53 protein-coding genes, 1 tRNA gene and 1 pseudogene (1 of these 55 cut by a window edge) are annotated in these 56,138 nt (G+C 62.2%); 30 read left to right on the forward strand and 25 right to left on the reverse strand.

The window, feature by feature from the left end; translation table 11 throughout:
• From ARUE_RS07065 to ARUE_RS07080, 4 genes are all read left to right on the forward strand, one after another.
• Window positions 1–79, forward strand: partial view of a CDP-alcohol phosphatidyltransferase family protein gene (locus tag ARUE_RS07065; RefSeq protein ID WP_011774213.1) — the final stretch only. 545 nt of this gene lie to the left of the window's left edge; the window shows 79 of its 624 coding nt (coding positions 546–624); the start codon falls outside the window, past its left edge; the stop codon is at window positions 77–79.
• A complete protein-coding gene (locus tag ARUE_RS07070) occupies window positions 79–984 on the forward strand; it encodes a DMT family transporter (protein ID WP_014921234.1) in 906 nt (301 codons plus the stop codon). The genes ARUE_RS07065 and ARUE_RS07070 overlap by 1 nt, the downstream gene beginning before the upstream one ends.
• A 107-nt stretch (window positions 985–1,091) precedes the next feature.
• Window positions 1,092–2,288 carry a glycosyltransferase gene (locus ARUE_RS07075; RefSeq protein WP_011774215.1) on the forward strand — a complete coding sequence of 399 codons (1,197 nt, stop codon included), beginning with the start codon at window positions 1,092–1,094 and terminating at the stop codon, window positions 2,286–2,288.
• An 84-nt stretch (window positions 2,289–2,372) separates the two neighbouring features.
• Window positions 2,373–2,446, forward strand: a tRNA-Ile gene (locus tag ARUE_RS07080).
• 56 nt (window positions 2,447–2,502) lie between these two features.
• On the opposite strand, the gene ARUE_RS07085 is transcribed toward ARUE_RS07080, so the two are convergent.
• On the reverse strand, window positions 2,503–5,277 hold the full coding sequence (locus ARUE_RS07085) for an AAA domain-containing protein (protein WP_014921235.1): 2,775 nt from the start codon (window positions 5,275–5,277) through the stop codon (window positions 2,503–2,505).
• Between the two features lie 241 nt (window positions 5,278–5,518).
• On the opposite strand from ARUE_RS07085, the gene ARUE_RS07090 reads away from it, so the two are divergent.
• The gene (locus ARUE_RS07090) at window positions 5,519–6,709 is read left to right on the forward strand and encodes an acyl-CoA dehydrogenase family protein (protein WP_043469972.1); all 1,191 of its coding nucleotides are present in this window, start codon (window positions 5,519–5,521) and stop codon (window positions 6,707–6,709) included.
• Between the two features lie 135 nt (window positions 6,710–6,844).
• On the opposite strand, the pseudogene ARUE_RS23690 reads toward ARUE_RS07090, so the two are convergent.
• Window positions 6,845–7,228 (reverse strand): annotated as a pseudogene (locus ARUE_RS23690) (M23 family metallopeptidase); the annotation flags it as partial.
• A gap of 408 nt (window positions 7,229–7,636) precedes the next feature.
• Between ARUE_RS23690 and rpsB the strand changes: the two are divergent.
• The 6 genes from rpsB to ARUE_RS07125 all read left to right on the forward strand — a co-directional run bounded on the left by rpsB (window position 7,637) and on the right by ARUE_RS07125 (window position 12,523).
• Complete coding sequence (gene rpsB / locus ARUE_RS07100; RefSeq protein ID WP_043469978.1) at window positions 7,637–8,506, forward strand: 30S ribosomal protein S2; 870 nt, start codon at window positions 7,637–7,639, stop codon at window positions 8,504–8,506.
• Between the two features lie 121 nt (window positions 8,507–8,627).
• The gene (gene tsf / locus ARUE_RS07105) at window positions 8,628–9,464 is read left to right on the forward strand and encodes a translation elongation factor Ts (RefSeq protein ID WP_011774217.1); all 837 of its coding nucleotides are present in this window, start codon (window positions 8,628–8,630) and stop codon (window positions 9,462–9,464) included.
• 121 nt (window positions 9,465–9,585) lie between these two features.
• Window positions 9,586–10,323 carry a UMP kinase gene (gene pyrH, locus ARUE_RS07110; protein ID WP_014921238.1) on the forward strand — a complete coding sequence of 246 codons (738 nt, stop codon included), beginning with the start codon at window positions 9,586–9,588 and terminating at the stop codon, window positions 10,321–10,323.
• Window positions 10,324–10,424: 101 nt separating this feature from the next.
• Window positions 10,425–10,982, forward strand: coding sequence for a ribosome recycling factor (gene frr, locus ARUE_RS07115; protein ID WP_011774219.1), 558 nt, complete (start codon window positions 10,425–10,427; stop codon window positions 10,980–10,982).
• Window positions 10,982–11,917, forward strand: a complete 936-nt coding sequence (locus ARUE_RS07120; protein WP_011774220.1) for a phosphatidate cytidylyltransferase — start codon at window positions 10,982–10,984, stop codon at window positions 11,915–11,917. The genes frr and ARUE_RS07120 overlap by 1 nt, the downstream gene beginning before the upstream one ends.
• Before the next feature lie 21 nt (window positions 11,918–11,938).
• Window positions 11,939–12,523 carry a DivIVA domain-containing protein gene (locus ARUE_RS07125; RefSeq protein ID WP_011774221.1) on the forward strand — a complete coding sequence of 195 codons (585 nt, stop codon included), beginning with the start codon at window positions 11,939–11,941 and terminating at the stop codon, window positions 12,521–12,523.
• Between the two features lie 18 nt (window positions 12,524–12,541).
• Here ARUE_RS07125 and ARUE_RS07130 read toward each other — a convergent pair whose 3' ends face one another.
• Genes ARUE_RS07130 through ARUE_RS07150 form a run of 5 tightly spaced genes read right to left on the reverse strand, consistent with a single transcriptional unit; the run spans window position 12,542 to window position 17,054 of the window.
• Window positions 12,542–13,240: a hypothetical protein gene (locus ARUE_RS07130; protein ID WP_014921239.1), complete on the reverse strand. Its 699-nt coding sequence runs from the start codon at window positions 13,238–13,240 to the stop codon at window positions 12,542–12,544.
• A gap of 48 nt (window positions 13,241–13,288) precedes the next feature.
• Window positions 13,289–14,755: a sodium/solute symporter gene (locus tag ARUE_RS07135; protein ID WP_011774223.1), complete on the reverse strand. Its 1,467-nt coding sequence runs from the start codon at window positions 14,753–14,755 to the stop codon at window positions 13,289–13,291.
• On the reverse strand, window positions 14,752–15,114 hold the full coding sequence (locus ARUE_RS07140; RefSeq protein WP_011774224.1) for a hypothetical protein: 363 nt from the start codon (window positions 15,112–15,114) through the stop codon (window positions 14,752–14,754). The genes ARUE_RS07135 and ARUE_RS07140 overlap by 4 nt, the downstream gene beginning before the upstream one ends.
• Complete coding sequence (locus ARUE_RS07145) at window positions 15,111–15,830, reverse strand: LytR/AlgR family response regulator transcription factor (RefSeq protein WP_014921240.1); 720 nt, start codon at window positions 15,828–15,830, stop codon at window positions 15,111–15,113. Before ARUE_RS07145 ends, ARUE_RS07140 begins: the two co-directional genes overlap by 4 nt.
• Before the next feature lie 21 nt (window positions 15,831–15,851).
• Window positions 15,852–17,054, reverse strand: a complete 1,203-nt coding sequence (locus ARUE_RS07150) for a histidine kinase (RefSeq protein ID WP_011774226.1) — start codon at window positions 17,052–17,054, stop codon at window positions 15,852–15,854.
• A 208-nt stretch (window positions 17,055–17,262) separates the two neighbouring features.
• On the opposite strand from ARUE_RS07150, the gene ARUE_RS07155 reads away from it, so the two are divergent.
• Entirely contained in the window at window positions 17,263–17,643 is a 381-nt protein-coding gene (locus ARUE_RS07155; RefSeq protein ID WP_011774227.1) for a DUF485 domain-containing protein, read from the forward strand.
• Window positions 17,640–19,259, forward strand: coding sequence for a monocarboxylic acid transporter (locus tag ARUE_RS07160; RefSeq protein ID WP_014921241.1), 1,620 nt, complete (start codon window positions 17,640–17,642; stop codon window positions 19,257–19,259). Before ARUE_RS07155 ends, ARUE_RS07160 begins: the two co-directional genes overlap by 4 nt.
• Window positions 19,260–19,377: 118 nt before the next feature.
• Here ARUE_RS07160 and ARUE_RS07165 read toward each other — a convergent pair whose 3' ends face one another.
• The 5 genes from ARUE_RS07165 to ARUE_RS07185 form a co-directional block, all read right to left on the reverse strand.
• The gene (locus ARUE_RS07165; protein ID WP_011774229.1) at window positions 19,378–20,397 is read right to left on the reverse strand and encodes a PHP domain-containing protein; all 1,020 of its coding nucleotides are present in this window, start codon (window positions 20,395–20,397) and stop codon (window positions 19,378–19,380) included.
• A 73-nt stretch (window positions 20,398–20,470) separates the two neighbouring features.
• Window positions 20,471–21,076: a hypothetical protein gene (locus ARUE_RS07170; RefSeq protein ID WP_014921242.1), complete on the reverse strand. Its 606-nt coding sequence runs from the start codon at window positions 21,074–21,076 to the stop codon at window positions 20,471–20,473.
• 41 nt (window positions 21,077–21,117) lie between these two features.
• Window positions 21,118–21,525, reverse strand: coding sequence for a DUF4383 domain-containing protein (locus tag ARUE_RS07175; RefSeq protein ID WP_011774231.1), 408 nt, complete (start codon window positions 21,523–21,525; stop codon window positions 21,118–21,120).
• Between the two features lie 141 nt (window positions 21,526–21,666).
• Window positions 21,667–22,365 carry a hypothetical protein gene (locus ARUE_RS24635; protein ID WP_043471104.1) on the reverse strand — a complete coding sequence of 233 codons (699 nt, stop codon included), beginning with the start codon at window positions 22,363–22,365 and terminating at the stop codon, window positions 21,667–21,669.
• 148 nt (window positions 22,366–22,513) lie between these two features.
• On the reverse strand, window positions 22,514–22,984 hold the full coding sequence (locus ARUE_RS07185) for an Lrp/AsnC family transcriptional regulator (RefSeq protein ID WP_014921244.1): 471 nt from the start codon (window positions 22,982–22,984) through the stop codon (window positions 22,514–22,516).
• Between the two features lie 195 nt (window positions 22,985–23,179).
• Between ARUE_RS07185 and pdhA the strand changes: the two genes are divergently transcribed.
• From pdhA to ARUE_RS07200, 3 genes are read left to right on the forward strand one after another with little or no spacing between them, the layout of a single operon-like run.
• Window positions 23,180–24,349 carry a pyruvate dehydrogenase (acetyl-transferring) E1 component subunit alpha gene (pdhA, locus tag ARUE_RS07190; RefSeq protein WP_014921245.1) on the forward strand — a complete coding sequence of 390 codons (1,170 nt, stop codon included), beginning with the start codon at window positions 23,180–23,182 and terminating at the stop codon, window positions 24,347–24,349.
• Window positions 24,349–25,359, forward strand: a complete 1,011-nt coding sequence (locus tag ARUE_RS07195) for an alpha-ketoacid dehydrogenase subunit beta (protein ID WP_011774235.1) — start codon at window positions 24,349–24,351, stop codon at window positions 25,357–25,359. The genes pdhA and ARUE_RS07195 overlap by 1 nt, the downstream gene beginning before the upstream one ends.
• On the forward strand, window positions 25,356–26,768 hold the full coding sequence (locus ARUE_RS07200; protein WP_014921246.1) for a dihydrolipoamide acetyltransferase family protein: 1,413 nt from the start codon (window positions 25,356–25,358) through the stop codon (window positions 26,766–26,768). Before ARUE_RS07195 ends, ARUE_RS07200 begins: the two co-directional genes overlap by 4 nt.
• A gap of 77 nt (window positions 26,769–26,845) precedes the next feature.
• Here the strand turns inward: ARUE_RS07200 and ARUE_RS07205 are convergent, their stop codons facing one another.
• The 3 genes from ARUE_RS07205 to ARUE_RS07215 all read right to left on the reverse strand — a co-directional run bounded on the left by ARUE_RS07205 (window position 26,846) and on the right by ARUE_RS07215 (window position 30,708).
• The gene (locus ARUE_RS07205; RefSeq protein WP_014921247.1) at window positions 26,846–27,718 is read right to left on the reverse strand and encodes an NAD-dependent epimerase/dehydratase family protein; all 873 of its coding nucleotides are present in this window, start codon (window positions 27,716–27,718) and stop codon (window positions 26,846–26,848) included.
• Between the two features lie 306 nt (window positions 27,719–28,024).
• Window positions 28,025–30,004 (reverse strand): HNH endonuclease signature motif containing protein, encoded by a 1,980-nt coding sequence (locus ARUE_RS07210; RefSeq protein ID WP_014921248.1) that lies wholly within the window; start codon window positions 30,002–30,004, stop codon window positions 28,025–28,027.
• 71 nt (window positions 30,005–30,075) lie between these two features.
• Window positions 30,076–30,708 (reverse strand): SACE_7040 family transcriptional regulator, encoded by a 633-nt coding sequence (locus tag ARUE_RS07215; protein WP_014921249.1) that lies wholly within the window; start codon window positions 30,706–30,708, stop codon window positions 30,076–30,078.
• Window positions 30,709–30,849: 141 nt separating this feature from the next.
• Here ARUE_RS07215 and ARUE_RS07220 point away from each other — a divergent pair, with 141 nt between their 5' ends.
• Genes ARUE_RS07220 through ARUE_RS07250 form a run of 7 tightly spaced genes read left to right on the forward strand, consistent with a single transcriptional unit; the run spans window position 30,850 to window position 38,845 of the window.
• Window positions 30,850–32,460: a carboxyl transferase domain-containing protein gene (locus ARUE_RS07220; RefSeq protein WP_014921250.1), complete on the forward strand. Its 1,611-nt coding sequence runs from the start codon at window positions 30,850–30,852 to the stop codon at window positions 32,458–32,460.
• Window positions 32,461–32,462: 2 nt separating this feature from the next.
• A complete protein-coding gene (locus tag ARUE_RS07225; RefSeq protein ID WP_014921251.1) occupies window positions 32,463–34,658 on the forward strand; it encodes an ATP-binding protein in 2,196 nt (731 codons plus the stop codon).
• Entirely contained in the window at window positions 34,655–35,818 is a 1,164-nt protein-coding gene (locus tag ARUE_RS07230) for an acyl-CoA dehydrogenase family protein (RefSeq protein WP_011774242.1), read from the forward strand. Before ARUE_RS07225 ends, ARUE_RS07230 begins: the two co-directional genes overlap by 4 nt.
• A gap of 37 nt (window positions 35,819–35,855) precedes the next feature.
• Complete coding sequence (locus tag ARUE_RS07235; RefSeq protein ID WP_014921252.1) at window positions 35,856–36,704, forward strand: CoA transferase subunit A; 849 nt, start codon at window positions 35,856–35,858, stop codon at window positions 36,702–36,704.
• Window positions 36,701–37,453 (forward strand): CoA transferase subunit B, encoded by a 753-nt coding sequence (locus tag ARUE_RS07240; RefSeq protein WP_011774244.1) that lies wholly within the window; start codon window positions 36,701–36,703, stop codon window positions 37,451–37,453. Before ARUE_RS07235 ends, ARUE_RS07240 begins: the two co-directional genes overlap by 4 nt.
• Window positions 37,450–37,935, forward strand: coding sequence for a MaoC family dehydratase (locus tag ARUE_RS07245; RefSeq protein ID WP_011774245.1), 486 nt, complete (start codon window positions 37,450–37,452; stop codon window positions 37,933–37,935). The genes ARUE_RS07240 and ARUE_RS07245 overlap by 4 nt, the downstream gene beginning before the upstream one ends.
• A 40-nt stretch (window positions 37,936–37,975) precedes the next feature.
• A complete protein-coding gene (locus ARUE_RS07250; protein ID WP_043469983.1) occupies window positions 37,976–38,845 on the forward strand; it encodes an HpcH/HpaI aldolase/citrate lyase family protein in 870 nt (289 codons plus the stop codon).
• Between the two features lie 87 nt (window positions 38,846–38,932).
• Here the strand turns inward: ARUE_RS07250 and ARUE_RS07255 are convergent, their stop codons facing one another.
• Genes ARUE_RS07255 through ARUE_RS07280 form a run of 6 tightly spaced genes read right to left on the reverse strand, consistent with a single transcriptional unit; the run spans window position 38,933 to window position 45,177 of the window.
• The gene (locus ARUE_RS07255; protein WP_014921254.1) at window positions 38,933–40,063 is read right to left on the reverse strand and encodes a Gfo/Idh/MocA family protein; all 1,131 of its coding nucleotides are present in this window, start codon (window positions 40,061–40,063) and stop codon (window positions 38,933–38,935) included.
• Entirely contained in the window at window positions 40,048–40,749 is a 702-nt protein-coding gene (locus tag ARUE_RS07260) for a ThuA domain-containing protein (protein WP_043469986.1), read from the reverse strand. Before ARUE_RS07260 ends, ARUE_RS07255 begins: the two co-directional genes overlap by 16 nt.
• Window positions 40,750–40,781: 32 nt before the next feature.
• Window positions 40,782–42,002, reverse strand: coding sequence for a Gfo/Idh/MocA family protein (locus ARUE_RS07265; RefSeq protein WP_011774249.1), 1,221 nt, complete (start codon window positions 42,000–42,002; stop codon window positions 40,782–40,784).
• A gap of 13 nt (window positions 42,003–42,015) precedes the next feature.
• Window positions 42,016–42,915 carry a carbohydrate ABC transporter permease gene (locus tag ARUE_RS07270; protein ID WP_014921256.1) on the reverse strand — a complete coding sequence of 300 codons (900 nt, stop codon included), beginning with the start codon at window positions 42,913–42,915 and terminating at the stop codon, window positions 42,016–42,018.
• On the reverse strand, window positions 42,915–43,853 hold the full coding sequence (locus tag ARUE_RS07275; protein ID WP_014921257.1) for a carbohydrate ABC transporter permease: 939 nt from the start codon (window positions 43,851–43,853) through the stop codon (window positions 42,915–42,917). Before ARUE_RS07275 ends, ARUE_RS07270 begins: the two co-directional genes overlap by 1 nt.
• Before the next feature lie 4 nt (window positions 43,854–43,857).
• Window positions 43,858–45,177, reverse strand: coding sequence for an extracellular solute-binding protein (locus ARUE_RS07280; RefSeq protein ID WP_014921258.1), 1,320 nt, complete (start codon window positions 45,175–45,177; stop codon window positions 43,858–43,860).
• A gap of 284 nt (window positions 45,178–45,461) precedes the next feature.
• Between ARUE_RS07280 and ARUE_RS07285 the strand changes: the two genes are divergently transcribed.
• The gene (locus tag ARUE_RS07285; protein WP_011774253.1) at window positions 45,462–46,529 is read left to right on the forward strand and encodes a LacI family DNA-binding transcriptional regulator; all 1,068 of its coding nucleotides are present in this window, start codon (window positions 45,462–45,464) and stop codon (window positions 46,527–46,529) included.
• On the opposite strand, the gene ARUE_RS07290 is transcribed toward ARUE_RS07285, so the two are convergent.
• Entirely contained in the window at window positions 46,501–47,961 is a 1,461-nt protein-coding gene (locus ARUE_RS07290; protein WP_014921259.1) for a lipase maturation factor family protein, read from the reverse strand. The two genes, ARUE_RS07285 and ARUE_RS07290, sit on opposite strands and share 29 nt — an antisense overlap.
• A 103-nt stretch (window positions 47,962–48,064) precedes the next feature.
• Here ARUE_RS07290 and dxr point away from each other — a divergent pair, with 103 nt between their 5' ends.
• The 6 genes from dxr to ARUE_RS07320 all read left to right on the forward strand — a co-directional run bounded on the left by dxr (window position 48,065) and on the right by ARUE_RS07320 (window position 53,831).
• Window positions 48,065–49,249, forward strand: a complete 1,185-nt coding sequence (gene dxr / locus ARUE_RS07295; protein ID WP_014921260.1) for a 1-deoxy-D-xylulose-5-phosphate reductoisomerase — start codon at window positions 48,065–48,067, stop codon at window positions 49,247–49,249.
• Between the two features lie 32 nt (window positions 49,250–49,281).
• Entirely contained in the window at window positions 49,282–50,613 is a 1,332-nt protein-coding gene (locus ARUE_RS07300) for a M50 family metallopeptidase (RefSeq protein WP_011774256.1), read from the forward strand.
• Window positions 50,614–50,677: 64 nt separating this feature from the next.
• Window positions 50,678–50,971 carry a YciI family protein gene (locus tag ARUE_RS07305; RefSeq protein ID WP_011774257.1) on the forward strand — a complete coding sequence of 98 codons (294 nt, stop codon included), beginning with the start codon at window positions 50,678–50,680 and terminating at the stop codon, window positions 50,969–50,971.
• Window positions 50,972–51,019: 48 nt separating this feature from the next.
• A complete protein-coding gene (gene ispG / locus ARUE_RS07310; RefSeq protein WP_011774258.1) occupies window positions 51,020–52,186 on the forward strand; it encodes a flavodoxin-dependent (E)-4-hydroxy-3-methylbut-2-enyl-diphosphate synthase in 1,167 nt (388 codons plus the stop codon).
• Window positions 52,149–53,027, forward strand: a complete 879-nt coding sequence (locus ARUE_RS07315; protein ID WP_014921262.1) for a GNAT family N-acetyltransferase — start codon at window positions 52,149–52,151, stop codon at window positions 53,025–53,027. Before ispG ends, ARUE_RS07315 begins: the two co-directional genes overlap by 38 nt.
• Window positions 53,028–53,102: 75 nt before the next feature.
• Window positions 53,103–53,831 (forward strand): hypothetical protein, encoded by a 729-nt coding sequence (locus ARUE_RS07320; RefSeq protein WP_014921263.1) that lies wholly within the window; start codon window positions 53,103–53,105, stop codon window positions 53,829–53,831.
• Window positions 53,832–53,903: 72 nt separating this feature from the next.
• On the opposite strand, the gene ARUE_RS07325 is transcribed toward ARUE_RS07320, so the two are convergent.
• Genes ARUE_RS07325 through ARUE_RS07335 form a run of 3 tightly spaced genes read right to left on the reverse strand, consistent with a single transcriptional unit; the run spans window position 53,904 to window position 56,031 of the window.
• Window positions 53,904–54,512 carry a TetR/AcrR family transcriptional regulator gene (locus ARUE_RS07325; RefSeq protein WP_014921264.1) on the reverse strand — a complete coding sequence of 203 codons (609 nt, stop codon included), beginning with the start codon at window positions 54,510–54,512 and terminating at the stop codon, window positions 53,904–53,906.
• Window positions 54,509–55,252 (reverse strand): ABC transporter permease, encoded by a 744-nt coding sequence (locus tag ARUE_RS07330; RefSeq protein WP_014921265.1) that lies wholly within the window; start codon window positions 55,250–55,252, stop codon window positions 54,509–54,511. The genes ARUE_RS07325 and ARUE_RS07330 overlap by 4 nt, the downstream gene beginning before the upstream one ends.
• 8 nt (window positions 55,253–55,260) lie before the next feature.
• Window positions 55,261–56,031 carry an ABC transporter ATP-binding protein gene (locus ARUE_RS07335; protein ID WP_014921266.1) on the reverse strand — a complete coding sequence of 257 codons (771 nt, stop codon included), beginning with the start codon at window positions 56,029–56,031 and terminating at the stop codon, window positions 55,261–55,263.
• Window positions 56,032–56,138: the final 107 nt, after the last annotated feature.

A 56,138-nucleotide genomic window follows, 5' to 3' on the forward strand; every position in this document is an offset into this window, starting at 1 on the left:
GATTGCGGCCTACAACTATTTTTGGGCCATCTTGCGTAAGGGTAAAGAATTGAAAACCGACGACGGCGGACGAGGCTGATGGTCTGGCTGGCGGTTTTTCTCGCGGTACTTGGTGCTTTCTTCCTCGCCATCGGCGCCCAGCGGCAGGGCAGCGCGGTGAAAGCCGATACCGGTGGCCTGGCGCTCAGCTCCAACGGCTTCCTGCGGCTCTTGCGAAATCCCCGTTGGATGCTCGGGCTGTTGTTCCTTGCCCTCGGAATGGTGATGAACGCAGTCGCTTTGGTTTCCGCGCCCCTCACAGTGGTGCAGCCCATTGGTGCCATCGCACTGGTGATCACCACGGTGGTCAACGCCAAGGACCAGGGCCTGAGCATCAACCGCGCCACTGTGGTGGCCATCAGTGCCTGTGTTACGGGTTCAGCGTTGTTCGTGCTGCTGGCAGTCAACGTCACTCAGGAAAACCATCACGTTAACACCGAAGACGAGTTGACGATTGTCCTCCTGCTTGCCTTGGCCGTGGGCATCTTCGGAACACTGGCCGTCGTGTTCAGGCACCGAATGAGTGCCTTCATCTACATTCTGGGAGCCGGTGTCCTTTTCGGCTTCGTCGCCGTGCTGACCCGCATCATCGGCAAGCACCTGCTCGATCCCAACGGTCTGTTCCTCCTGAACGTCCAGTGGTACACCCTCATCGCCATCGTGGCCGCCGGGGGACTGGGCTCCTGGTTCGTGCAGAGTGCCTACTCCGGAGGACCGCCGGACCTGGTAATCGCCGGGTTGACCGTCATTGACCCGATGGTGGGCATCGCAATCGGCATCGTGATCCTCGGTGAGCTTCGTCCCGATGTCCACGCCGTGATGGCCATCGCCATGGCTGCGGCCGCTACGCTTGCTATCGTGGGGGTTATTGCCCTGAGCCGGCACCATCCGGAAGTCACCAAACGCAAGAAGGATGCGAAGGCGGCTGCCAGCCGGAAGGCTTAGGGCAGAGACTTACCTTGCGCCACCGTTATTGCGGTCGGCAACCCGGCGACACCGCAGCATTGCCACAAGCAACGCTGTCCGCACCGTGACCATCAGGAGTTCTCCACGTGACCATTCCCGACACCAACAAGCCCCTCACTATTCTGATTGCGGCGGATACCTACCCGCCGCACGTCAACGGTGCCGCCCAGTTCGGCTACCGCCTTGCAAAGGGGATGACGGCACGTGGACACAACGTGCACGTGTTGGCCTGCCGTCCGGACACGGGCAAGAGCTACACGGAGTTCCGCGACGAAGCCACGGTCCACCGGCTCCGCTCCCATGGCGTTTTCACCCACGAGTACTTCCGGATCTGCTTCCCGTGGGAAATCAAGAAGGAAATCAGCCTCCTCTTCGACAAAGTCCAGCCGGATGTCGTCCACATCCAGAGCCACTACATGATCGGCGAGCACGTCCTCTACGAGGCTGTTAAGCGCGGAATCCGGATTGTAGCCACCAACCACTTCATGCCGGAGAACCTCAACCCCTTCCTTCCGTTCCCGCAGTGGTTCAAGGACATCGTGGGCCGGATTTCGTGGAAGGACATGGGCAAGGTCATGGGTCAGGCCGACGTGGTCACCACACCCACGCCGCTCGCTGCCAAGGCCATGCACCAGCACGCCTTCCTGCGTAAGGTCCTGCCCCTTTCCAACGGCATCGATTCTTCGGCCTACGAGCTCCAGCCCGGTGAAATCATCGAACCGCACGCCAACCCAACGGTCCTGTTCGTGGGCCGCCTGGCCGAAGAGAAGCACATCAACGTGCTGATCGACGCCGTGGCCAAGACCCCGCGCGAGTTGAACGTGAACCTGGAAATCGTGGGTGGTGGCGAAGTTCGTCCCGCCCTTGAGGCCCAGGTAGCGAAGCTTGGGCTGGGGGATCGGGTGCGGTTCCTTGGGTTGGCGAGCGACGAGGACCTGCGTGAGGCGTACATCAAGGCCGATATCTTCTGCATGCCCGGTACTGCCGAGCTGCAGTCGCTGGTGACCCTGGAGGCCATGTCGGCTTCCACTCCTGTGCTGCTGGCCAACGCCATGGCACTGCCGCACCTGGTCCGTGACGGGGAGAACGGCTACCTGTTCACGCCCAACGACAGCAATGAGCTCGCGGCCAAGATCACCCACCTGGTGGAACTTCCCAAGGACGAACTTGTTGCCATGGGCAAGCTGAGCCGCGAGATGGTTGAGCCGCACAGCATCAACGGCACCCTCCAGACGTTTGAGGACCTCTACCGCGGGGCTTCCTACGAGGACAAAGTGGTGTGACACAAGCACTCCCCATTAGCTATTAGTATTGCTAGAGTGCTTTGCCCGGTACTGCCGTTTCACAGCGGCCGGACCGGGCATCACGGGGCTATAGCTCAGCTGGTTAGAGCGCGGGACTCATAATCCTAAGGTCCTCGGTTCAAGTCCGAGTAGCCCTACATTCACACGGGAGCCGTGGCCGACGATCAAGACGTCGGTCACGGCTCTCTTGCTGTCACTGACCGTTGACTGCAGCCGTTAGTTCGTGGCGAATGCGGGCTTCCTCCCCACTTCCTGTCGTGGGTAGACGTAATAGGCGGATCTTGTGCGCGTGGCAGATGGCGTCTTTGTGGGCATCTCGGGCGTGCTGCGCGGGGTTGTTTTCATGGAAGGCAAAACCATCGACCTCAACTGCAAGGACGGGCATGTTGCTGATGCGGTTGTAGACCACAAAGTCCAAGGTTGCGCGGTTCTGGACGTAGGAGCGTTGTTCGGGCGTGAGCATGGACAGCTCAGGCAGCAGGTTCCTCAGCAGGACCTGCGGCGCTATGGCCAGGTCGGTGAAAGGCTCATCCCCGATGAGTTCAGTCAATAACGTCCAGATGATGTTTTCCGAAGTGAACTGTGAATTGCCCTGCAGCCTGCTGGCCAGTGGTTTCAACAGCGCAGAATATTCTCTGTACAAGAGGTCGAAAACAGACAGGACGCTGCTGTCGAACACACCATCTTCAGGGTTTCGGTACCGAATGAACTGAACCAAGTCCCGAAGATGGCGGCTTGTGGGAAGCATCTCGTTGTTGGTGACGAGGACAAACCGCTTCACTGCGCGGGAGACGGCGACGTTTACCAAGTGGGGGTCGTCTACGAAGTTGATGCCCGATTTACCGAGGTTCGTCTCGTCCAGGACGGTGCTCATGATGATCACGGTCTTTTGGCGCCCCTGGAACTTATGGACCGTGTCCGCTTGGATGTTGTTGACCAGGGCCTCGGCTACCTTGTCCACTTGCCTTCGATACGGGGTCACCACGCCGATTTCGTCATCGGGAATGCCTGAACAAAATTGGTCCAGCACTTCCTTGGCAATGACATCCGCCTCCCGCTGGTTGGTCCGCCCCCCGCTGTGGTGCTGACGCATGTGGTTCCCCTCAGCTGTACGGACCACGACCATCGGCTGTCCCTCAACGTCGCCGGAGGTATACGGCACAAGCTGTCCTCCGTAGAACTTCCTGTTGCAGTACTCGATGATCGCCGGATCACAGCGGTAGTGCTCGCGGAGCATGGTACGGGGAAGGCCGGCACCGTATTGGTCGATGATTGAGGAAAGGACGTTATGCAGTCTGTAATCAAAGTTGGGCGACGGCGCTCTAGGAGCGGTCCTCGACGCCTTTTCGTCGGCTATGTGCTGGAGCTGCTTCAGGTCACCGACAACGATGACGTTCCGGGCACAAGAGAGCGCCAGCCCGGCAGCGAGCAGGTCCACTTGGGAAGCCTCGTCGATGATTAAATAATCCAAGAATTTCCCTGCCGGGACGTTTCTTCGCAGGGAATGGCATGTACTGAGAACTACCGGGTAGTCCGAGGTGAACTCTGCAAATTCCGGTTTGTACCTGCTTTCGGTATAAATCCGTCTCCGCTTCCGGGCGTATCGCTGATGGAGTGCCGCTTCCAGAGTCTGCCGTGAGGCCCGCTGATGATCGCGTTCCAGACGCCGGTAGTCCTCGCTCGCCAAAATCCTTTCGGCTTGGTCAATTTGCAGCTCCAGCTCAGCGATTTTCTTATCGTAGTAAGTACCTTGCAGGCTCAGAACAACATCAGTTTGGCCAGTGTCGACTCTCCCCAACGACCCGTATCGCAGACGAAGTTTGATGCGCCTGAAGAACCTCCGGAGTGGACCTTCGTCCAAGGGAACGGAGGACGTATCAGCCAGGAACTCGAGAATTCGGCGCGATGAACCGTGCCAAGGCGGCACTTCATTCATCGCGGCCGGGCCAGCCGCGTCTGCCTGGAGGAGAAAGTGGCGCCTTTCGAGTTTGAACGCGTCCAGCTCGTGCTTCCACAGGGCCAGCTGCCGGACAGTCCCTTGCAGGTCTTGCAGGCGTTTGTCGAGATCGGCCACATGGTCGGCCGGCGGGGCTTCGTCGGGCGGGCTGCCGACGAAATGATCGACAATGGCATTCCTGGCTCCTTGACGGGCGAAGAATTCGTCCATTTTCTCTTTGCGTCGAAGGTCCGCCACGATATAGCCGTAGCCTTCCTCTGCGAGTTTGTCCCGAACGTTCTCAACAGCTGCATTGTTGAAGGAAACGATTCCAACCGTCTTGCCTGGGATTGCGACGATGTTGGCAACGACGTTCAGAATGGTTTGGGTTTTTCCTGTTCCGGGAGGCCCGTCGATGACGGAGATTCGGTGGTTGAGCCCCTTCAACAGGGCCTCGCGCTGGCTGACGTTTGACGAAAAAGGCAGTATCGGATGTTGTTGAAAATGCCCGGCGGCGTCCAAGGCCTGGCCCCGAAGGTAGAGATCAAGGACGCTACCTTTCGGGACGCTCTTGAAACTCTCGTACTGCCGGCGCAGCGCATCGTCCTCCCGGAGTTTGGATGCGACGTCCCGCCAATAATCCAACACGGCTTGCGCGCGTAGTTCTTCATCGGACGGTCGGGAGATCGCTATCTCTTTGTCAGGACAGGTTTCATAGCCGATTCCTGATGCGCCCGCATGGAAAACACGCCACCATGTTCCCTGAGGCGATTCAAAGCGGAGGACGTCCGTGACGCCATCAATGACCTTGCCCCGCACGGATACTCCGTCCTGGGGCTCTAGGAGTATCGGGGCGGGATTCCGAAGAACAACGACCTTGTCAGCCGAGTACTTGTATCTCTTTTCGGAACCAAAGGAGACATACGTGAAGGCCCCCGCGGCGTGATACGCCACTACTTCCGAGGTCCTGTCCTCAAGGCCGTTGTGTTGACGATTCCGGATCAGAATCGCCTCTCGTCGTGGATTGATCATCGGAACGTCCCCCAATTCGTCTGCGGCGTTGCACAACCGACGTTACAGAACTGTCTGCTCGGAGCCTCGGCTTTGGGACCCTCATGAAACCTTGTCCGTTGCGGGACCGGAGAGTCTGCGGTAAGTTACTGAGCAGTAACTTACTACTCGCCGGTAACTTGGCTGCCCTATTGCCCCTTGGTGCAGCTCAGTCACTCCGGACCTGACGTGGTCGCAGGTGACCACCCCTGAAGGAGCGAATATGTCCAACGCTGCATTCGACGCCACCAACCTTCCGTATGCCGACGGCGACTTCTACGCCTTTGAGGAGATGCTGACAGGGAAAGAGCAGGACCGCCTCGCCGAGGTCCGGGAGTTTCTTGCGCGTGAGGTCAAGCCCATCGCTGTGGATTGCTGGAACCGAGGCGAGTTCCCCATGGACCTCATTCCCAAGCTCGGGGAACTGGACTTGGTCAGCCCCGTTCGTCGCCAGGGGTACTCGAACCTGTTCGCCGGAATGCTCCACGCGGAGGTAACCCGGGCAGATGCTTCCATTGCGACGTTCATGGGTGTCCACGATGGACTCTTCACGGGTTCCATCGAGGCGCTCGCGTCCCAGGAGCAGAAGGACGCTTGGCTGCCGGACATCTACTCCCTGAAGAAGATCGGTGCGTTCGGCCTGACCGAGCCCCTGGGTGGCTCCGATGTTGCAGGTGGGACGCGGACCACCGCAATGCGCGACGGTGACAACTGGATCCTCAACGGCGCCAAGCGCTGGATCGGCAATGCCACTTTCTCCGACTGGGTAGTCATCTACGCCAAGGATGTAGCCGACAACCAGGTCAAGGCGTTCCTGGTGGACACCAAGCTGCCCGGTTACTCGGCCAGCAAGATTGAGAACAAGATCTCGCTGCGCACGGTGCAGAACGCGGACATCACCCTGGACAACGTGGTGGTTCCAGACTTCTTCAAGCTGGCCAACGGGAACAGCTTCCGCGATACCAACAAGGTCCTCAAAGTGACCCGCCTGGCCGTCGCATGGCAGGCGGTCGGGCTTCAAATGGCAGCCTTCGATGTCGCGCGCAGCTACGCCGTGGGGCGTCAACAGTTCGGGCGGCCCCTGGCAGCGTTCCAGTTGGTGCAGAACCAGTTGGTTCAAATTCTCGGCAACACCGTGGCCTCCCTGGGAATGATGGTGCGCCTGGCCCAACTCGAAGACGCAGGAGCGGCCAAGGACGAGCAGTCGGCCCTGGCCAAGGCGTTCACGACGGCCCGCATGCGCGAAAGTGTTGCCCTGGGACGAAGCATCCTGGGTGGCAACGGCATCGTTACGGACTATGGGATGGCCAAGATCTTCTCGGACGCCGAAGCCATCTACTCCTACGAAGGCACGCACGAAATCAACACGCTGGTAACCGGCCGGGCGATCACCGGAGTTTCGGCCATCGTCTAGGACGTTCGCCGCTGCAGCGGGGACTCTGCTGAGCGGAAGCAGGACGGACGGTCGCATGTCCGTCACGAAGCCAAGTGGATTGACGTAGTCCTCGCCGCGGCGGACGCCCCAGTGCAGGCACGTAGCGCCAACGCAGTGACCGGGCTCAATGGTGCCAATGACCTGACCCCTGCGGACAGCGTCGCCGGGCTTGAGTTCACTGGCGACGGGTTCAAAGCTGCTCTTGAGGCCATCGCCCTGATCGATGGTCAGCACCGGGCGATCAACTACGACGCCGGCAAAGGTCACCACGCCATCCGACGGCGCGGTGACCGGGCCGCCGTCGGGCGTTGGTCCCAAGTCCACCCCTCGATGCCCGCTGAGCCACGGTTTGTCCGGCGGGTCAAATGTTCGCAGGATGGACGGCTTGGGGGAGAGTGGCCAGCTCCACCGGGCCTCTGGCGCGGGCGCAGCGCTGCTCGTCCCTCCGGCGACAACGAGGGTAAGAATTGTGGACACGATGAGCTTCAAACCGGACATGAACCCAGCCTCCCGTGACCACGAACCCGGGTCGATCCCCGGCCTTCCGTATGTGGACAACGGGTGGTCGCGCGCGGTCAAACAGCAGGGGTCGCTGTAGTACACTTGGTGGAGCAGTTTGCTGTGCCCTCAAGCTAGTTCAGGAACATGTCTCATTCAGATATGTGGGGGTCCCAGGCTGACTACGCGTATCCAGCCCTCCACCAGCGAAGCCTCTTGGCTTCGAGCTGCGGAGGATTGTGCCTCTTGCGGTCCGGCTGAGCCTTTGGTTCCCTGCCGGATGAGAAGTGCAATGGATGCCAGGAGCCGCGCCCGTCCGGGCAAAGGCTAAACAACCGTCAACTATTGGCAGGGTAAGAGCAGCCCCATGGGCTCTCTCATGAATGACCTGCCGGAAGGAGCGTCGGCATGCCCGTCGTAACTATGCGCCAGCTGCTTGACAGCGGCGTCCACTTTGGACACCAGACCCGTCGTTGGAACCCGAAGATGAAGCGCTTCATCTTCACGGAGCGCAACGGCATCTACATCATTGACCTCCAGCAGTCGCTGTCCTACATCGACCGCGCCTACGAGTTCGTCAAGGCCACTGTCGCCCACGGCGGCACCGTCCTGTTCGTCGGCACCAAGAAGCAGGCTCAGGAAGCAATTGCCGAGCAGGCTACCCGTGTTGGCCAGCCGTACGTCAACCAGCGTTGGTTGGGCGGTATGCTCACCAACTTCCAGACCGTCGCCAAGCGTATCCAGCGCATGAAGGAACTCGAAGAGATCAACTTCGACGACGTCGCAGGCTCGGCCTACACCAAGAAGGAGCTCCTGCTCCTCAAGCGCGAACTCACCAAGCTTGAGTCCAACCTCGGTGGTATCCGCAACCTGACCAAGGCTCCCTCGGTTCTGTGGGTTGTTGACACCAAGAAGGAACACCTTGCTGTTGACGAAGCCAAGAAGCTGAACATCCCGGTTGTTGCCATCCTGGACACCAACTGCGATCCCGACGAAGTTGACTTCCCGATCCCGGGTAACGACGACGCCATCCGCTCTGTCAACCTGCTTACCCGCGTTGTTGCCGACGCCGTAGCTGAGGGCCTCATCGCCCGCAACCAGCGCGCAACCGGCACCACCGAAGCTCCGGAAGAGCCGCTGGCCGAGTGGGAGCGCGAGCTCCTCGAAGGCAGCAAGGCTGAAGAAGCAGCAACTGCTGAGGCTCCGGCCGCAGAAGCTCCCGCAGCCGAAGCTCCCGAGGCTGCTGAAGCTGCAGCCGGCGAAGCTGAAGCCAAGTAAATCTGGACCTTCCCTGACGCTGGAAACAGCGTCAGGGGCAACTGACAGGATGGCGGCTCACACGGTGGGCTGCCGTCCTGTCAGTCCGTAAACACACAAATTTCTAGACAGAGGGGTTCACATGGCGAACTACACTGCTGCTGACATCAAGGCCCTGCGCGAGCGCACCGGCGCCGGCATGATGGACGTCAAGAAGGCTCTTGACGAGGCCAACGGTGACGCCGAGAAGGCCATCGAGATCATCCGCATCAAGGGCCTCAAGGGTGCTACCAAGCGCGAAGGCCGTTCGACTGCTGAAGGCCTGGTTGCTGCCAAGGTCAACGGCGGCGTTGGCGTAATGATCGAGGTCAACTGCGAGACCGACTTCGTCGCCAAGGCTGACAAGTTCATCCAGCTGGCTGACAAGGTTCTCAACGTTGCAGTCGAGTCCGGCGCAGCCGACCTCGAGACCCTGCTGGCCACCGAGGTTGACGGCAAGCCGTTGTCCGAAGTTGTCGTCGAAGAGGGCGCTGTCCTCGGCGAGAAGGTTGTTGTCCGCCGTATCTCCCGCGTTGAGGGCACCACGGTTGACGCTTACCTGCACAAGACGTCCAAGGACCTCCCGGCCCAGGTCGGCGTCCTGTTCGCTGTCGACGGTGAAGGCGAAGCCGCTGCCACCGCCGCACACGACATCGCTGTCCACGTTGCAGCCATGGCTCCGAACTACCTGACCCGCGAGGATGTCCCGGCCGAACTGGTCGAGTCCGAGCGTCGCATCGCCGAAGAGACCGCAAAGGCTGAAGGCAAGCCCGAAGCTGCGCTCTCCAAGATCGTGGAAGGCCGCGTGACGGGCTTCTACAAGGGCGAAGTTCTGGTTGACCAGGCATTCGCCAAGGATTCCAAGAAGACTGTTGCACAGGTCCTCGAAGAAGCCGGCGTCAAGGCAACCGCAGTAACCCGTTTCCGCGTCGGAAACTAGTAATTCATGAAAAGGGGTGGTCACTTCGGTGGCCGCCCCTTTTTCATGCACCCGTCCGGGTAGTACCTGCGCGGACCCACAGCACGATAATCTAGCCAGAGTCCACCAACGGGAAGGCACCATGGAAACCGTCAACACTGCTATCCAGCCCGAGAAGACCCGTCGACGTGTACTTCTGAAACTCTCCGGCGAGGTCATCGGCGGAGGCAAACTCGGCGTCGATCCTGAGACCGTCCGTGCCATCGCCAAGCAGATCGCGGCAGCGGTCACCGAGGTCGAAGTGGCCATCGTTGTCGGCGGAGGTAACTTCTTCCGTGGCGCCGAGCTCTCTCAGAGCGGCATGGACCGCTCGCGCGCCGATTACATGGGCATGCTGGGCACTGTCATGAACTGCCTGGCGCTGCAGGACTTCCTGGAGCAGGCCGGCGTTGAAACCCGTGTCCAGAGCGCCATCACCATGGGCCAGGTGGCAGAGGCTTACATCCCCCGCCGGGCTATCCGCCACATGGAAAAGGGCCGCGTGGTCATTTTCGGTGCGGGCGCGGGCTTGCCCTACTTCTCCACCGATACAGTCGCTGCGCAGCGTGCCCTCGAAGTGCACGCAGACGTGGTCCTCATGGCCAAGAGTGGCGTGGATGGCGTCTACACCGCCGATCCCAAAAAGGACCCCACGGCCGAGAAGCTTGATGTCCTCAGTTACGATGACGCCTTGCGCCGTGACATCCGGGTCATGGACCAGACCGCAATGACCATGTGCAAGGACAACAGTCTCTCCATGGTGGTCTTCGGTATGGAGGGTGAAGGCAACGTAACCCGTGCCATCCTCGGCGAAACGCTGGGAACCCTGGTTACTCCCTAGCAAGGGCTAGGATATTTCTAGGACCGTCCGCCCCTGGTGGCGGATCTTTACTGTGCATTGCCGCCTGCAGTTGGGCAGCAACTATTTCTGAGGAGAAACCCGTGATCGAAGAGACCTTGCTCGAAGCCGGCGAGAAGATGGATAAGGCGGTGGAAGTAGCCAAGGACGATTTCGCCTCGATCCGTACTGGCCGCGCCAACCCGGCCCTCTACAACAAGGTGATCGTCGAGTACTACGGCACACCCACTCCGCTGCAGCAGCTGGCCTCCTTCGGCGTGCCGGATGCCCGGACCATTCTCATCACGCCCTACGACAAGACCGCACTGCGTGACATCGAGAAGGCCCTCAGCGACTCTGAGGTGGGCGCCAACCCCTCCAACGATGGCAACGTCATCCGCGTGACCATCCCGGAGCTCACCAAAGAGCGCCGCAAGGAGTACGTAAAGATCGTCAAGGGCAAGGGTGAGGACGCCAAGGTCTCCATCCGCAGCATCCGCCGCAAGGCCAAAGACTCCCTGGACAAGCTCGTCAAGGACGGCGAAGCCGGAGAAGACGAGGGTGCACGCGCTGAGAAGGAACTCGACGCCCTGACGAAGCAGCATGTCGACAGCATCGATGAGCTGCTCAAGCGCAAGGAAGCCGAGCTGCTCGAGGTCTGATGAACCAGGCTGAGCCGGCGCCCGCTGAGCGGGTCCCGACACGCGATACCCCCAAGCGCGTCAGACGCGTGCGGAAGAACCCCACACCCAAGGCAGGCCGCAATCTTCCGGCCGCCATCGGCGTCGGGCTTTCCATGCTTTTGGCCGTTTTGGGAGGATTGCTTTTCCTCCCGCTGGGATTCGTCCTGCTCACCACCGCCTTCGCGGTCCTGGGTGTTTGGGAAGTTTTCCGGGCGCTTGAGGCGCAAGGGACCCGGATGCCGATCATTCCTGTGATGGTCGGCAGTCTGGTGATGCCGGTATCGGCCTACTTCGGCGGACTGGAGGGCTTGCTGTTCACGATGACGGCGAGCTCCGTGGCTGTTCTGCTGTGGCGCTCCATTGAGAGCGCTGCAGGTGCGCCCCGGGCGGTGTTCGCCGGCGTTTTCGCGCTGGCTTGGATTCCGTTCCTCATCAGCTTCGCGGCGTTGCCGCTCCATGCCACCGGTGGTGCCACTCCCGTGGGCTTCTGGCCGGATGGGATTCCCGACGGCGCCTGGCAGATCGCGTCGATGTTGCTGCTGGTGGTCTCCAATGACACGTTCGGCTACATCGTTGGTGCTACCTTCGGGAAACACCCCATGGCGCCCAAGATCAGCCCCAAGAAGTCCTGGGAGGGCTTTGCTGGGTCAGTCGGCGGGGCCATGGTCATTGGTGTCCTGGCATGCATCTTCCTCCTCGACAAACCCTGGTGGGTAGGGCTGGTGCTTGCCGTTGGAATGGTGGCCGCATCGACCGCCGGCGACCTCGCCGAGTCCATGGTCAAGCGTGAACTCGGCGTCAAGGACATGAGCAGCATCCTGCCCGGCCACGGCGGCGTGATGGACCGCTTGGACTCCATCGTGTTCGCAGCCCCTGTAGCCTATGTTCTGTTCGCGCTGCTGAGCGGCGTCTGACAACTCAATGAAGGAAAATTAGTGGCCTTGGATATTCGACGCCAGATTCCCGCAACGTTCGATCGCGTGGACCGCAGCAAGTACGGCTATAACGCCAAGCAAGTGGACGAGTTCCTTCAGCGAGCCAGGACATCATTCGAGAACCCCGTGGGCACTGCGGACCAAGTGGCAAGCGTGGATGTCAGGGCTGTTGCTTTCGACCCCATCAAGGGTGGCTACGACGCCAACAGCGTCGATGCTGCACTCGACCGGCTGGAGGATGCTTTCGCCCGCCGAGAGAGGGACGATCTTATTAACCAGCAGGGCGAGGAAGCCTGGCTGCGACAGATCGGCAAGCTCTCCGGCATCTTGCGAGGCAGGCTTCACCGGCCCGACGGCGAGCGGTTCCGCCGCCCCAGCCGGAAAGGCGCCCGAAGCTACAACGTCCACGACGTTGATGCACTGTGCGCCGAGCTCATCGGTTACCTCGAGCACGATCAAGCCCTGAGCGTGGACACCGTGCGACGTGCCGTCTTCCGCGCGGCCAAGGGCGCGGAGGGCTACGAAGAGGCCCAAGTAGACGCTTTCCTTGCGCGTGTCGTAGAGCTCATGGCGGCCATCGACTAATCACCAACGCGGGTCTGTTCAAGACTGCCGGGGAGTCGGCGAGATCGGCGGGTTGTTCTTGTAGGCCTGGTCATAGGCGCGCTTGCCCACAAGCATGGAGACGGTGAAGAAGGCCAAGGCTACGAAGACCGCGATGGATACGAAGACTGCCATGGGAAGTCCCAGTGCCAGGAGCGCCGAACCCGACCACAACGCCAGCAACGCGGAGTTCGCAGTCATCATGAAGATCATGCTGCTGCCTGCCAATTGGCTCAGCGAACTCCGGGGGCCCAGAAAGTAGTAGGTCTGGTCGGAGCCGGCCAAATCGTCGTGGTAGGCGGCCATAAGGTAGCGGGCCATTCCCGGATCGAGTTCCACGTACGCAGCCCGCAGCCTGTTCATGGCGATCACATACATCAGGTCTTCCATGCCGACGTTCAGTACGCGGACCTGTGTCAGTAAACCGACCATGACGTCAATGCTGAGAATGGTCAGCGCGAAAGCCCTGAACGCATCTGAGAACTGGGTAGCGTTGCCTACCAGCGCCAAGCTCAAGAGGCTGGCCGAGGTGAACGTCAGGAACATGCTGATGCGGGTGAGAACTTCGCCTTGGGTGGTGCTCCTTGAAGCAAGCAGGCTCCAGTGCTCCGTGGCCAGCAACTGCGCGCGGACGCTGGGAGAGAGCTCCGGTGTGAGCGCAGGCGGCTCAGGAGTGGCCATACCCGGTTCCTCGGACATGGCGTCATTGTCCACCCTGTAAGGGCCGCGAACAACGGTCAGCTGCCGCTATCTCTCCGTTACCACCGGCCGCTCCGGCACATGCAGGCGGGACATCACGCGATTCACTGAGGCCGGCACGCGGTTCTTCGTCATGATCGACACCGTGACGGTCACCGCGAAAGCGGCCGGAACGCTCCACGCCGCGGGCTGCGCCAGCCACGCGGGCGCGTTCCCGGGACCCATGAGGGTGCCTGCCACCATGGCTCCGCCACAAAGAAACGCGCCGGTCAGCATGCCCGCGATAGCGCCCGTATCTGTCAGCCCACGCCACCAGATCCCCAGCAACAGCACAGGGCAAATGGTGGATGCAGTGAAGGCGAAGACCAGTCCAACGCTTCCAGCCAGGGCCAGGGTGTCCGTCATCAAGGCAAAACCCAAAGGCACGACGGCGGCGAGCAGCGCTGCAAGGCGGAAACCCTTGACGCTTCCTCCAAAGAGGTCCTGGCTGATGACGCCGGACAGCGAAACCACCAGTCCCGACGTCGTGGACAGGAACGCGCCGAAGGCACCGGCCACAACCAGGGCAGAGAGCATGTCTCCGGCCACGCCTCCCACAAGCCTGCCGGGCAGCAGCAAGATCAGGGCATCGGCCTGGCCGGACTGTGCGAGCTCCGGCGCGAACATCCGTCCTACGGCGCCGGAGAGCGTGGGAAACAGATAGAAAACAGAGAGTAGTCCCAACACAATCAACGTTGTCCGTCGGGCCGATTGGCCGTCCGGGTTGGTATAGAACCTCACCAGGACGTGCGGCAGGCCCAGTGTGCCGAACAACAGTGCCACCAACAGGGAGATGTGTTGGTACGCCCCTGCAGCGCTTTGGCCGGTGGGGTTGACAGGCAGTGGCGCCTGCGGCTGTGCACCGTTGCCTGATAAGACCAGCAGGACGAAAACCACAGGCACTGCCAAAGCAGTCAGCTTCAGCCAGTACTGGAAGGCCTGCACAAAGGTTATGGAGCGCATTCCGCCTGCTACCACCGTGAGGCACACAACCAGTACCACCGCCGTCGAACCTACCCACGACGGCAGGCCGGTAGTGATCCGGATGGTGAGCGCCGCGCCGTGGAGTTGGGGCACGATGTACAGCCATCCAACGGCCACCACCACGAGGCTGGTCACTCGGCGGACCAGTTTGGAGTCAAGGCGGGCTTCGGTGAAATCCGGAATGGTGTAGGCACCGGATCGACGCAGGGGAGCGGCGACGAAGAGCAGCAGCATCAGGTAACCCGCGGTGTAGCCCACCGGGAACCAAAGCGCGTCAGTTCCTGAAAGCAGGATCAGCCCGGCGACTCCCAGAAAGCTGGCGGCGGACAGGTACTCGCCGCCAATCGCAGAAGCGTTCCACCACGGCGGAACCGTTCGTGACGCAACGTAGAAGTCGCCCGTGGTGCGTGAGATGCGCAGGCCGTAGAAGCCAATGACCGCCGTTGCAATGGAAACGGCCAGAAACGCGAAGAGCCCAACAGCAGGGTTCACTTGTCCTCCACGAGGTCCCGGTAGCGGGCCTCATTGCGGGCAGCGCCGCGGTTGTACAGCCAGGCACTTAGTCCGATCACCGGGTAAATACCGGCTCCCAGTACCAGCCAGTCCAAGGGGATGCCGAAGATGCGGGTCTCCGCAACACCGGGCCCGTAGACCAAGAACAAAGCGATCACGGCGAGGATGACCAGGAAGCCACAGCCCACCACCAAAGCCAACCGCAATTGGGAGCGGATGAGGGATCGGACAAAAAGTCGTCCCGAATCCGAGTCCTCGGCTACCTCGCGTGGGTATGGCACCCTGCCCGGAGCCGCCGTGGCCGATCGGCGTGGGGCGGTGACGCGGACCCGCGTCATCCCTGAGGCCGGATGCGGGTGGACTGCAGCTTGTCCCGAACGGAAGGCAGATGGCGCCTGCTGATGGGCAGCTCAGCACCGGCCACCGCCACGCTCGGCCCCGTTGCGGCGAGCTTGAGGTGCTGCACGTGCTTCAAAGCGATGAGGTAAGAGCGATGGATCCGGATGAATCCCGCGTCCGCCCACTTCTGTTCAAGATCGCTGAGCGGAACACGGATGAGATAGCTGGCCTCGGCGGTGTGCAGCCTTGCGTAGTCGCCTTGGGCTTGCACGTAGGTGACGTCGTCGCGGCGGATCATGCGGGTGGTGCTGCCCAGGTCCACCGTGATCATCTCCGGCGCGGGGGCTCCGTCCTTAATGAGCTCGCTGATCCGGTCCACCGAACGCGATAGCCGTTCCGCTCGGAGGGGCTTCAGGAGGTAGTCGATTGCGGCGAGGTCGAAGGCTTCCAAGGCGCAGTCTTCGTCAGCGGTGACGAAAACGACGGCGGGCGGACTGCTGCTGCGGGAAATGGCGCGTGCGATGTCCAAGCCGGAAAGCGCCGGCATATGGATGTCCAGGAAGACAGCGTCAACGGACTCTGTTTCCAAAGTCCGCAGCGCCTCGGCCCCGGACGATGCCCGGTGGATGGCACCAATCCGCTCATCCCGGCCCAGCAGGAACGCAAGCTCCTCCACTGCGGGCAGTTCGTCGTCAGCGACGAGCACGTTGATCATGATTAAAGACTAACCGCCACCTCAGGCGTCGTGTCCTGGCTGGGATTTCGGCACCCTCATGGTGATCATGGTTCCTTCGCCAGGGGCCGTGTCGATGACAAGTCCATGTTCGTCCCCGTATACCTGCCGGAGGCGGGCGTCCACATTCCGAAGCCCCACGTGGTCGCCGTCCGTGTGCCCGGCCAGCACTGACCGCAGATGCTCCGGGTCCATGCCCACGCCGTCGTCCTCAATGGTGACTTCCGCGAACGCCCCGGAATCGTTGGCGCAAATGGTGATGCGTCCGGGGCCTTCCTTGGCTTCCAAGCCGTGCCGGACCGCGTTCTCCACGAGGGGTTGGAGGCTGAGGAACGGGATGACCGTGCTCAGGACCTCTGGAGCGATCCGCAGGCTCACTTGGACGCGCTCGCCGAACCTGGCCCGCTCCAGCAAAAGGTATCGGTCGATGCAGCGCAGTTCTTCAGCCACTGTGGTGAAGTCACCGTGGCGCCGGAACGAGTATCTGGTGAAGTCTGCGAACTCCACCACCAGCTCCCTTGCCCGGGCAGGATCGGTGTTGATGAACGAGGCGATCGCGTTCAGCGAGTTGTAGATGAAGTGGGGGCTGATCTGCGCACGCAGCGCCCTGACTTCAGCTTCCATCAAAAGGGTGCGCGACGATTCCAGCTCTGCCAGATCAAGCTGGGCGGCAATCCAGTCGGCAACCTCGCTGGTGGCCCGCACCAACCCGGCCCCGGCCGCAGGTGCCAGTGCAGCCACTGAACCAACCACCCTGGACCCTGACCGGATCGGTGCGATAACAGCGCTGAAATCGTGGTGCCCGTGACCTGACGTGGAGGTGGAAGGATGTCCGGCGCGGGGGACCACTACGGTGCGCCCGGTGGTCAAAACTTCCTCTGCGAGCCGCATCAGGGATAGCCGAAGTTCCTCAGCGGCACCATCCCAAGCGAGTACCGAGTCCGTGTCCGTGATGGCCAGGGCATCGCAGCCCAGCAAGACGCGCAGCTGCTTGCTTGCCTTGGCTGCGCCGGCGGGGTGAAGACCGCCGCGAAGGTGCTGCCCGGCCTTGGACGCTGCATGCAATGTGTTGTACGTAGCGCGTTCGGCGTCCGTGCCCAGCTCGCGGAATGAACGGATCACCTTAAGGCCAACACCCACGACGACGGCGACGGCCAGCACGATGACTGCGATCGCGGCTGCGGTGAAAAGCGGGGAATCGGGCATGAAGCCAGCGTAACCGGACGCGCTGCCGCGTCGCTGACGTTGGCCCGGTTACTCCCTCGCAGCCACCGTTTGGCGCAGCGTCACAACCGTTGAGCGACGGTAGTGAGCGAATCTCTGGAACAGGAACCGGGCGGCGTTCGATAGTGATTGCAGTCACATTAGCTAGGTGTGTGGAGCTGATGTGGACACATCACAATCAGGAGGAACCATGGGTAATGAGGCCCAACCCCAGGACGCAACGGCGTCCGTGGACTTCCAGGAAGTCCAGCAGACGGAACGGTTCAAGACACTGCGCAAGCGGCACCGCAGCTTTGTCTTTCCAATGGCAGTCGTATTCCTGCTCTGGTATTTCGCGTACGTTCTCTTGGCCGACTACGCGGTCGGCTTCATGTCCACCAAAGTGTGGGGCAATATCAACGTCGGTCTGATTCTCGGCCTGCTTCAGTTCGTCACTACGTTCGGCATCACGGCATGGTACGTGAGCTACTCCAACAAAAAGCTGGACCCGATCGCGGCTGAAATCCGCAACGAGATCGAGGGCCACGAATTCGATAAGGATGGCAATGTGATCAGCGGGGCAGCCAAATGAACACCATGGTCCCCGCAGCAGTCAACGTCGAAGCCCTGAAAGACACCACGCTCCTCAACATGGGTATTTTCGCCCTCTTCGTAGCTGTCACCATGGTGATCGTCTTCAGGGCCAGCCGGAACAACAAAACCGCGGCTGACTACTACGCAGCCGGGCGCTCTTTCACGGGCTCCCAAAACGGCACGGCCATTGCGGGGGACTACCTTTCCGCGGCATCATTCCTGGGCATCACCGGTGCCATCGCCATCAACGGATACGACGGTTTCCTGTACTCCATCGGCTTCCTGGTGGCGTGGCTGGTAGCGCTGCTGCTCGTGGCTGAGTTGCTTCGCAACACCGGCAAATTCACCATGGCTGACGTATTGTCCTTCCGGTTGCGTCAACGCCCGGTCCGGATCGCAGCGGCACTATCCACCCTCGCTGTCTGCTTCTTCTACCTCCTCGCCCAAATGGCCGGCGCTGGCAGCCTGATCTCGCTCCTGCTCGGCATCAGCGACTGGGGCGGTCAAGCCCTGGTGATTATCGTCGTCGGCGCTTTGATGATCATGTACGTGCTCATCGGCGGCATGAAAGGCACCACCTGGGTGCAGATCATCAAAGCCATCCTGCTGATCGCAGGCGCCGCAGTGATGACGGCCATGGTGCTTGCGATCTACGGCTTCAACCTGTCCAACCTGCTGGGTTCCGCAGCTGAGGCCGCCAACAACCCGAACATCCTCAACCCGGGCCTGCAGTATGGCAAGACGGAAACGTCCAAGCTCGACTTCATGTCCCTCGGCCTTGCCTTGGTCCTGGGAACCGCGGCGTTGCCGCACGTCCTGATGCGCTTCTACACCGTCCCCACCGCCAAGGAAGCACGGAAATCCGTTGTGTGGGCGATCTGGCTGATCGGCCTGTTCTACCTCTTCACCCTGGTACTGGGTTATGGCGCCGCGGCACTGGTCGGTGCAGAAACCATCAAGTCCGCACCCGGCGGCGTCAACTCCGCCGCTCCGTTGCTGGCCTTCCACCTCGGTGGCCCGCTGCTCCTGGGCTTCATTTCGGCGGTCGCCTTCGCCACCATCCTTGCGGTGGTGGCCGGGCTGACCATCACGGCGGCTGCATCCTTTGCGCACGACATCTACGCCAATGTCATTGCCAAGGGCAAAGCCGATGCGACTACCGAGGTGAAGGTGGCCCGCCGCACTGTACTGGTGATCGGTGTCCTCGCCATCCTGGGTGGCATCTTCGCCAACGGCCAGAACGTTGCCTTCCTGGTGGCACTGGCTTTCGCGGTCGCAGCATCGGCGAACCTGCCCACCATCGTCTACTCCCTGTTCTGGAGGAAGTTCACCACCCAAGGCGCGGTATGGAGCATGTATGGCGGCCTGGCTGCGGCGATCCTGCTCATCACCTTCTCGCCCGTGGTCTCGGGCGCCAAGACGTCCATGATTCCCGGAGCCAACTTCGCGTTCTTCCCGCTGAGCAACCCGGGCATCGTGTCCATTCCTTTGGCCTTCTTCCTTGGCTGGCTCGGAACGGTCCTGGACAAGCGGCGTGAAGATCCGGCCAAGCAGGCGGAGATGGAGGTACGCTCGCTGACCGGAGTCGGTGCTGAAAAGGCCGTGGACCACTAGGCCGGCCAACGTAACACCGGCACCACGCCGGGACCTCAAAGAAGGCTCCTCCTGTGAACCGCAGGGGGAGCCTTCTTGCGTGTGCCACCTTGCGTCAGCCTTTCTTCGTGACGAACATTCACTTTTTCAGGCTCAGCCACTCCTTCAACTGCTCCAGCGGCCAAGTGGTGACAATCCTCTCCTTGGGCACTCCCAGGGTTTCGGCACGCTCAGCCCCGTACTGCAGGAAATCAAGCTGACCGGGCGCGTGCGCGTCGCTGTCGATGCTGAAGAGGCAACCGGCGTCGAGGGCCAACTTGATGAGATCGTCAGGAGGGTCCTGCCGTTCGGGCCGGGAATTGATTTCCACGGCAACGCCCCACTCCGCGCACTCTTTAAAGACTTTGGCGGCGTCGAACTCGGACTCCGGCCGGGTGCCCCGCGATCCCTGGACCAAGCGGCCCGTGCAGTGCCCCAGAACGTTGGTATGAGGATCACTGATGCCACCCAGCATCCTCGCGGTCATGGTTTTCTTATCGCTGCGAAGCTTGGAATGGACGCTGGCAACCACTACGTCCAACTTGTCCAGCATGTCTGCGGTCTGGTCCAGGGTGCCGTCCTCAAGGATGTCCACCTCGATTCCTTTGAGCAATCTGAAGCCATCCTGTGAGGAATTGATTCCTTCCACCACACCCAGCTGTTTCTCCAGCCGTTCGACGCTGAGACCATTGGCGATGGTGAGGTTGGGGGAATGGTCAGTCAGGGCCAGGTACTCGCGTCCGAGGGTGCGGGCTGCGGCAACCATGGCTTCGATGGGGGAGCCGCCGTCAGACCAGTTGCTGTGGCTGTGAAGGTCCCCGCGCAATGCGGCCCGCATGGTGTCACCTCCGGAAGCCAATGCTTCGGTGCCACGCGTCCGCAGATCAGCCAAATAGTCGGGGACACTGTTCTCCATGGCCTGCGTAATGACTTCCGCACTCCGGCTTCCGACGCCCTTGAGGCTCGTGATCCGCCCGCTGTTGACCAGCTTCGCCAGTTCCTCCGGCTGAAGCTGTCGGACGGCGTCGGCTGCTTTACGGAAGGCCTGGACCTTGAAAGTGGGTGCTTGGCTTCGTTCCAGCCAGAAGGAAATTTCGTCGAGCGCCTCGATGGGATCCATGGCTCCATGATCCACGAACCAGGCGCACCATCAACAGTGGGCAGTGTTGATGGTGCGCCGGTCCAGTCGCCGCCTAGTGGTGGCGACCCGGGTCCAGGGCGGGATTGTAGCCCTGGCCGTTCTTTCCGTCCGGGGCCTGGCCGTGTTCGCCGTGCGGGACGGCATGCTGGCCGGCCATTGATGCTGCCAGGCCGGGTGTTGCCACTGTTGCAACAACGACGGCGGCTCCGAACGCGGCTGCCAGAAGCCGCCCGGTCCTTGGCTGGCCGTGGGCGCCGCCGTCGTTGGTCTTGTGCTGCCGCCTCAACCAGCCCGCTCCGGCAAGTGCCATGAGCGTCAGGCCGAGGGCGGCAAGGTGGCTCACGTCGAGTGAGCGCTGGGTGGAGACGCCGGCAGCCATGACTGCGATGTGCGCAGCGGCAGCGGCTGCCAGGGCTGGAACCGCGTAACGGTCGAAGACAAGTGAGTTGCGGTGAAGTCCCCACAGAGACCAAGCCAGGAAGGCCAGGCCAGCTGTGAGGGTAGCCACGCCCGCAACCACCAAGCCGGGTGTTACGGAGTTGGTTCCGGTGAGGTACCCGGCTGCAACGGAAAGCTCAACCATCCCGGCCGCCATGGCCGCGAAGTACACGAACAGCAGGGCGGCTGCCTTCAATGTGGGGTGGTTTCTGCTTTCCATGGCTCCTGCCGTCCTTTCGCTCTTGCTGGCGTAGTGGGTGATCAGGCGCGGGCGGAAGCTACGGCGGCCTTGTCCTGGGACAGTGCCACGCCCAGCAGGACTACTGCGCTGGCAAGGTGCAGGACGTTGTCTGCGCCGTTGAGGGCGATGATGTTCAGCGACGAACCCACCAGGAAGAGTCCGAGGATACCCACCAGCAGGTAGACGCCACCAACAGCGGTGTTCACGGACTTGGACAGCGTGACGCTGTTCATGCCGGCGTAGAGAAGTGCAGCGCCGATGGCCAAGTGAATGATGTTGTGAAGCGGGTTCACGGCGAAGATGATCAAGTTGGCGCCCTCGGTGGCGAAGAAGCCGATTCCCGAGGTGACAAAGAATCCGAGCACGCCTACCAAGAGGTAAACGGCTCCGAAGATGGTGGCGATCAGGCGATTGGGCGAAGTACGCATGGTCCGAACCTTCCGGTGATGGCCGGAAATCCCGGCCGTCCTGCTGAGCCCCGGCTGGGGCTCTCAAGCAGTGATTCGGACCATTGGTGCAGGTGGATGGGTGGTGGACCGGATTATTTTTCCGACGCCTGGGACCGGGGCCTAGGGGCGCAGGAGGATGCTGCTGATCTTGAGGTCGTTGCTGCCCTCAAAGATGTAGTGGAGTTCGATCGCCTTGCCGTCGCATTGCAAGGTACCGGCCAGGTCAGCCTCGTTGTTTCCGTTCTCCGAGTTCACGCTCACGGAGTTATAGTTCGGCTTGCACGAGCTGTCCAGGTCCAGGCTGGCTATACCGTCCAAGAACGACTGTTTGTCCAACTGGTCCTTCAGCGGCTGGCTGAGGTAGTTGTCGTACGCCCGCTCTGTTTCGCCCTGCACCACCAGATTGGTGAATTCGTCGGCCAGGGACCTCGCTTTGGCCGTTGCGTTGCCCACGAGGTTGACCAGGATCAAAACGCCCACCACGGCCAGCACGATCACACCTGCAACAATGCTGAGCACGATCCACAGCACTTTACGGCTCTTCTTGGGTGGCTGCTGGCCGTATTGGTATCCGCCCTGCGGATACGGGTTTTCGCCCTGGGGGTTTGGGTTAGGGGCGTAGGGGCCGTGGCCTGGAGACGCGTACTGCGGGTTGCCTTGGGGAGCAGCGGGCGACGGCGGTTGTTGCCACTGCGGGGACACGCCGCTCTCTGGTGTGCCACCGCTTTGCGGGGCGTAACCGGGTGCGGGCGGAACCGGAGGCGGGTTGTACCCGGGTTGAGAGTTGTTGGGCTGACTGGGTTCTTGCGGGTTGCTCACGGTAGTGCCCCTTTCGGCAGCCTTCGGCAGCGCCACCACCTGGCCGGGGACCTCTGGCCGGCCCCGATGCGTCCTCTTGCATCAAATCGCATGTCAGGTTCCACGGGCAAGAGTGCGCCCGGAATAAACTGCAGCCAGCGGAGGGGTTTCAGGCCTCGGTGCGCCGCCCCAGCAGTGGCTGCACCCGGTACGGGATCATTTCCCGCATGGCAAGCGCCGTATCCGTCCGGTCCACGCCGTCGCAGCCGAGAATCTTGCCATTGATGCGGTAGAGGTCCTCCGCATCCAAGGCAACAACGCGTAACAGCAGGTCCGCGGAACCGGTCAGGCCGAACCCCTCGAGGATCTCAGGAATGTTGGCCAGGTCTTCAGCCAGTGACGCCAGTTTTTGCTGTTGCACATGAACCGTGATGAATGCGGTGAGCGGGTAGCCCAGCGCCACCGGGTTGATGCGCCGCTCGAACGAGAGGAACGCGTGTTTCTTCTCCAGTTGGGCCATGCGGGCTTGCACGGTATTGCGTGACAAACCCAGCTTCTGCGCGAGTGCTACAACCGTCCCGCGGGGGTCCTTGGCCATGGCGGAAAGGAGCCGGGTGTCAGTGCCATCCAAGGGTTGCATAATGCGCAAGATTAGCACGGCCGCGCCTCCCGAAACAGGGCAGAATGCTCAATTTCGACGAGGGTAGTTGTACCCGATGCCCGTTGTGAGTAGGGTCACAATTAACTCCGGCGAAGGTGCCGGAGGGCCGGTCTGCGGCAGGATCACAAGTCCAGCCAGCGCCGACGAAAACGAGCCGGAAGGTTGCGATCACCTGTGTTGACGGATCAGGCGGGCAAGGGAGTTCATCAAGAAGCTCCGGGCCCAGGACATAGTGCACAAAATCCCTTGAGGACTGGCGGCGATCTGCTGCAGTTGGTGTCGCCGGAAGGCGAGCGCATCAGCCATCCCGAATTTGATATCTGGGTCAAGGACATCGGCGACGAGCAATTATGTTCCCTGTATGAGGACATGACCGTTATCCGCCGGATTGATGCCGAAGCTACGGCACTCCAACGCCAAGGGGAGCTGGCGTTGTGGCCGCCGCTCCTTGGTCAGGAAGCGGCCCAGATCGGCTCCAGCCGCTCGTTGAGGGACGATGACTTCGTCTTCCCGAGCTACCGCGAAAGCGGGGTGGCCTATGTGCGTGGCGCCCATCTCTCTGAGATAGCCCGCGTGTGGCGTGGCAACGCCTCCTATGGTTGGGATCCCCTGCGCATCAACCTGGCGACGCCCCAGATCATCATTGGTTCCCAGAGCCTGCACGCCACTGGATACGCCATGGGTGTCCAGCTGGACGGTGCCAACACCGCGGTCCTCGCCTACTTTGGTGATGGTGCCACGAGTGAAGGCGACGTGAACGAGGCCATGGTGTTCGCCGCGAGCTATCAGGCTCCTGTGGTGTTCTTCTGCCAGAACAACCATTGGGCTATTTCCGAGCCCGTCCGCATACAGTCCCACGTTCAGCTCGCTGACAGGCCTACCGGATTCGGTATCCCGAGCATGCGGGTGGATGGCAATGATGTCCTGGCTGTCATGGCCGCGACTCGTGTGGCCTTGGACCGGGCGCGCAAGGGTGGGGGCCCCACCTTTATTGAGGCTGTTACCTACCGCATGGGTCCGCACACCACGGCCGATGACCCCACACGGTACCGTGACCCCATCGAGTTGGAGGATTGGGCGGCCAAGGATCCCATCCTGAGGCTGCGCAAGCTGCTGGAAGCCAAAGGCCTGCTGACCGACGACGTTGAAGCCCGTGTCAAGGCGAAGGCCGATGCTGTGGCCGCAGAACTTCGTGCCAGCTGCATTGATATGCCGGACCCGCAACCGTTGGACGTTTTCAACCACGTCTACAGCACCCCAAATTCCTGGATCGAGCGCCAGAAGGATCACTATTCCCGCTACCTGAACAGCTTCAACCAGCCAGTCGAGGAAGGTGCACTCTGATGTCCAAGCTCACTTTTGCCCGTGCCATCAATGCCGGCCTCCGCAAGTCCCTCGAAAACGACCCCAAAGTGGTCCTCATGGGCGAAGACATCGGCTCGCTCGGCGGCGTTTTCCGCGTCACTGATGGTCTGCAGAAAGATTTCGGGAAGCACAGGGTCATCGATTCACCGCTCGCTGAGTCAGGCATTATCGGCACCGCGGTGGGCTTGGCCTACCGCGGCTACCGCCCGGTGTGCGAGATCCAGTTCGACGGTTTCATCTACCCGGCGTTCGACCAGATCGTCAGCCAGGTAGCCAAGATGCACTACCGCACGCAGGGACGGGTCAAGATGCCCATTACCATCCGGGTCCCCTTCGGTGGCGGGATCGGATCACCGGAGCACCACTCCGAATCACCCGAAGCGTACTTCACCCACACCTCGGGCTTGCGCGTGGTGGCGGTTTCCAACCCTCAGGATGCCTACACGATGATTCAGCAGGCGATTGCCTCCGATGATCCCGTGCTCTACTTCGAGCCTAAGCGCCGGTATCACGACAAAGGCGATGTGGATGAGACCCTTGATCTCTCCACCGCCCTTCCCTTGGACAAGGCTGCCGTGGTGACCTCCGGCTCGGATGTCACGCTGGTCGCTTACGGTCCCCTTGTGAAGACGGCCAAGGATGCTGCCATGGCTGCCGCCGACGAAGGCCTTTCGGTGGAAGTCATCGATCTGCGCTCGCTGGCCCCCGTGGACTACCCGGTAGTCGAAGCTTCTGTTCGCAAGACCGGGCGACTGGTCATCACCCATGAAGCCGGCCAGTCGGGTGGCCTGGGCGCCGAGATCGCGGCCAGCATCACCGAACGCTGCTTCCATTACCTGGAGTCCGCTCCGGTCCGCATCACTGGCTTCGACGTCCCGTACCCGTACTCGAAGCTCGAGATGCACCACTTGCCGGATCTGGACAGGATTCTCGACGGCGTGGACCGTGCACTGGGCCGCAGCAACTCGTTGAGTGGACTGGAAGGATGACCGCCACCATGATCAAGGAATTCAGGCTGCCGGACCTTGGCGAAGGCCTGACCGAATCGGAAATCCTGAGCTGGAAGGTGGCGGTGGGGGATACCGTTACTCTGAACCAGGTCATCGCCGAGGTTGAAACTGCCAAGGCCGTTGTCGAGTTGCCCTCTCCCTTCGCGGGAGTGGTGGCAGAACTTCATGAGCAGCCCGGCACTGTGGTGGAGGTTGGCAAGCCAATCGTTTCGTTCGAGGTGGACGACGCCGGATCCTCCAACGGGGGCGGCGGACCGGCTGCTGGTGACCGGTCCGCTGGTGACCGGTCCGTCGTCGACACGGCTGCGAATGGTGCGCCGGCCGCTGTCGCCGCTGAAGCCGTGGGGAGCCCGGCGAAACGAGAGCCGAACCTGGTGGGGTACGGGGCCGTCGTCGAACATTCCGGTCGCCCAACACGGCGTGCCCGCGGAAACGTTCAGGACGTTAAGTCCCCGACGCCGGAGGCTCCGGCGATCGCCGAGCCCGTCGTGTCACGTCAGGCGGACGTGGCCTCCGAGCGTCCGCGTTCTACGCCACCCGTTCGCAAACTGGCCCGCGACCTCGGAATCGACCTTCAGCTGGTGCCCGGTACGGGTCAGGGCGGGCTCATCACCCGTGAAGACGTCCAAAGCTACATCGGCGCAGCGGAAACTGCCCAGGCAACTCCTGTTTCTGACGGGCAAAATGAGCGGGAAAGCCGCACGCCCATCAAGGGTGTTCGCAAATTCACGGCCGCCGCAATGGTGCAGAGTGCCTTCACGGCACCGCACGTGACGGAGTTCCTCACAGTGGACGTCACGGCAACCATGGAATTGCTGGCCAGGCTCAAGGGCAACAAGGCGTTCGAAGGCTACAAGCTGACGCCGCTCACCATTGCGGCCAAGGCAGTGCTGGTGGCACTGCGGAACAATCCCACCCTGAATTCGCGGTGGGATGAGGCTAGCCAGGAGATTGTCCAGTTCAACTACGTGAACCTGGGCATCGCCGCCGCAACGCCCCGGGGCCTGACCGTTCCGAACATCAAGGACGCTGACCGCCTAACGCTGCGGGAGCTTTCCACGGCGCTGACTGACCTGACGGACACCGCGCGTGCAGGCAAAACCTCGCCGTCGGAGTTGTCGGGTGGCACCATCTCCATCACCAACATCGGCGTGTTTGGCATCGACGCCGGGACTCCTATCCTGAATCCGGGCGAGGCCGCCATTGTGGCTTTGGGTGCGGTGCGGAAGGCGCCATGGGTTGTCAACGACGAACTCGCCGTCCGCCAGGTCATGTCCCTCAGCCTGTCCTTCGACCACCGCTTGGTGGATGGCGAACAGGGTTCTCGGTTCCTCGCGGATCTCGGCGCCATACTGGCCGACCCCGCCATGGTCATGACCATGATCTAACTTGTTAAAGGCTGCGGCGGCCCATCCCTTTACGAGTGCTTGCAGGTAACTGCAGCTAAGGGGTGGGCCGTCGCGCGTTAATCTTCGGTGGGCGTGGTGCGGTTGGAGTGGACGTTGCGCCAGCTGTGCTCCGGCTCGAAGCCCAACAGCCTGCGGGCTTTGTCGATGGACAGCATGGTTTCGTTCTGGCCCAGTTCCTTAAGGACCTCGACGCCGGGGAAGACTTCCGCTGCCAGTTCGGCGCTGCTTCGGCTCATCACGGTATCGGCGGCAGCGATGATGAAGGTCTCGAAGCCCGGTTCACCATGTTCCAGGGCCCGGACCACTGCCAGCGCACCATCCCGGGCGTCGATGTAACCCCAGAGGTTCCACTTGCGGAGCGTTGCGTCGGAGTCGAAAGCCGGGAAGGCATCGTAGTCCTCGGGATCCATGACATTGGAGAAGCGAAGCGCTGTGATGCTGAGGTCAGGGTCCCACCGGGTCAGCTGGATGGCCATCTGCTCCTCCAAGTGTTTGACCAGCGAGTAGGTGCTTTCCGGTCGCGCCGCGTACTCCTCATCCACGGGAATGTAAGGCGGATCAACGTCGAAGGGGAGGCCGAGCACGGTCTCACTGGACGCGTAGACCACCTTCTTGATGCCGGCCCTCCGTGCGGCCTGGAAGACGTTGTAGGTGGAGACCATGTTGTTCTCGAAAATCGCGGCGTCGGGAGCCAGGCCGGGTGCCGGGATGGCGGCCAAGTGAACGATCGCGTCCAAGCCGTGGTGCTGATCGTCCAGGCCCAGGATGACATCCACAACCTGTCCGTAGTTGCGAAGGTCCACGTTCACAAAACCATGGCCCCGTGCTCCGACGCGGTCAATGTTGAGCACTTGGTGGCCGTCCTGCGTGAGCCGCCGGACCACGCTTCTGCCCAGTTTCCCGCTTCCGCCCGTGACAGCAATCCTCATTTAGTGCTCCTCGACATTTAGTGCTCCTGGATATGGAGCTGGACCTAACCCGCGATTCCTCGCCGGTTCAGCGTGACTAGGTTTTCCAGCCTATGTGGCACGTCTGTTGAGTGCAGCCCCTAAGGCAGGCCCTGTGAGTCCTAGGAAAACCGGAACGCCCCGCGGGCGTGCGGTTGCCGGCGTGCGCACGGAAGTACGTGCGCACGGAAGTACGTGTCGAAGTATCTGTCACGGGCAGCCAATGATGCTCCGCTAAAGTTCCACGTCAGGCTCGCAGCCGTGAGATCCCAGACCGGCAACTCCCCCTCATATTTGGTGGGGTGTGTGGTGGTGGTTGCGTCTGGGTTTTTGGTGGGGGTCGATGTGGGGTGGGGGTATGAACCAGGGGATGCCTGTTGTCATGTCGATGCGCCATTGCTCCTTGTGGATGAGGTGGTGGTGGTGGCTGCAGAGCAGGGTGCCGTTGTTTGTGCCTGTGGTGCCGCCGTGGGACCAGTAGGTGGTGTGGTGGGCTTCGCACCAGGGTGCGGGCATGGTGCAGTCGGGGAAGGCGCAGCCTTGGTCGCGGGCGGTGATGGCTTTGCGGATGTGGGGTGGGAAGATCCGGGTGGTGCGGCCGATGTCCAGGATTTGGGAGTCGCTGCCGAGCAGGACGGGGAGGATGTCGGCGTCGCAGGCGATTTTGCGGATGGTGTTGGGGTGGATCGGGCCGGTGAACGTGGCTGTGCCGGTGCTGAGCCGGTTCCCGGAGCCGGGCTGGGTGGGGCTGAGTTGGAGTTGGTTGAAGAGGTCGCGGCGGTCGATGGTGACGGTGACTTGGGGTCGGAGGCCGCCGTTCGACGGGAGTTTCGCGGTGCTCATCGCGACGCTGCACGCACCGACGAGGCCGTCGAGGAGTTTCTGGGCCCTCGAGCGCCGGTCCAAGTCGGGGCCGGCTAATCCAGGTCCTGTTCCATGCGCCGCTCGGCCGTCGGCGCCTGATCCGTCGGGGTCTGTTCCGTCTGTGGCTGCTCCGGCCGGGGCTCCCGTGCCAGGTTCGTCGTCCGGGCCGCCCTCGGCTGTGGTGGTGAGTCGGGGGTTGGTGGCGGCGTTCATGGCGGTGGTGAGGGTTTCGTATTGTTCTGCGGTGGCGAAGATTTCGAGGTGGTGGAGTCCGTGGCGGCGTCGGCGGCGGAGGAACGCGCCTTGGAGTTGGCGGAGTGCTTCTTCAGTGGGTTCGGGGCCGTCTTGGTCGATGAGGTCGGTCCATCGTCGGGCCATCTTGGCCACGAAGTCGGGATCGGATTCGATGGCGGTGTTGGTGAGGGCGTGTTCCATGTCGGTGATGGTCCCGGGTTCTGCGAGGTGCCGGACTTTGTCCAGGGCGGTGCTGATGATCGTCGCGGACCGGGAGGGCACCAAAGCCGATCCGATGGCGTCGGCGAGGATTTCACGCCGGGCCGGGACGTCCTGCCCGGTTATGCCGGCCTGGGGGAGGACCTCGGCGGCGAGGGCAAGCCTGCGCCGGGCCTCTCCGATACCGATCCGCAACCGTGCCCGAAGGAACTCCGCCGCGTTCCGATACCCATCATCCAAAAAACTGCCCGCCGGGGCCGTCGCCTCGGCATGGGCTGCTCCCGCCAGAGCCGCACTCACGTGGGCCGCACTGTGGCTCGCTCCCGCCAGGAATGCTCCCGCCGGGCCGGCACCTGGTGACGCTGCGTCTCCAGCAACCGCCGAAGCACCGGCTGGCTCAGTCCACCCCGTCCGCCACTCCGGCGCTGCCGCCGACACCCCCGGCCGGGCTTGCTGAGCTTCCTTCCGGGTCCGTTCCACCGCCTGCGCAGCAACCAGCTGCAAGTACTCCACCGACCGGGAGATCTCCTCGACCCTGCCAGCAAAATCCGCGGCCTCAACAAACCCCAACTGGGAAGCCTCGTCGGCAGCGGACAAGCGTGCGGAGACCAGAAGTGCCGCGCTGTCATCAAGAAGCGCCGTCAGGTCCGGCCTGGCAGCCGAAAGATGTTCGGGCGCCTCTGTGTCGAGACTTTGGATCAGCTGGACGGCCGGGATCAATCCGGCGCTTTGGGCGGGTGCATCAGACGTCGGAGCGGATTCGGCCGGGCCCTTGAGCAGCCCGGCGTCATGGAAGTAACAGGTAACCGTGGCAGGCGCCGTCGAATCCTTGAACCCGGCCTTAACCAAGTCCGGCATGCTCAAGAAGTGTCGTGACCGCATCGCAGTCAGGGCAGCAACAGCAGGGGACGATTCCGCCCATGATGCCATCGACTGCGCCAATTTCTCCATGAAAAAATCATTTCATCGGGGTCTGACATTTTTAGCGCAACGTTCAAGGACGCCCTCCTACCGCCGGAAAATCAGGCCGACGTCAGAGCCGCCAAAGCCATCTGTTCCAGGATGGGCCTGGCCGACTTTACAGCGATCTTCCTGCCGTGATGACGCACCGAGTGGGGTGTGGAATTGATCAATCCAAAGGCTGCGTGTGCCCGGACCCGGAGGCCGGGGACATCTGCGTCCGTGTGAATACGGGCCAGGACGTCAACCCAAGTTTCGACGTAACTGCGCTGGAGGGATCTGACTTCGGCTTGGTCGGCGTCGCTGAGACTTCCGAAGTCCCGGTCCTGGACACGGATGACGTCAGGATTGCTGAGCGCGAAATCAACCTGAAACTGGATCAGGCCTTTCAGCGCGGACCGGGGATCGTCCGATTCCGATACCACCCGCAATCCGCCGTCCAGGAGGTCGCGGCTGACGCTGAGAAGAAGCTCGCCGAGGACGGCTTGCTTGCCGGGAAAATGCCGGTACACGGCGGGTCCGCTGACACCTGCTGCTGCTCCGAGGTCCTCAAGCGACACGCGGGTAAAGCCGTTTTCGGCGAAAAGTCCTGCTGCAGCGGACAACAGGGCCAATCTGCGGAGCTCCTTTGCCTGGCCGCGTTGTGTAGCGGCGGTGCGCGTGCCATTGATGCTTGCTTCCGGACCTCCGGTCACGTTTTCCTCCTTGCGTCAGCCCCGCCCGACCTGCTGTCGGGACCGACTGTGCTGGACATCACAGTTAATACAGACTAACCTAAATTTCAGTTACGTGGCACTAACCGAAATGGCCTGTGGCCGGGAATGGAACAGGGGTCAATGGAGACAATCGCCAGCCTGACGGGAGCCGCCAGCGGCACCTTTGAAGCCAACCAGGAGGCGCAACTGTCCTTGGTGAAGGAATTGAGGGAACTCTTGGCGGCGTCGGCCCTCGGCGGTCCGGCAAAGTCCCGGGAGCGGCATATCGCCCGCGGAAAGCTTCTTCCGAGGGAACGCATCGACTACCTGCTCGATGATGGCAGCCCGTTCCTTGAGATTGCACCCTTGGCTGCGAATGGCATGTACAACGATGATTCCCCGGGTGCCGGGGTTATTGCGGGCATTGGTTTGGTCCATGGACGCCATGTCCTGGTGATCTCCAATGACGCCACGGTCAAGGGCGGCACTTACTACCCCATGACGGTGAAGAAGCACCTCCGGGCTCAGGAAATCGCTTTGGAGAACAAGCTTCCCTGCATCTACCTGGTGGATTCCGGGGGTGCATTCCTGCCCAAGCAGGACGAGGTCTTCCCGGATAAGGAGCACTTCGGCCGGATCTTCTACAACCAGGCCAGAATGTCCGCGGCCAAAATCCCGCAGATCGCCTCCGTCATGGGATCGTGCACGGCCGGCGGTGCCTATGTTCCCGCCATGAGCGACGAGACGGTCATCGTCCGGAACCAGGGCACCATCTTCCTGGGTGGCCCGCCCTTGGTCAAAGCAGCCATCGGCGAGATCGTTACCGCCGAGGAACTGGGCGGCGGCGACGTGCACTCCCGGATTTCCGGGGTCACGGACCACCTGGCCGAGAACGACCAACATGCGCTGGAGATCGTGCGGGATATCGTGTCGACGTTACCGAAGCCGGCGCAGCCGGCATGGGACGTGTCCGACGTCGTCCTGCCGCCCGTCGTCGATCCCTCAGAGATCTACGGCGTGGTTCCCACGGACGTCAACGCCCAGTACGACGTCCGCGAAGTCATCGCGAGACTGGTGGATGGTTCCGAATTCCACGAGTTCAAAAAGAACTACGGCACCACGCTGGTGACCGGCTTCGCGCACCTGCACGGCCACCCGGTGGGCATCGTTGCCAACAACGGTGTCCTCTTCAGTGAATCGTCCCTGAAGGGCGCCCATTTCATTGAGCTCTGCGATCAGCGCGGCATTCCTTTGATCTTCCTGCAGAATCTCTCCGGTTTCATGGTGGGCAAAGACTACGAACAGGGCGGCATCGCCAAGAACGGCGCCAAGATGGTCACCGCAGTGGCCACGGCTCGGGTGCCCAAGCTGACAGTGGTCATCGGTGGTTCCTTCGGTGCGGGCAACTACTCCATGTGCGGCCGGGCCTATTCGCCACGGTTCCTGTGGATGTGGCCGGCAGCCCGGATCTCCGTCATGGGAGGAAACCAAGCCTCCAGCGTGCTGGCAACCGTCAAGAGGGATCAATACGAGGCGGCCGGCGAAGAATGGTCCGCCGAGGACGAGGAAGCCTTCAAAGCTCCCATCAGGCAACAGTATGAGGACCAAGGCAGTCCGTACTACTCCACTGCGCGCCTATGGGACGACGGCATTATCGACCCCGCTGACACGCGGCGTGTCCTGGGCATGGCCCTGGACGTCGTCTCCCGCCAACAACTGCCCGAGACCTCCTTCGGTCTCTTCAGGATGTGATCATGACCCTGCCAACAACAACCACAGCCCCAGGCAGCACGGCAGTAGACTCCAGAACCTTCGGTGCCGTCCTCGTTGCCAACCGTGGTGAGATCGCCTGCCGCGTCATCCGGACACTAAAGGAGATGGGAATCCGCTCCATCGCCGTGTACTCGGACGCGGACAAAGACGCCAAGCACGTGACCCTCGCCGATACCGCCGTCGCCATAGGTGGCACGGCACCCGCGGAAAGCTACTTGAAGATCGACGCCATCATCGACGCGTGCCGTAGGAGCGGGGCGGAGGCAGTCCACCCGGGCTATGGCTTCCTGTCCGAGAACGTGGAGTTCGCCAAAGCGCTGGACGCTGCGGGCATCACGTTCATCGGACCCGGCATCGGTGCCATCGAGGTCATGGGCGACAAGATCCGGTCCAAGAACCACGTGATGGCCTACGACGTTCCGTGCGTTCCCGGCATCGCCAAGCCCGGACTCTCCGATCAGGAGTTGATCGAGGCGGCGCCGGGGGTCGGTTTCCCCTTGCTGATCAAGCCCTCTGCAGGTGGCGGCGGCAAAGGCATGCACGTGGTGGAACGGCCCGAGGACATGGCCTCCACGCTCGCAACGGCAAGGCGCGTGGCAGCGTCCGCTTTCGGTGACGACACCCTTTTCCTGGAAAGGCTCATCCGCGCACCCCGTCACATCGAGGTCCAGGTCCTGGCTGACAACCACGGCAACGTCATCCACCTCGGCGAGCGCGAGTGCTCCCTCCAACGCCGTCACCAGAAGGTCATTGAGGAAGCCCCGTCTGCCCTGTTCGAATCATTGCCGGACGGTGCGGAGGAACGGGCCCGTATTGGCGAGGCGGCCTGCAACGCAGCGCGTTCGGTCAATTACAGCGGCGCGGGAACCGTAGAGTTCCTGGTGTCCGATGAGCACCCCGACGAGTTCTTCTTCATGGAGATGAACACCCGGCTGCAGGTGGAGCATCCCGTCACGGAGATGGTCACGGGCATCGACCTCGTGGAATGGCAGGTGAGGATCGCCGCCGGTGAAGTGCTCACCGTGGCGCAGTCCGACGTCGTACTTAATGGCCACGCTGTGGAGGCGCGGGTCTATGCTGAGGTGCCGGAGCGGAACTTCATGCCGTCGATGGGTCGCATTGTGGCGCTCGCCGAGCAGGGCGCAGCGGATGAAACCGTCTCCGGTCAGCAACGCGCCCACGCCAACGTGCGCATTGACTCCGCAATGCGGGACACCCTGGAAATCACGGGCGACTACGACCCCATGCTCGCCAAGATCATCGCGTGGAGCGAGGACAGGGCAGCGGCGCTGGATACCCTCGACGCTGCCCTTGGCCGCTACACGCTGCTGGGCGTGGACACGAACGTGGAGTACCTGCGCCTGCTGATCAACGATCCCGACGTCCGGGCCGGGCGCCTCGACACCGGGCTGATTGAGCGCAGGCTGCCGTCCATGGAGTTCCGGCATGCTGGTCCCAGGGAACTGATCGCCGCCGCTCTCACACTGTGGCTGGAGCGCACCGGCCCGGCGCTCGCCGGTGACGCGTGGAAGACTCCCGATGCCTGGCGCGTCGGCGCCCGCGGCGCGTGGACAGCCACGTTTGGTGTTCCGGGCGGTGAAATCGCAACGGTGTCCATCACCGAGACGGTGTCCAACACCGAACAGCGCGGCACCGTATCGGCAATGGTCGACGGCGGGGACCCGGTCAGCGTCCGGGTGGCGGACCGCAGCGACAACAGCGTCGCTTTGGAGTTCGACGGCGGCTTGGTCACCTTCGCGGTTGGGATGGCGCCGGGTGTGACGGCCGGTGTCCGCGAGCTGTACGTGGGCAACGATGGCTGGTCCTGCCGGCTCGAGGTCCTGGACCGGGCAGAGCGCCTACGGCGGATGCTCGCCGGCATCCAGCGCGACGAAGGCGTGGCCGATCCGGGGGTGCGCTCACCCATGCCCGGGACGGTGGTGTCCGTGTCCGTGGCCGACGGAGATTCCGTGGAGGAAGGCCAAGCCCTCCTTGCCGTCGAAGCGATGAAGATGGAGCACCAACTGGTGGCCTCCGTTGCTGGAACCGTCCACCTCACCAGCAAACCCGGCGATTTGGTCAAAGCCGACCAGGTGCTCGCCACCATTCACGTAGCTGACGCCGCAGACGACACGGCCACCACAGACAAGAACACAGACAAGGAAGTCCAGTCATGAGCACGTTTGACCTGAATGAGGAGTACCAGGACCTCAGCGACTCCGTCCGCGAGTTTGCCGACGAAGTTGTGGCACCGGTCTCCGCCAAGCACGATGAAGAGCATAGCTTCCCCTACGAGGTTGTGAAGCAGATGGGGGAGATGGGCCTGTTTGGCCTGCCGTTCCCCGAAGAGTTTGGCGGGATGGGCGGAGACTACTTCGCCCTTGCCTTGGCCTTGGAGCAGCTGGGACGCGTGGACCAGTCGGTGGCCATCACCCTCGAAGCCGGAGTGTCCCTGGGCGCCATGCCGGTGTTCCGCTTCGGCACGGAGGAACAGAAGCAAGAGTGGCTGCCACAGTTGGCGTCCGGACGTTCTTTGGCTGGGTTTGGCTTGACTGAGCGCGAAGCCGGTTCGGATGCCGGCGGTACCAAGACCAACGCCCACGTGGAAAACGGCGAATGGGTGATCAACGGCAATAAGGAGTTCATTACCAACTCCGGTACGGACATCACCACACTGGTCACCGTCACGGCAGTAACGGGCAAAAAGGAGAATGCCGACGGCAGCACCAAGAAGGAAATCTCCACCATCCTTGTCCCCACGGACACGCCCGGGTTCACTGCTGAAAAGCCGTACAACAAGGTGGGATGGAACGCTTCCGACACCCACCCGCTCACCCTGGACAATGTCCGGGTTCCTGAAGCGAACCTGCTGGGTGAGCGCGGCCGCGGCTACGCGAACTTCCTGTCCATCCTGGACGAGGGCCGCATCGCGATCGCTGCGCTGGCCACCGGCGCGGCTCAAGGTTGCGTGGACTTGTCGGTGAAGTATGCCAAGGAACGCAGCGCGTTCGGGCAGAACATCGGCAAGTACCAGGCCATCCAGTTCAAGATCGCTCGCATGCAGGCAAGGGCCCACACTGCCCGCCTTGCCTACTACGACGCCGCCTCCAGGATGCTGGCGGGCAAGCCGTTCAAGACTGAAGCGGCCATCGCTAAGATGGTCGCAGGCGAGGCAGCCATGGATAACGCGCGGGACGCCACCCAGGTGTTCGGCGGCTATGGCTTCATCAACGAATTCACGGTGGCACGCCATTACCGCGATTCCAAGATCCTTGAAATCGGGGAGGGCACCACCGAAGTCCAGTTGATGCTCATCGCCCGCGAGCTGGGTCTGTAACCGTACGTGGGTCGGCAGTGGCAGGGAAGGATCAAGGATGATTGACAAGGTTGTTGCCAGCGCCGCGGAAGCGGTGAAGGACATCCCGGACGGAGCCTCGCTAGCGGTGGGAGGTTTCGGCTTATGCGGTATCCCCGTCTCCCTGATCGAAGCCCTGCACAGCCAAGGCACCGCCGATCTTGAGACGGTCAGCAACAACTGCGGGGTGGACGACTGGGGCCTTGGCATTCTCCTTAAGGATGGGCGAATCAGACGGACCATCAGTTCGTACGTGGGCGAGAACAAGGAATTTGCCAGGCAGTACCTGGCGGGGGAGTTGGAAGTAGTCCTCACTCCACAGGGCACCCTGGCCGAGAAGCTCCGCGCCGGTGGCGCCGGCATTCCTGCGTTCTACACCAAGGCAGGTGTGGGAACCCAGGTGTCCGAAGGTGGCCTCCCGCAGAAGTACGACGCCGAAGGGAACGTTGCGCTGGCCTCGTCGCCGAAAGAGGTACGGACCTTCAATGACGCGGACTATGTGCTGGAAGAGTCCCTGACACCTGATTTCGGCTTGGTCCATGCCTGGAAAGGTGACCGCCACGGGAACCTCGTTTTCCACGCGACAGCCATGAACTTCAACCCCCTCTGTGCCATGGCGGCAAGGACCACCATCGCCGAAGTGGAGGAGTTGGTGGAACCCGGCGAGCTGGACCCGGAGCATATCCATACGCCGGGGATTTTCGTCCAACGGGTGGTGGTGGCTACCTCAAACGAGAAGCGGATAGAAAAGCGCACGGTAGCGCTGGCCCCCAGTAGCGGACCAGGCCAGTCCGGACCAGGCCAGTCCGGACCAGGCCAGTCCGGAACAGCCCAATCCGGAACAGACCAGGCAGGAGCGGCACGATGACGGACAACACGTACCAGGACATCCCGCCCCGTCCCGAAGCCGTCCGGCACGAATACCGTCGCGCCGACGTCGAACATCACGAGGCCAAAGGCTGGACCCGCAACGAACTGGCCGCCCGCGTGGCCAAGGAACTCACCAACGGGCAATACGTGAACCTGGGAATCGGGATGCCCACTCTGATCCCCAACTACATTCCGGACGGCGTGGAGGTCATTCTTCACTCTGAGAACGGGATTCTGGGAGTGGGCCCGTACCCGGCTGAGGACAAGGTGGATCCGGACCTGATTAACGCCGGAAAGGAAACCGTGACCACGAATGCGGGTGCTGCGTTCTTCGACTCGGCGTCGTCCTTCGGCATGATCCGCGGCGGACATGTGGACGTCGCTGTGTTGGGTGCCATGGAGGTGGCCGCGAACGGTGACCTGGCCAACTGGATGATTCCAGGCAAGATGGTCAAGGGCATGGGTGGTGCCATGGACCTGGTGTTCGGCGCCAAGAAGGTCATTGTCATGATGGAACACATGGACCGCAGCGGCAGGCCGAAAATCGTCCAGGACTGCACGCTCCCGCTCACAGGAAAGGGGTGTGTGGACCGCATCATCACTGACCTGGCAGTCATCGACGTCGTTAAGGATGAAGGTGACCCACGCTTGGTCCTCCGCGAGTTGGCGCCCAACGTCACGCTTGAGGACGTCCTGGCCGCTACAGGGGCCGAGCTGTTCGAGGAAGACCAGGAGCTCACTGTATGACGCGGGTGGTGGAGCAGCGTGGGCTGTATTTCGATGAACTTGAAGAGGGCGTGATCTATGCCCACAAACCCGGACGCACCGTCACGGAGACGGACAATGTCCTCTTCACCACCATGACCATGAACACGCAAGCGCTGCATCTGGACGCGGCATGGAGTTCCGGTCAGCCGTTCGGGCAGCGGCTCATGAACTCCATGTTCACTCTGTCCACCATGGTGGGGCAGTCGGTGACCCAGCTGACCCAGGGAACCATCATTGCGCAGCTCGGACTGACGGATGTCACTTTTCCGCACCCGCTGTATCACGGCGATACCCTGTACACGGAAACGGTGATCACGGGAAAGCGGCTGTCCTCGTCCCGCCCCGGGCAAGGAGTGGCCACCATGCAGCACACTGGCCGTAATCAAGACGGGACAGTGGTTGCCTTGGCCACCCGGACCTGCCTGATGTGGACCAAAGAAGCGCACGCCGCCCAGTCATAGTTTTCCGTTCGTGTCAGCACTTCAGCAGCAAGGAATTCGCATGCCCTCCACCGACTCGTCCACCACGGCGGTTCTTCCGTTTACCATGGGTCCGGCCCTCTTGTTCTGCCCTGCAGACCGGCCGGAGCGCTTCGGGAAGGCATCTGAGCGTTCCGATGCCGTCATCCTGGATCTCGAGGACGCCGTGGCTCCGGCGGACAAGAAGGGGGCCCGCGAAGCGATTCTTGAACAGGCAGGTTCCGCAGGGCAAGGTACAGGCGGTCTTGAGCCAAGCCGCACCATTGTTCGGGTGAATCCCGTGGGGACGCAGGAGTTCGAGCTCGATCTTGAGGCTCTGGCCAGGACGCCCTACCGCACCGTCATGTTGGCAAAGGCGGAGAGTGCGGAGCAGCTCAGGTCTTTAGAGGGTTATCAGGTCATCGCGCTGTGTGAAACCGCGGCAGGCATCGTCAATGCTGCTTCGATTGCCGCCGAGCGGAACGTCGTGGGTCTGATGTGGGGTGCCGAGGACCTGCTGGCTTCCCTGGGTGGCCTCTCCAGCAGGAACGACGACGGCGGGTACCGGGCTGTCGCGCTGCACTCACGGTCCGCCGTGCTGCTTGCCGCGAAGGCCGCCGGCAAGGAAGCCATCGATTCCGTGTACGTGAATATCCCGGACCTTGAGGGTTTGTCCGCCGAGTCCCGGGATGCCGTTTCCAGTGGCTTCGGAGCGAAAGCCTGCATCCACCCGAACCAGGTGGCCGTGGTCCGGGAGGCCTACGCGCCCACCGACGAAGCCGTAGCCCAAGCCACGGAACTTCTTGAAGCGGCGGCTGCGGCAGGCACAGGTGTGTTCCAGTTCAAGGGGAAGATGATCGACGGCCCCATCCTCAAGCACGCGGAAGCGACGCTCCGCCGTGCAAGGCACTAACGACGAATCCGGCCTTTGTTTGTCCCACACACCGTAGAACGGCGAGGTGGGCAAACAGGGGCCGGATTCGTTAGGGTGGCCAGGGCGCTAGGCGCGTACCGGCGTCGAGACTTCCGTCAGTTCCACCAGTTCAACCCCAGCGGGCCGCGAGGCCGTGCTCTTGATGGCGACCGCTTGGCCGCTCTTGGCTGATTCCAGCACAGATTCCATGATGTCCAAAGCGTGGAAAGCGAGCCGGCCGCCGGCGCGTGGTTCCTGTCCGGGTGGAGTTGCTGCGAGGTCGGCGATGCCGAAGCCACGTCCGGAGTCCACATACCCGGCGGAGACGGGCAGTGTTTCCCAGTCCTCGGCGCCGAGTGCAAAGAGCTGCACGTCGCCGTCGAAGTGGTTGGGATCCGGCACGATGAGTGACCCCTTTTCACCGTGGATCTCGATGTTGGGGCTCTTGGTTTTCACGGCGTCAAAGCTCATGAAGAGGGTGGACAAGGCGCCGGACTCATGGACCAGAACCCCGGTGACGTGCGAGTCGATGTCCACCGGGACCACCTGTCCCTCACGCGGGCCCGAACCAATGGTGCGTTGGCTGCGCGTGTGGCTGGCAGCACCCACCACTGACACCACAGGACCGAGAAGTGTGACCAGCGCCGAGACGTAGTACGGACCCATGTCCAGTAACGGTCCACCTCCGGGCTGGTAGTAGAAGTCCGGGTTTGGGTGCCAACGCTCATGCCCCGGCGTCGCCATGGTTGCAGTGGCGGAGACGGGGGCGCCGATCAGACCGTCGTCGATCGCTTTACGGGCAGTCTGGATGCCAGTACCCAGCACGGTGTCCGGTGCGCAACCAACCACAACCCCCGCTGCTGCGGCGGCCGCAAGTACCTCCCGGGCCTCAGCCGTTGTAGCAGCCAACGGCTTTTCACCGTAGACCGACTTGCCGGCGGCGATTGCTTTGAGCGCGATGTCCGCGTGGGCCGCAGGGATGGTCAAGTTCAGGACGAGGTCCACATCGTCCGCTGCCAGGAGTTCGTCCACGGACAGCGCCCGGACACCATCGTAGGAGTCGGCCACGGCCTGCGCCCGCGCCGGGTCAAGGTCCGCTACGGCCACCAGGTTGATGGGATCCAGCCTGCGGAAGTTGCTCAGGTACTGGGCAATGATGGCGCCGCACCCGATGACTCCGACGTTTAGCGGCTTGGCAGGGGTTATCGAGACGCCCACAGCATGCCCCTTTCAATGATGGTACGGACGTTGTTGTCCTGGAGGATTTCCACGCGGTGGCCCGGGGTGCAGACGAAAATTCTGCCCGTGCCCCATTGACGGGTCCAGATGGCCGGTGAGGTGACTTCGCGGTTCCAGGGATCCCAGTCACGGACTTTCTGGGTGGTGGTGGCCAGCACATCGATGTAGTCGTCGGACAGGACCCAGTACTGCTCCGTGACGAGGTCGAAGTCGCCGATTCCCTGGGTGATGGGGTGCTCGGATGCAGCGGTCATCATGTTGACGGTGTAGGCGACGTAATTGTCTGATTGCTCCCCGACCCGCTCGTCAGGGTGCTTGCCGGGGTGGCAGGCGAACTGGCCGCCGATCAGGTGCAGGTAGTCCGAGTTGTTGCGGTAGGAGTCGGCGATGCCACCGTGCCATCCCGCCAGGCCGGTGCCGTTTTCGACGGCGGTGCGCAGGCCCTCGAACTCATCCTTCTCGATGGTGGTCATGGTCATGCATTGCACGATCAGGTCCACTCCGGCCATGTAGTCGGGATCGGCGTAGATCTTGGGCGATTCCTCCACCCGGACGTCGTAGCCGTTGTCCTTCAGATAGGGAATGAACAGCTCCGTGGCTTCCACCGGCTGGTGTCCGTCCCAACCGCCGCGAACCACCAGCGCTGTCTTGTTGTTGCTTGTCATGGTTTCCTTCGTATCGGGCGTATTCATATCAGTCAGATGTTCTGCCAGCGGCTGGCATTGTCTGCGCTGGCCTCCACCGCGGCCAGGACCTTCTGCACCTGCAACGCGTCAGCGAACGACGGCGAGGGCTGCTCGCCTGCGCCGATGGCTGTCACAAGGTCCACCACCTGATGAGTAAAACCGTGCTCATAACCGAGACCATGCCCGGTGGGCCACCAGTTGGCGGCGTAGGGGTGGGAGGGTTCGGTGACCATGATCTTTCGGAAGCCTGCATCGGGTTCCAAGGCAGAATCGTAGAACTGCAGCGAGTTCATGTCCTCGAAGTCGAAAGCGATGGACCCCTTGGTGCCGTTGAGTTCCAGGCGCATGGCGTTCTTGCGTCCCAAGGCAAAACGGGTGGCTTCGAAAATGCCAATGGGGCCGGAAGCGCCAGTGGCGCGTGAGCCGGCGTCAGCGCCGCCGTCGTGCTTGGCCTCAAAACGGGCGGTGAACAGCGCGGCGTCGTCCACGGTCACCGGGCCGCGCGGCCCGTCAGCGCCGCCGTGGCCGCCCAGACCCACGAAGTCACCGCCTACCGGGCGCTCCTTCACGAACGTCTCCAGCAGAGCGGAGACCCCGGTGATGTTGAGCCCGGTGATCCATTGCGCGGCATCGATGCTGTGCGCGCCGATGTCGCCGAGCGAGCCGGACCCGGATTTGGACTTGTCCAGCCGCCAGGTCAGCGGAGCCTCGGCGTCACTGAGCCAGTCCTGAAGGTACTGGGCACGGACGTGTCGGATCTCGCCCAAGCGGCCGTCGTCCACCATCCTCTTGGCCAGCGCCAAGGCAGGGGTGCGTCGGTAACTGAAGCCGCACATGGAGAGCACACCGCGTTCAGCTGCGGCCTTGGCCACCAGCGTCATCTTCTCGGCTTCCTCCACGGAGTTGGCCAACGGTTTTTCGCAAAGGACGTGCTTACCGGCTTCCAGCGCTGCGATAGCTATCTCCGCGTGGGTGTTGCCCGGAGTGCAGATGTCGATGAGGTCGATGTCGTCGCGCTCAATGAGGCGGCGCCAGTCGGTCTCGATGGAGGCCCAACCGTATTTACCGGCTGCTGCCCGTACACTTTCCTCGTTCCTGCCCGCCATTGCGGTGAGTTCAGGTGCCAGCGGAAGGTCGAAAAAGCGCGGTGCCGTGCGCCATGCGTGCGAGTGGGCGGCGCCCATGAAGGCATAGCCCACCATGCCCACGCGTAAGGGTTGTGGTGTGGTCATCAGTAAATCCTTTCTACTTGCTGAAACCTGCGGTGAGGCCACTGAGCAACTGCCGGCGGGCCACCACGTAAATCACCAGCAGCGGCAGCGTTGCCAGCACCACCGAGGCGAGCACCGCCGGGATGTTGACACTGAACTCGCCCTGGAAGGTCCACAGTGACAACGGGAGAACCCGGGTGTCCGGGCTTTGCGTGAGGATCAGCGGGAACAGGAAACCGTTCCACACATGCAGTGCGTTGTAGATGCCAACCGTAATGACAGCAGGCTTGGTCATGGGCAACGCCAGGCGCCACATCATGGCCCAATCGGAACAACCGTCCAGCCGCATCGATTCAAACAATTCGTTGGGAACATCGCGCATGAAGTTGGACAGGATGAGCACCGACACCGGGATCGCGAACGCAATGGAGGGCAGGATCAGAGCCAACAAGGTGTCGTACATGTGGGCCTTGGTGATCATCCAGTAGATCGGAATGATGGTTGCGTGCAGCGGGATAGCCAGGCCCAGGAGGAAGACGTTGTTGGTCCAACTGAGGAACCTTCCCTTGCCCCGGACGATGGCGTAGGCCGCCATGAAAGCGACGAAGAGTGCCGGAATCACGCTGCCTACTGTGACAATGAGGCTGTTGGTGAAGTACTTGGCGAAGTCGTTTTCCAGGACCAGCTTGTAGTTGTCCAGGGTTGGCTCTGCCGGTGGCAGCATCGGGTTGGATGTGAAGAACCCTGCCTGGTTCTTCAAGCTGGTGATGACCACGTAGTAGACGGGCACGATGATGATCGCCAACCAGAGCCAGCCCCCCAGGCCGCCCAGGAAGTTGGGCCGCGAACGGCCAAGCCGTTGAGGCCGACGGCGGGTGGTCACCTTTTCGGGGATTGTTGCCGGGGCCGTGGGGAGTTGGGTGGTGGAAGCCATTACGCACCTTCCAGTTGGCTGGCGTTGCGGTTCTTGCCGCCGAGTCGTTGCAAGAACAGTGCCAGGGCCAGGCCGATGACAACGAGGATCACACCCAAGGCGCTCGCCGCTCCCATGTCGTTGGCTTTGAAACCGGTCAGGTACATGTGCAGGGGCAGGAGCCTGGTGGAGTAGCCCGGTCCGCCGGCGGTCAGTACGAACACCAGGTCGAAGTACGCCAGGGAACCCACCACCATGAGGGTGGAGGAAGTGATCATGGTGTACTTCAGCTGCGGCAGGGTGATGTTGAAGAACTGCTGGACACGGCCGGCACCGTCAATTTGCGCAGCCTCGTACAGCGAGGCAGGAATCTGGCGCACGCCGCCTTGGTAGATCAGTGTGTGGAACGGCACGAACTGCCAAGCAATCACGAATACCACCACAAACAGCACCAGGTCCGAGTTGCCCAGCCAGTCCTGCGCGAGGATCGGCAGGCCCAGGCCGGGGCCGAGCCCGAAGTTTGGGTCCAGCAGCGCCTTGAAGGCGATGGCCACAGCGGCAGAGGAGAGGAGCAGGGGCACGAAGTACAGGACGGCCAGTGCCGCGCGGTACTTCTGGCTGGCCGCCGTGAAGACACCAAGCAACAGGCTGATGGGTGCTTGGACAATGAACGAGAAGAACATGATCTTGGCCGTCACCAACAAGGCGTTGCCCGTGACGGGATCGGCTAGGACCGTGTTCCAGCTGGACAGGCCGTCGAGTTTGATCTCACCGAGGCCGTCCCAGCGGGTGAAGCTGAGGAACAGCACTCCCAGGAGCGGGAGGATGGCGAAGAGCATGAAGAACGCGAGGGCCGGGACGGCCAGCCACCCTGACGGACCCTTTTCCAGGGTCCGTCGGGTGCCTGGGGCACGTTCGGCGCCCACTGCCCGTTGAGGCGTGGTGGTAGTTGCGGACACCGTATTACTTCCCGATCGTCGCGTTCATGGTGGAGGCGAACTGCTCAGGAGTGATCTTCTTCAGGAAGATCTGGTCGAGGTTGGCCAGCATGGCATCTCCTTGCGCGGGGCTGAGCGCCTGGTCCCAGGAAAGTGTGAAGTCCGGGGCATCCTTGGCCATGTCATAGACGTAGCTCAGGAAGTCCTTGTCAGGGGAGGCAGCGAGCTTGTCTTCAATGCCGGTGACCACTGGTACGGCTCCTGAATCGATCAGGCTTTGGACGTTCTCATCGTTGAACATTCCGTCTTTGACGTACTCCAGGGCGGTCTTCTTCTGGTCCTCGGTGGCCTTGGAAGATACAGACCAGAAGTTGGACGGGTTGCCCACAACGTTCGCCGGGTCACCCTTGCCGCCTTCGACAGTGGGGAAGGGGGTGTATCCGAGCTTTCCGCTGGAGACGAAGTCGGCCGCGTCCTTCTTCATGCCTTGGTAGATCCAGCTGCCCTGGAGGATCATGGCGGCCTTGCCTGTGTACAGCAGGGCTTGGTCCGCGTTGCTGTCAGCGGCAATGGAGGAGAAGCCGTTGATGAAGCCGCCGGCGTCCACCAGTTCCTGAATCTTGGTCAGTGCCTCGATCACGGCGGGGTCGGACCATGCGTTCGGCTTGTTGGCTGCAATATTGGCGAAGACTTCAGGGCCGCCGATACGGTCCACAAGGTATTCAAGCCACATCAGGTCCGGCCACTTGGACTGGCCACCCAGGGAGAAAGGTGCCACGCCGGCTGCCTTGAACTTGGGCACCAGCGCCATGAGCTCGTCCCAGGTCTTGGGCGGTTCTGCACCGATCTTCTCGAAGACTTCTTTGTTGAAGTAGAGCACTACAGGCTGCACCTTGTTGTTTGGCAGCGCATAGGTCTTGCCGTCGATCACGCCGCTCTCAAGAATGGAGGGAAGGTAGCGGCTCTGGACGTCGGGGTTCTCCTTGAGGAATCCCGTCAGATCATCCACCTGGCCGGCATCGACGTAGGACTTGAGCACCCCGCCGCCCCAGCCGTAGACGAGTGTGGGTCCTTGGCCGGCGCCGACGGCGGTACGCACCTTGGTCTTGTAGGCGTCGTTGGCAAAGAAGTCGAGCTTGATGGCGGAGTCGGGGTGTGACTTGTTCCAGGAGTCAACGGATGCTTGGAAAACAGGCTGGTCGCCGCCGGTGAGTCCCCACATGGTTGCCGAATCCGCCGAGGCTCCTGTTCCAGCCGGGCCCGAGGACCCGCAGGCTACGAGTGCGATCGACAATGCGGCTGCAGAAACGGCCATTCCGGCGGTGCGCAACTTGAGATTATTCATGTGCAGTTTCCATTCGTCCTTCGGGCTCGACGCTGATTGCCCGGTTGTGCGTTTAAAAAGCCACACTCCGCGGTGAGGCGATCGACTGCGATCATCCACATCCATTGACATTTCGAAATATTTCGAACATCCTTTCGGAAGTGCCCACCAAATTTAGCCGTGACACGCATCACCGTCAAGGCCTTTTTGTGGCCACATATAGAGGAGTGGCTCGGTTCGTTGACGGATTTCATCTTGATCGGGGACACTGTACTCATCCGAAATATTTCGAAAGCAGGAGAGTTGTGGAACCAGATCCTCGCCCGTCCAAACTCACCTTGGCCGCGGTGGCAGCCGAAGTAGGAGTCTCTGCGCCCACCGTTTCCAAGGTGGTCAACGGCCGTGAGGACGTGGCAGAAGCCACCCGCGCCAGGGTTCTGGCAGCACTACAGCGCACCGGCTACAAGTCGCCGCTCCAACGCAAAAGCATCCCCGAGCATCGTGCCGTGGAAGTGGTCTTCGATTCGTTGAATTCGGCTTATGGAGTGGAGGTCCTCAATGGCGTGATGGAACACGCGGCAGTATCGGACATGGAGGTAATCCTTTCCATCACCGGGCGCCAGGCCGGTTCGCCGCTTGGACCTGAGGAACGGGCACAGCGCCTGCTCGACGAGGGCCGTGCCGGCATGATCGTGGTGACGTCGGCCTTCGGCTCCGCGCAGTTGGAGGCGTTCAAACGCCGCCAAATCCCCATCGTGGTGGTGGATCCGCTGAATCCGCCACCCGCCGATGTCTTCAGTGTTGGCGCCAGCAACTGGGCCGGAGGCAAGGCCGCGGCATCACACCTGCTGGAGTTGGGGCATCGAAGAATCGCCTACATTGGTGGCCCCTCCACGGCGGAGTGCAGCCAAGCCCGCCTTCACGGCTATATGGCCGCCTTGATGGCAGAGGGCGTGAGCGTGGACCACGAGTACGTTTCCGATGGCCCCTTCAAGCCGGAGAACGGAGTACGCGCCATGAAAGCCCTGCTGGCGCTCGACAATCCGCCCACGGCGATCTTTGCCGGCAGCGACAGCATTGCGCTAGGGGTCCTCGCTGAAGCTCGGCGCCAGGATGTTCGTATTCCCGAGGAAATGAGCTTGGTCGGTTTTGACGGCACACACCAAGCCGAGGAATCCGTGCCGCCCCTCACGTCCGTGTCGCAGCCTCTGCAAGAGATGGGACGCTCTGCCCTGAGCTTCATCCTTCGCCAGAAAAACGGCGAGGAAATCGACTCGCGAAGGGTTGAGCTGGCCACGCACCTCGTCGTCCGCGAGTCCACCGCACCTCCGCGGGTGTCCACCGCTAGGGGAGTCGCCGCCGTCGAGGGCTGAGTGACACCGGCGGGATGGCGTCATACAGCAGCACCCGCACCCACCGTTCGCCCGTCTCGCGGAACTCCGCCCGGCTGGCGAAACGGTACAGGTAGCTGCGCGCCCGCACCCAACGTGGGCGTTCGCCGTCGAACGGGTCAACGCGCAGCAGTCCAAGAGTGCGTCTGTCGGCCTCCAACAACCTGTCCAGAAATATGTAAAACCAATCTTCGTGGACGGTCCTCAGCGGCAGGAACCACATCAGCCAATCCAAGCGCAGATGGTAGGGCGCCCATTGGCGGGGGAGTCGTCGCACGTCGCCGGGCTTGCCCTTAAAGCCGTACTCCAGCCACCGCTCATCCGGGGCGTCCGGCGCATCATCCAGCGTGCCCTCCACCACGATTTCAATGCGCTGCTTGGTCACCGTCCCAAAAGCTCCATAGGCGTTGACCAGGCGCCACCGGTTGAAACTGGCGTTCATCAACTGCCGGCTGGAGAAGAGGTTGAGGAGCGGCTGGTAGCTGAACACCAGCAACAGAACGGTCACAAGCACGACGACGGCGAGCCACCACACCGGGGTTTCAGTGCTTTGGTGCCACTCCAGCGGGATGAACGGAAAGACCGCATGGGCCACGGGGTCGCTGACGGCGGCGAAAGCCAGGACAATTGCCACCCAGTTCAACCACGCAAAGTTCCCGGTACCCACCAACCACAATTGCGTCGCGATGATGATTCCGGCGGCGATGCTGGCCAGCGGCTGAGGGGCGAAGAGGAAGAACGGCACCACGAGCTGCGCGAAATGGTTGCCCACCACTTCTACCTTGTGCAGCGGACGCGGCAGGAGATGCGCTTGTCGGCTCAGCGGGCCAGGCATCGGCTGTGTCTCGTGGTGGTAGAACATCGCCGTCATATCCCGCCACTCGCGACCACCCCGGATCTTGATCATGCCGGCACCGAACTCAAGCCTGAACACCAGCCACACAATAAGGATGAGGATGGTTGTGGGCGGCGGAGACTGGTTTGAGCCCAGGAACGCCACCGTGAAACCGGCCTCGAGGAGAAGGATCTCCCAGCCGAAACCATAGAACGTCTGGCCGACGTTGACGATTGACATGTAGAGGAACCACAGGGTAAGGAACGCCAGCATGGGAAGCCACGGAGGACCCGTTTGGGGGAGGCCCATGACCAACAGAACGGACACGCCGATACCCGTCCAGCACACGGCCTTGAGCAGCGTATCGGAGTAGCGCCACCGAAACAGAGTAGGCCGGGCCAGCCGACGGGCCATGTCCAGGAAAGCCGGCACCGGCAACAGCCCGCGCTCGCCGAGAAGTGCCGGGAACTGGTTCAGCGTGGAAAGGAAGGCAACGGCGTAGAGCACGGCTGTGCCGCGCTGCAATACCTGCCGGGCGAACTCGTAGTCCCGCGCATCAAACCAGGACAGCCACTCCACGATTCCACGGTACGCGCGGGCCGGTGGTGGTCAAGCGGTGTCGGTTTTCCACATACGCACCAGTCCGTTCGCGGCCCCCTGTAGTGACTGGGATACTTAAGCAATGCAGCCGCGCAAGATCGTCATCCTCGGGTCCACCGGTTCCATCGGCACACAAGCGATTGATGTCGTCGACGCCGCCCCACACCGTTTTGAGGTGGTTGCGCTCAGCGCGGGCGGAGGAAACCTTGCACTCATCGCGCAACAGGCCGTTCACACGCGGGCGCAAGCCGTGGGTATCGCCCAAGGAGATCAGGGAGCCCTGCGGCAATTGATCGCGGCCGCTGCCGCTGCAGCAGGCGTGCGAAACTTCGCTCCGGAGATTTTTGTTGGGCCGGACGCCTCCACCCGGATCGCCGCCATTGAGTGCGACGTCGTCCTCAACGGCATCACCGGTTCCATCGGATTGGCGCCCACCTTGGCCGCGCTCGGTACGGGAGCCACGCTGGCACTGGCCAACAAGGAGTCGCTGATAGTCGGCGGCGCCCTGGTCAAAGCTGCTGCGAGCCCCGGCCAGATCGTCCCCGTTGATTCAGAGCACTCCGCCATTGCCCAGTGCTTGCGTTCAGGAACGGACCAGGAAGTCGAAAAGCTGATCCTGACGGCATCCGGCGGGCCCTTCCGCGGACGCTCACGGGAACAGCTCCACGACGTCACGCCGCAGGAGGCGCTGGCTCACCCCACCTGGGACATGGGCCTCATGGTCACCACAAACTCGGCCAGCCTGGTCAACAAGGGCCTCGAAGTGATTGAGGCACACCTGCTGTTCGACGTTCCCCTGGATAGGATCGACGTCGTGGTTCATCCGCAGTCCGTGGTCCATTCCATGGTCCAGTTCGTGGACGGATCCATCATTGCCCAGGCGTCACCCCCGGACATGCGGTTGCCGATCGCGCTCGGGCTGGGTTGGCCGGACCGCGTCCCTCGCGCTGCACAGGCATGCGACTGGACGCAAGCCACCAGCTGGACCTTCGAACCCTTGGATACTGTGGCGTTCCCGGCCGTGGACCTCGCCAAGGACGCCGCGAAGCAGGGCAGCACGTTCCCGGCAGTGTTCAACGCCGCCAATGAGGAAGCCGTAGAGGCCTTCCACGCCGGGCGCATCCGCTTCACCCAGATTGTGGATACGGTTGAGTCCGTCCTCAGCGAACATTCAGGCTCCTCTGAGCTAACAGTGGAGTCCGTGCTTGATGCTGAGAAGTGGGCACGCGCCCGTACCCTTGATCGTTTAGCCAGCAGCGCCCTGTAGCTCACAACCCTTATGGAAGCAGTCCCACCGGCATGAGTCCCGTCCTTCTCTTCATTCTCGGAGTCGTCTTCGTCGCCATCGGCGTAGCTGTTTCCATTGCGCTTCACGAGGTAGGCCACCTGGTCCCTGCCAAACTGTTCAAAGTGCGCGTCACCAAGTACATGATCGGCTTTGGACCCACCCTGTGGTCCAAGAAGAAGGGCGAAACCGAGTACGGCTTCAAAGCGCTTCCCTTGGGCGGCTACGTCTCCATGATCGGCATGTACCCGCCGAACAAGGAAGACGGCGCCGTCCGCCCCTCCAGCACAGGCATGTTCCAGACCCTGGCCACTGAAGCACGCTCCATGGCACACGAGGAAGTGGGGCCAGGAGACGAGAACCGCGTCTTCTATAAGCTTCCCGTCTGGAAAAAGATCATCGTCATGCTTGGCGGTCCCGCCATGAACATGCTGATCGGGTTGATACTGCTGGCTGTCCTGCTCATGGGCTTCGGCATGGCCACAGCAACCACCACCATCGCTGACGTTTCCAAATGCCAGGTCGCGGCAGGGGAGACAGTGGACCCCGACTCGGCCGACTGCAAACTGACTCCGGCCGCGGCCGCGGGGCTCCAACCGAACGACACCATTACGTCCTTCGACGGAAAAGCCGTCACCAGCTGGGACGAGCTCACCAGCTGGATCCGTGCGTCCGCCGGAAGAGACGTGCCCATCACGGTGGAACGCAACGGATCGACCGTAGAAACCACTGTGACGCCCGTACTCTCGTCGCGGCCAGTAGTCGGCGCCGACGGCAGGCCCGAACAGGATGCCGACGGAGTGCTGAAATACCAGGAAGTCGGATTCCTTGGGATCGGGGCCCAAAGCGAACTGGTGCCCCAGCCGGCGTCGGCAGTTTTGCCCATGGCCGGAGAGAACATCAAGCAGATTTCCGGTGTGATCTTCAACCTGCCGGCCAGGGTGGTCGGGGTGGCGAAAGCCGCCTTCAGCGAAGAACCCCGCGATCCCAACGGACCCATCAGCGTGGTGGGTGTTGGCCGGGTTGCCGGCGAAGTCGCGGCCATGGAACAGGTGCCCATGCAAGCCCGCATCGGTACCCTGATCGGGTTGCTCGCCGGACTCAACTTCGCCCTGGCCATCTTCAATCTCATCCCACTTCTGCCCCTTGACGGCGGCCATGTAGCCGGGGCGCTCTACGAAGGGGCACGACGCCGGGTGGCCAAGCTCCTGGGTAAACCGGACCCGGGCGCCTTCGACATCGCCAAGCTGCTGCCGGCCACGTACGTGGTCGCGGCGCTGCTCATGGCCATGGGCGCACTCCTGATCTATGCGGACATCGTGAAACCCGTCAACATTTTCGGCTGAGCTGCGAGCATTCTTGGCTGGGCTGTGAACATTTTTGCCTGAGCAGGCGGGATAGGCTAGCTCCATGACTGTTTTCGCTGTTGAGTATGTATACGTCGCCGATTCCGGTGCCCTCCGCGATGAAGCCCGCCCCGCACACCGTGCCTGGCTCGGCGATCTGGCCGATGAAGGCAAACTGCTTGCCAGTGGCCCCTACGGTGACGGCGCCGGCGCCCTGCTGATCTTCAAGTCCGCTGACGAAGCCGAACTCAATGACCTCCTCAAGCAGGATCCGTTTGCAGAAGCCGGAGTAATCGCCGGCATCCGCACCACGGAATGGGCGCCCATTATCGGTGTCCTGGCTGCCCACGCGTCCTAGCCCGGACGTTCCCCACCACAACGATCCACCCCAACCCAAGGAGTCCACGTGACCTCGGTCAGCCTGGGAATGCCAGCAGCCCCACCCCCCGTCCTTGCCCCGCGCCGTAAGACGCGGCAGATCAAGGTAGGGTCCGTTGGCGTCGGTTCTGACTCGCCCATCAGCGTGCAGTCCATGACCACCACCCCCACCACGGATATCAACGCCACGCTTCAGCAGATCGCTGAACTGACGGCGTCCGGCTGCGACATCGTGCGTGTTGCCTGCCCTTCCGCCGACGATGCCGAGGCATTGCCGATCATTGCCCGTAAGTCCCAGATTCCCGTCATCGCAGACATCCACTTTCAGCCAAAGTACGTCTTTGCGGCAATCGAGGCCGGCTGCGCTGCCGTCCGCGTAAACCCGGGCAACATCCGTAAGTTCGATGACCAGGTCAAAGAAATCGCTGCAGCGGCCCGCGACCATGGAACGTCCATCCGGATCGGCGTCAACGCAGGTTCCCTTGAACCGGGCATCATGAAGAAATACGGCAAGGCCACCCCGGAGGCACTGGTTGAGTCCGCCGTCTGGGAAGCCTCGCTGTTCGAAGAGCATGGGTTCCACGACTTCAAGATCTCCGTCAAGCACAACGATCCCGTGATCATGGTGGCCGCGTACGAGATGCTGGCCGAGAAGGGCGACTGGCCCCTGCACCTCGGCGTGACCGAGGCCGGACCAGCGTTCCAAGGCACCATCAAGTCGGCCACGGCTTTCGGTGCACTCCTGTCCCGCGGCATTGGCGACACCATCCGTGTTTCCCTCTCGGCCCCGCCGGTGGAGGAAATCAAGGTTGGCAACCAGATCCTGCAGTCCCTGAACCTGCGCCCTCGCAAGCTCGAAATCGTCTCCTGCCCGTCCTGTGGCCGCGCCCAAGTGGACGTGTACACGCTGGCCGAGCAGGTCACCGCAGGTTTGGAAGGCATGGAGATTCCGTTGCGCGTTGCCGTCATGGGTTGCGTCGTCAACGGACCCGGCGAGGCCCGCGAAGCGGACCTTGGTGTGGCCTCCGGAAACGGCAAGGGCCAGATTTTCGTGAAGGGCGAAGTCATCAAGACTGTGCCTGAGAGCGAAATTGTTGAGACACTGATCGAAGAGGCCATGCGCATCGCCGAAGAGATGGGGGAGGCCGATGGCGAAGATGCTGTCAAGGGTAGCCCCGTGGTTAGCGTCTCGTAACGAGAACGGCTTGGGTGTCAGGGTGCTCGGCGATGCCGACACCCTGACTCTTCGTGCCCTGGCCAGCGAAGACGTGGTTGCCAACGTCTTCATCCTCGCCCACCTGGAAAGCACCGGGACAGCGGCGCCTACCAGCGGGGGTGCCAGTATTTTCGGAGTTTTCGACGGCGAAACGCTCCTCGGCGCGTGCTGGGCGGGCGCCAACCTTGTCCCTGTGCAGCTCGATCCCGGCCTGGCCGGTTATGTGGCCACTGCGGCTCACGAAACAGGACGCCGCTACGCGTCCATTTTCGGGCCCGCGGAAACGGTGATGGCCCTCTATGCGCGATTCGAGCAACTGGGCCATGGTGCCCACGAAGTCCGGTCTCAACAACCGCTGCTCACCATCTCAGGGACGCCGGTCATCGGCGCCAACCCTGCCCTGACATTCGGCACCATGGCGGACTTCGATCGCATCCTGCCTGCCTGCGCCGCCATGTTCGAAGAAGAAGTGGGCTACTCGCCCTTCCTCGGAGGGCAGGAGTTCTACAGCAGACGCGTTGCCGGGCTCATCCGGGAGGGCCATTCGCTGGTCCACATCGATGCCAACGGCACAGTGGTCTTTAAAGCCGAGCTGGGGGCAGTCACCCGGGACGTCACGCAGGTCCAGGGCGTCTGGATGAACCCCGAGCTGCGTGGACGCGGCCAAAGCGGTGGCTACATGGCCGCCGTCGTGAATCTCTCACGGACCTTCGCCCCGGTGACGAGCCTCTACGTGAACGACTACAACGCCAAAGCCCGCGCCACCTATGAGCGGGTGGGCTTCGAACAAGTGGGCACCTTCGCAACCGTCCTGTTTTAGCCCTGCTTCCCGCTACTTGTAGTCTTGTCTCGGTTGGCGCACGCCACCAATCACTCGAACTTCCCTGGGGAACAAATGAATAAGAATGCGCTGCGCGGCTTTGCCGTGTCAGGACTATTGGTCATGGGCCTCACCGCGTGCGGCGGTGCCGGTACCTCCACGGACGCTGCGTCCGCTCCGGCCAGCGAAACGGCAACACCCACGCCCACACCGGCAAAGCAGCACACCTTGGAGGAACTCACGGCAGTTCTAGGCCAGATCAAGGACAAGCAGGGCGCTAAGTTGAGTGTCATGTCGAGCGCCGATATGTCCGGCACGCTGGAGCAGTCGAAGGCCATGATGTCGCAGATCGACGTCCAGCCCGCTGCCTGCAAAGACATGGCCCTGGGATCTCTCGCGCAGCCGGTCGACGGCGTCAAGGCCGCCTTTGGTGTCAGCCAGGATGTAGCTACCAGCAGTATGAGCACGATTTCCTTGGGGACTGGACTGGGGGAGCGGATCCGGGACAGGGCCCAGGAAAGCATCGATCAACTGTCGGCATGCGGCACGATGACCATGGGCGGTCCTACCGGGGTCAGCACGATCACGGTGACGGATCTGGCCGATAAGAAGCCCGCCAACGCTTTGATGGCGTATCGCATGGACACCAAGCTGCCGAGCGGTGAGACGGGGTCCGCCCTCATGTCACAGGCAATTAAACAAGACGTCCTGATCTCGGTCACCGTCGCGGGCGGTGCTTCCGAGGCGGATGCCTTGGCTAACACCACCGTTCTCCTGGACCAGGCGATAGAGCTCATCAAGTAGCCTATCCGGCCGTCAGTTGTGGCTCTTCCCAGGGTGGGGTGAGCCACAACTGCCACCTGTTAATGCCACCTGTTAAGGGGAGTCCAGACTCCCCGTGAGGTAGCGCTGGATGTTCGGCGCTACGAAGCGGACCACGTCTTCCTGATTCGCTGAGGCCAGGGGTTCGAGCCGGATCACGTAGCGGACCAGCATCAGCCCCACCACTTGTGTGGCTACGAGATTGCCGCGCACGCGTACTTCCTCGGCCGTCCCGGGCAGCCCCGCCATGATTTTGGACAGGATGGTGCGGTGTACCATTTCGCGCATGAGTGCCGTCTTGGCCTTGGAGCCGATGGTTCCCCGGACAAAGCCCACCAGGCCGTGCTGAGCCGGGCTTTCCCACAGCCGCAAGACGGCTCGCACAATCGCTTCGGCCCTCACCGCAGGGTCCAGGGTTTCGACGCCGGCAAGAACCTCGGCCGGGTCAGCGGGCAATTGGACGCTGGCGGCAAAGAGCTCGTCCTTGCCCCCGAAAAAGTGGTGCACCATGGCCGGATCCACGGATGACTCCCGGGCTACCTGTCGCATACTTGTCCCCTCGAATCCTTGCTCGGCGAACAGTTTCCGTGCGGCTGCGAGGATGGCTTCCCGCGAATGGTCTCCAGCGCTTCGGCGGCCCCTACGCCCCTGCGGGTGGCTCATCGGGTTTGTCGTCGAAGGGTCAATGACGCGAGGACCAGGACTCCCACGACGATCCCGCCCATGATCAGGGCGTCTTGCCACATCGCGGCAGAGGCGTCGGCATTTCCGGCAATCTCCTTCAGTGCATCCACGGAGAAAGTCAGGGGCAATACGCTGGAGATTGCTTCCAGGACCTCATTCATATCGTCCCGTGCCACGAACAAGCCGCACAAAAGAATCTGTGGCACCACTACCACGGGCATGAACTGCACGGCTTGGAACTCGGTGCGGGCAAACGCCGAACACAACAGCCCAAGCGCGACGCCCAGGACGGCATTGATGACGGCGATCATCACCACCAGGGCGGGACTTCCCTTGATGTCGAGGTCAAAGATCCAGTAGGCCACAGCCGTCGCCACCAAGGACTGCAAGGCGGCCATGATGGAAAACGCCAGAGCATAGCCGAACAGCAGGTCTGCTTTGTGAATCGGTGTGGTCAGGAGGCGCTCCAGGGTGCCGGAGGTGCGCTCCCGGAGCATGGTGATGGACGTGACCAGGAACATCACCACAAAGGGAAAAATGGCCAGCATCATCAAGCCGACGCGGTCAAAGGTCCGGGGGAACCCCGGCGGGAGTGTTTCGTTCTCGAACAGGAAATAGACGGCCGTCAGCAGCAGCGCGGGGACCACAAGGATCAGCGCGACGCTCCGGTGATCGTGCCGCAGTTGTCCCAGGACACGGGCGGTAGTGGCAAGCGTCATTCGGAGGTTCATGACGTCACCTGGCTTTCTTCCTGCCCCCGTTTAGCGCCATCGATGCTGGGTTCAACGGTTTTGATGATGGTCAGGAAGGCCCGTTCCAGGTCTTCGCTCCGGCCGCGTTGGGCCAGTTCCGTCGGAGTCAGCTGCGCCAGCAGGAGCCCGTCGCGAAGCAGGAGCAGCGATGAACAATGGGATGCTTCCTCCATGACGTGGCTGGATACCAGCAGGGTTGTTCCGGTGGCAGCCATGGCGGCGAAACGCTCCCACAATTCGGCTCGGAGTACGGGATCCAGCCCCACTGTGGGTTCGTCCAGGACCAGGAGCTGCGGATGCGCCACCAGCGCGCACGCAAGGGACACACGGCTGAACTGTCCGCCGGACAGGTCTGCGGCTTTCTGCCTCGCTAGAGATTCAAGCCCGACGGCGGCAATCGCCTCGGCGACGTCGGCCGCCGTCGCGCCGTGCATTGCGCCGAAGTAGCGAACGTTCGCTTCGACGCTGAGGTCCGCGTAGACGCTGGCACCTTGGGTGACGTATCCGACGTCGTGCCTCAGTGGCGCGCTGCCCGCCGGCCGACCGAGGACGGTGACAGTGCCCCGGGTGATGCGCTGGACACCGACGATTGCCCGCATGAGCGTGGTCTTGCCGCTGCCGGAGGGGCCCAGGAGTCCTGTGATCCGGCCGGCATCAACCGTGAAGTTCGAGCCTCGGAGGATTTTCGTGCGTGAACGGGACACATGGAGTCCCGTCGCCTCAATGGCCGCTGGAAGGGGTGACATCAGGCCTCCACTTGGCTCCCTGTAATTCACCAACTGATGAATTAAAGCTAGATCTGCCTGACATGGTGGTCAAGGGCCTTACCGCCTCGGCGGAGGTCATCCTTGAA

It is taken from the genome of Arthrobacter sp. Rue61a (genome assembly GCF_000294695.2).
Lineage (GTDB): Bacteria > Actinomycetota > Actinomycetes > Actinomycetales > Micrococcaceae > Arthrobacter > Arthrobacter aurescens_A.

What these genes read in the sequence shown, in the direction of transcription:
- ARUE_RS07085 (WP_014921235.1), bottom strand. Translation starts at nt 5,277, where the DNA reads ATGATCAATCCACGACGAGAGGCGATTCTGATCCGGAATCGTCAACAC.
- ARUE_RS07130 (WP_014921239.1), bottom strand. Translation starts at nt 13,240, where the DNA reads ATGTCCGAGGAACCGGGTATGGCCACTCCTGAGCCGCCTGCGCTCACA.
- ARUE_RS07225 (WP_014921251.1), top strand. Translation starts at nt 32,463, where the DNA reads ATGACCCTGCCAACAACAACCACAGCCCCAGGCAGCACGGCAGTAGAC.
- ARUE_RS07305 (WP_011774257.1), top strand. Translation starts at nt 50,678, where the DNA reads ATGACTGTTTTCGCTGTTGAGTATGTATACGTCGCCGATTCCGGTGCC.
- tsf (WP_011774217.1), top strand. Translation starts at nt 8,628, where the DNA reads ATGGCGAACTACACTGCTGCTGACATCAAGGCCCTGCGCGAGCGCACC.
- ARUE_RS07300 (WP_011774256.1), top strand. Translation starts at nt 49,282, where the DNA reads ATGAGTCCCGTCCTTCTCTTCATTCTCGGAGTCGTCTTCGTCGCCATC.
- ARUE_RS07195 (WP_011774235.1), top strand. Translation starts at nt 24,349, where the DNA reads ATGTCCAAGCTCACTTTTGCCCGTGCCATCAATGCCGGCCTCCGCAAG.
- ARUE_RS07205 (WP_014921247.1), bottom strand. Translation starts at nt 27,718, where the DNA reads ATGAGGATTGCTGTCACGGGCGGAAGCGGGAAACTGGGCAGAAGCGTG.
- ARUE_RS07165 (WP_011774229.1), bottom strand. Translation starts at nt 20,397, where the DNA reads ATGGATCCCATCGAGGCGCTCGACGAAATTTCCTTCTGGCTGGAACGA.
- ARUE_RS07150 (WP_011774226.1), bottom strand. Translation starts at nt 17,054, where the DNA reads ATGCCCGATTCCCCGCTTTTCACCGCAGCCGCGATCGCAGTCATCGTG.
- ARUE_RS07220 (WP_014921250.1), top strand. Translation starts at nt 30,850, where the DNA reads ATGGAGACAATCGCCAGCCTGACGGGAGCCGCCAGCGGCACCTTTGAA.
- ARUE_RS07270 (WP_014921256.1), bottom strand. Translation starts at nt 42,915, where the DNA reads ATGGCTTCCACCACCCAACTCCCCACGGCCCCGGCAACAATCCCCGAA.
- ARUE_RS07185 (WP_014921244.1), bottom strand. Translation starts at nt 22,984, where the DNA reads ATGCAACCCTTGGATGGCACTGACACCCGGCTCCTTTCCGCCATGGCC.
- ARUE_RS07155 (WP_011774227.1), top strand. Translation starts at nt 17,263, where the DNA reads ATGGGTAATGAGGCCCAACCCCAGGACGCAACGGCGTCCGTGGACTTC.
- ARUE_RS07160 (WP_014921241.1), top strand. Translation starts at nt 17,640, where the DNA reads ATGAACACCATGGTCCCCGCAGCAGTCAACGTCGAAGCCCTGAAAGAC.
- ARUE_RS07335 (WP_014921266.1), bottom strand. Translation starts at nt 56,031, where the DNA reads ATGTCACCCCTTCCAGCGGCCATTGAGGCGACGGGACTCCATGTGTCC.
- ARUE_RS07070 (WP_014921234.1), top strand. Translation starts at nt 79, where the DNA reads ATGGTCTGGCTGGCGGTTTTTCTCGCGGTACTTGGTGCTTTCTTCCTC.
- ARUE_RS07250 (WP_043469983.1), top strand. Translation starts at nt 37,976, where the DNA reads ATGCCCTCCACCGACTCGTCCACCACGGCGGTTCTTCCGTTTACCATG.
- ARUE_RS07200 (WP_014921246.1), top strand. Translation starts at nt 25,356, where the DNA reads ATGACCGCCACCATGATCAAGGAATTCAGGCTGCCGGACCTTGGCGAA.
- ARUE_RS07090 (WP_043469972.1), top strand. Translation starts at nt 5,519, where the DNA reads ATGTCCAACGCTGCATTCGACGCCACCAACCTTCCGTATGCCGACGGC.
- ARUE_RS07245 (WP_011774245.1), top strand. Translation starts at nt 37,450, where the DNA reads ATGACGCGGGTGGTGGAGCAGCGTGGGCTGTATTTCGATGAACTTGAA.
- ARUE_RS07265 (WP_011774249.1), bottom strand. Translation starts at nt 42,002, where the DNA reads ATGACCACACCACAACCCTTACGCGTGGGCATGGTGGGCTATGCCTTC.
- ARUE_RS07330 (WP_014921265.1), bottom strand. Translation starts at nt 55,252, where the DNA reads ATGACGCTTGCCACTACCGCCCGTGTCCTGGGACAACTGCGGCACGAT.
- ARUE_RS07170 (WP_014921242.1), bottom strand. Translation starts at nt 21,076, where the DNA reads ATGGAAAGCAGAAACCACCCCACATTGAAGGCAGCCGCCCTGCTGTTC.
- pyrH (WP_014921238.1), top strand. Translation starts at nt 9,586, where the DNA reads ATGGAAACCGTCAACACTGCTATCCAGCCCGAGAAGACCCGTCGACGT.
- ARUE_RS07315 (WP_014921262.1), top strand. Translation starts at nt 52,149, where the DNA reads ATGCTGTCAAGGGTAGCCCCGTGGTTAGCGTCTCGTAACGAGAACGGC.
- ARUE_RS07325 (WP_014921264.1), bottom strand. Translation starts at nt 54,512, where the DNA reads ATGAGCCACCCGCAGGGGCGTAGGGGCCGCCGAAGCGCTGGAGACCAT.
- ARUE_RS07120 (WP_011774220.1), top strand. Translation starts at nt 10,982, where the DNA reads ATGAACCAGGCTGAGCCGGCGCCCGCTGAGCGGGTCCCGACACGCGAT.
- ARUE_RS07235 (WP_014921252.1), top strand. Translation starts at nt 35,856, where the DNA reads ATGATTGACAAGGTTGTTGCCAGCGCCGCGGAAGCGGTGAAGGACATC.
- rpsB (WP_043469978.1), top strand. Translation starts at nt 7,637, where the DNA reads ATGCCCGTCGTAACTATGCGCCAGCTGCTTGACAGCGGCGTCCACTTT.
- ARUE_RS07260 (WP_043469986.1), bottom strand. Translation starts at nt 40,749, where the DNA reads ATGACAAGCAACAACAAGACAGCGCTGGTGGTTCGCGGCGGTTGGGAC.
- ARUE_RS07280 (WP_014921258.1), bottom strand. Translation starts at nt 45,177, where the DNA reads ATGAATAATCTCAAGTTGCGCACCGCCGGAATGGCCGTTTCTGCAGCC.
- ARUE_RS07320 (WP_014921263.1), top strand. Translation starts at nt 53,103, where the DNA reads ATGAATAAGAATGCGCTGCGCGGCTTTGCCGTGTCAGGACTATTGGTC.
- ARUE_RS07240 (WP_011774244.1), top strand. Translation starts at nt 36,701, where the DNA reads ATGACGGACAACACGTACCAGGACATCCCGCCCCGTCCCGAAGCCGTC.
- ARUE_RS07210 (WP_014921248.1), bottom strand. Translation starts at nt 30,004, where the DNA reads ATGGAGAAATTGGCGCAGTCGATGGCATCATGGGCGGAATCGTCCCCT.
- ARUE_RS07175 (WP_011774231.1), bottom strand. Translation starts at nt 21,525, where the DNA reads ATGCGTACTTCGCCCAATCGCCTGATCGCCACCATCTTCGGAGCCGTT.
- ARUE_RS07145 (WP_014921240.1), bottom strand. Translation starts at nt 15,830, where the DNA reads ATGATCAACGTGCTCGTCGCTGACGACGAACTGCCCGCAGTGGAGGAG.
- dxr (WP_014921260.1), top strand. Translation starts at nt 48,065, where the DNA reads ATGCAGCCGCGCAAGATCGTCATCCTCGGGTCCACCGGTTCCATCGGC.
- ARUE_RS07230 (WP_011774242.1), top strand. Translation starts at nt 34,655, where the DNA reads ATGAGCACGTTTGACCTGAATGAGGAGTACCAGGACCTCAGCGACTCC.
- ARUE_RS07140 (WP_011774224.1), bottom strand. Translation starts at nt 15,114, where the DNA reads ATGACGCGGGTCCGCGTCACCGCCCCACGCCGATCGGCCACGGCGGCT.